A 57,671-nucleotide genomic window follows, 5' to 3' on the forward strand; every position below is an offset into this window, starting at 1 on the left:
CGGTTCGCCGCGAACTGCCGCCAGGAGGTCCGCTGCACGGAGGCGTAGAGCAGCGGCGGGAGGACCAGCGGCAGGATGAACTCGGGCGGGATGTCGACGTTCGGCACGAAGGGCAGGAAGGCCAGCACGATCCCGAGGAGCGTCATCAGGACGGGGGCGGGCAGCCCGAGCCGGTCCCCCAGGGGGACGGTGAGCACGGCGCCGAGGAGCAGCAGGAACAGGAGGGCCAATTGATCCACGGGCCCACCCTGTCACGTACGTCCGTTTTGGCGGCCATTGCCCCCTTCCTGGGGGTAAATGTCCGCCGTGCTACGCGCGCGACGGGACGGCGCGCGGCCGCGTCGCCCGAGCGCCCGCCCGGTGGGGCAGGACGCCCCGGGGCGCCCGCCGCGTCGCCGGTGCGGCTACAGCGCCCGCCGCATCGCCCGGTGCGGGATCCCCGCGTCGGGGAACTCCCCGCCGTACGCCACGTAGCCCAGCCGCTCGTAGAAGCCGAGGGCGTGGGTCTGGGCGTGCAGGTCGACGGCGGTCAGCCCGCGCTCGCGGGCCGCCTCCTCGATCGCCCGGACGAGCGCCGCGCCGACCCCGAGGCCGCGCGCGTCCCCGGTGACCGCGAGCCGGCCGAGGGAGCCCACGGAGGCGTCCCCGCCGGTCTTGCCGACGGCGTCGGCGCCGTGCAGCAGCCGGCCGGTGCCGAGCGGCTCGCCGTCCTCGCGGACGGCGAGGACGTGCACCGCGGTGGAGTCGTACGCGTCGTACTCGAGCTCCCGCGGGACGCCCTGCTCCTCGACGAAGACCGTCCGGCGGACCGCGAAGCAGGCCTCCAGGTCGTCCTCGGCCACGGCCTCGCGGACCGCGTACGCCCCGCTCACCGGCTCTCCGCCTCGATGCGGTCCAGGGCGGTGCTCAGGTCGGCCGGGTAGGCGGACGCGAACTCGACCCACCGCCCGTCGCCGGGGTGCTCGAAGCCCAGGCGGACCGCGTGCAGCCACTGGCGGGTCAGCCCGAGCCGCTTGGCCATGGTCGGGTCGGCGCCGTAGGTGAGGTCGCCGACGCAGGGGTGGCGGTGGGCCGACATGTGCACCCGGATCTGGTGGGTGCGGCCGGTCTCCAGCTTGATGTCGAGCAGCGAGGCGGCCCGGTAGGCCTCGATCAGGTCGTAGTGGGTGACGGACGGCTTGCCGTCGGCGGTCACGGCCCACTTGTAGTCGTGGTTCGGGTGCCGGCCGATGGGCGCGTCGATGGTGCCGCTCAGCGGGTCCGGGTGGCCCTGGACCAGCGCGTGGTAGCGCTTGTCGACCGTGCGCTCCTTGAACTGGCGCTTGAGCGAGGTGTAGGCGTACTCCGACTTGGCGACCACCATCAGACCGGAGGTGCCGACGTCGAGCCGGTGCACGATGCCCTGGCGCTCGGCGGCGCCGGAGGTGGAGATCCGGTAGCCGGCGGCGGCGAGGCCGCCGATCACGGTGGTGCCGGTCCAGCCGGGGCTGGGGTGGGCCGCGACCCCGACCGGCTTGCCGATCACCACGATGTCGTCGTCGTCGTGGACGATCTCCATGCCCTCCACGGGCTCGGCGACGATCTGCACGGGCGCGGCCGCGCCCGGCATCTCGACCTCCAGCCACGCGCCGCCGCTCACCCGCTCGGACTTGCCGACGACGGCACCGTCGACCTGGACCTTCCCCGCGGCGGCGAGCTCGGCCGCCTTGGTGCGGGAAAACCCGAACATACGGGCGATGGCGGCGTCGACGCGCTCGCCCTCCAGGCCATCGGGAACGGGCAGGGTGCGGATCTCGGGACTCGTGCTCACCCGTCGAGTATGCCTTGTGCCGGGAGTGCTCGGTCCTGCGCGCTCAGTCCTTGTGGACGGTGCCGTCCGGGTCGAGGCCCCGGAAGGACAGGATGACGATCAGGATGCCGCCGCAGACGATCGCCGAGTCGGCGAGGTTGAAGACGGCGAAGTGGGCCGGGGCGATGAAGTCCACGACCGCGCCCTCGAAGACGCCCGGCGAGCGGAACAGCCGGTCGGTGAGGTTGCCGAGCGCGCCGCCGAGCAGCAGGCCCAGCGCGATCGCCCAGGGCAGGCTGTAGAGCTTGCGGGCCAGCCGGATGATCACCACGATGACGGCGGCCGCGATCACCGTGAAGACGATCGTGAAGGCCTCGCCCATGCCGAAGGCCGCGCCGGGGTTCCGGATCGCCTCGAAGCGGAGCAGGTCGCCGATGACCTTGACGGGCTCGCGGCCCTCCAGCTTCTCCACCACGACGATCTTGCTGCCGAGGTCGATCAGATAGGCGAGGACGGCCACCACGAAGAGCGCGACGATCCGCCGCTTGCCCCGGGGCTGTTCCTCGGACCGCTCCCCGGGGAGGGCCGAGTCCTCGGCTCCTGCTGAATCCGGCGTACCGATGACGCTCTCCGCCTCTGCCACGTGAGTGAGTCCCTCGTACCTCGTTGCCTGACCGTGCCCCGAGGGTACGGCACAGACGTGCGAGACCGGCAGCCCGTGCCACCGGCCCGCGCACGCCGGCCCCGGGGAGCGGCTAGCCGCGCCGCTCCTGCCGCTGCTTGTCCTCCACGCACAGGGTGGCGCGCGGGAAGGCCTGCATGCGCGCCTTCCCGATCGGCTTGCCGCAGATCTCGCAGAGGCCGTACGTGCCCGCGTCGAGCAGCTCCAGGGCGTGCTCGGTCTGCTCCAGCATCTCCCGCGCGTTCGCGGCCAGGGCCAGCTCGTGCTCGCGGGTGATGTTCTTGGTCCCGGTGTCGGCCTCGTCGTGGCCGGCGCCGTCGCCGGAATCGCGCATCAGACCGGTCAGCTCCTCCTGGGAGTGGACCAGCTCGCTGCGCAGCCGCAGCACCTCGGCCTGGAGCTCGCTGCGGGCCTCCGCGACCTCCTCCGGCGTCCAGGGCTCCTCGCCGGGCCGCACCGCGAGCTCCCCGGTGCGCGCCGGGGGCACGGCCGCCTCGTCGTCGGCGGTCGTGACGCCACCCGCGGTCTTCTTCGCTGCCACCGTCCTGGCTCCTGTCTGCTTCTTCGCGGCGGCCTTCCGGCCGACGGCCTTCTTCACGGTCTTCTTCCCACCCGAGGCCGCCTCGACCCCGTCCGCGCCCGCCTCCCCGGCGGACTCCTCCTTCGCGGCGGCCCTCTTCTTCGCCGGCGCCTTCTCGGCGGCGCTCTTCTTCGCGGCGGCCTTCCTCGCCGGTGCCCTCTTCGCGGCGGCCTTCTTCGCGGCGGCCTTCTTCGCGGGGGCCTTCGCGGCAGGGGCCTCCCCGTCCGCGGACACGGCCGCCGCCTCCTCCGGGGCCACGGGATCGCCCGGGGAACCGGCGGACCCGGAGTCCCCGGCGGTGGCCGGGGAGTGCTTCGCGGCGGTCTTCTTCGCCACCATGTCGCGGCCCCTTCACATTTTGTGATCTTGCTCGCGCATCGTGCTGGGACGATAAATCGGCACAAGCCGCGCGGCAACGGGGCACGCCGCCCCTTCCCCCCGCCCCGCACCCGCCCGGAGCCGCCCCCGGGGGGCGCGCCCGGCCCCCGCCCGGGCCGCCGGCCCCGCCGCTCCCCCACACGGCCCTCCCGAAGCCCGCGCCGCCCCGTGTGCCCATTCGGGTCACCGCAATCCGGTCGGCCCGCCGCCCCCGCGCCCCGTACACTGGCCTCAGCGAGAGGCGTCGATGGGGACCAGTAGCGTCGTACGCGAGCCATGAGCGACCCGGGGACGGTGAGAGCCCGGGGGCGAGCCCGATGCGAAGCATCACCCCGGAGCTGCCGGAAGAAAGCCGCGTGGACACGGACCACGAAGCGCGGTGACTAGACCCGGTGTCGCGACCCCAATGAGGGGGCCCCGGACGGTCACGCCCGGAGCCAAGGAGGGTGGTACCGCGGGAGCACGGCTCTCGTCCCTCCGACGGAAAGCAGCACATGTCCGTCCGGAGGAGAGTCCGCCGCATGACCACGCCGCAGTACCGCCAGGTGCCCGCCCAGGTCGACCTGTCCGCGCTCGAGCACGCCGTGCTCGACTTCTGGCAGGAGAACAAGGTCTTCGCCAAGACCCTGGAGCAGTCCGAGGGCCGCCCCGAGTGGGTCTTCTACGAGGGTCCGCCCACCGCCAACGGCATGCCGGGCGCCCACCACATCGAGGCCCGCGTCTTCAAGGACGTCTTCCCCCGCTTCCGCACCATGCGCGGCTACCACGTGGCCCGCAAGGCCGGCTGGGACTGCCACGGCCTCCCGGTCGAGCTCGCCGTCGAGAAGGAGCTCGGCTTCTCCGGCAAGAAGGACATCGAGGAGTACGGCATCGCGGAGTTCAACGCGAAGTGCCGCGAGTCGGTGACCCGCCACACCGACGCCTTCGCCGAGCTCACCACCCGCATGGGCTACTGGGTCGACCTCGACGACGCCTACCGCACCATGGACCCCTCGTACATCGAGTCGGTCTGGTGGTCGCTCAAGCAGATCTTCGACAAGGGCCTCCTCGTCCAGGACCACCGCGTCGCCCCCTGGTGCCCCCGCTGCGGCACCGGCCTCTCCGACCACGAGCTGGCCCAGGGCTACGAGACGGTCGTCGACCCCTCCGTCTTCGTCCGCTTCCCGCTGACCTCCGGCCCGCTCGCCGGCAAGGCCGCCCTCCTCGTCTGGACGACGACCCCGTGGACCCTGGTGTCCAACACCGCCGTCGCCGCCCACCCCGAGGTCACCTACGTCGTCGCCACCGACGGCGACGAGCGCATCGTGGTCGCCGAGCCGCTGCTCGACAAGGCCCTCGGCGAGGGCTGGGTCACCACCGGCGAGTCCTTCACCGGCAAGGAGATGGAGCGCTGGACCTACCGGCGCCCCTTCGAGCTGATCCCCTTCGACGCCCCGGCCCACTACGTGGTCAACGCCGAGTACGTCACCACCGAGGACGGCACCGGCCTCGTCCACCAGTCCCCCGCCTTCGGCGAGGACGACCTCAAGGTCTGCAAGGCGTACGGCCTGCCGGTCGTGAACCCGGTCCGCCCCGACGGCACCTTCGAGGAGGACGTCCCGCTGGTCGGCGGCGTCTTCTTCAAGAAGGCCGACGAGGCGCTCACCGCCGACCTCGACGCGCGCGGCCTGCTCTACCGGCACGTCCCGTACGAGCACAGCTACCCGCACTGCTGGCGCTGCCACACGGCCCTGCTCTACTACGCGCAGCCGTCCTGGTACATCCGCACCACCGCCGTCAAGGACCGCCTCCTCGAGGAGAACGAGAACACCAACTGGTTCCCGGACTCCGTCAAGCACGGCCGTTTCGGCGACTGGCTGAACAACAACATCGACTGGGCGCTCTCCCGCAACCGCTACTGGGGCACCCCGCTCCCGATCTGGCGCTGCGAGGAGGGCCACCTCACCTGCGTCGGCTCCCGCGCCGAGCTCACCGAGCTCACCGGCACCGACCAGTCCGGGCTCGACCCGCACCGCCCCTACATCGACGACGTCACCTTCGCGTGCCCGGCCGAGGGCTGCTCCCTCCAGGCCGTCCGCGTCCCCGAGGTCATCGACGCCTGGTACGACTCGGGCTCCATGCCGTTCGCCCAGTACGGCTACCCGTACAAGAACAAGGAACTGTTCGAGTCCCGCTACCCGGCGCAGTTCATCTCCGAGGCCATCGACCAGACCCGCGGCTGGTTCTACACGCTGATGGCCGTCGGCACGCTCGTCTTCGACAAGTCCTCGTACGAGAACGTGGTCTGCCTCGGCCACATCCTCGCCGAGGACGGCCGCAAGATGTCCAAGCACCTCGGCAACATCCTCCAGCCCATCCCGCTGATGGACCAGCACGGCGCCGACGCCGTCCGCTGGTTCATGGCCGCCGGCGGCTCCCCCTGGGCCGCCCGCCGGGTCGGCCACGGCACCATCCAGGAGGTCGTCCGCAAGACCCTCCTCACGTACTGGAACACGGTCGCCTTCCAGGCCCTGTACGCCCGTACGTCCGGCTGGGCGCCGTCCGCCGCCGACCCGGCCCCGGCCGACCGCTCCGTCCTCGACAAGTGGCTGCTCTCCGAGCTGAACACGCTCGTCGCCGAGGCCACCGAGGCGATGGAGGCGTACGACACCCAGCGCACCGGCAAGCTCCTGTCGGCCTTCGTCGACGACCTCTCCAACTGGTACGTGCGCCGCTCCCGCCGCCGCTTCTGGCAGGGCGACAAGGCGGCCCTGCGGACCCTCCACGAGGTCGTCGAGACCGTCACCCGCCTGATGGCCCCGCTGACCCCCTTCATCACCGAGCGGGTCTGGCAGGACCTGGTCGTCCCGGTCACCCCGGACGCCCCCGAGTCGGTGCACCTCGCCACCTGGCCGGAGGCCGACGCCGCCCTCGTCGACGGCACCCTCTCCGAGCAGATGGTCCTCGTCCGCCGCCTCGTCGAGCTGGGCCGCGCGACCCGCGCCGAGTCCGGCGTGAAGACCCGCCAGCCGCTCTCCCGCGCGCTGGTCGCCGCGAGCGGCTTCGCCGCCCTCTCCCCCGAGCTCCAGGCCCAGATCACGGAGGAGCTCAACGTCTCCTCCCTGGCCTCCCTCTCGGAGGTCGGCGGCTCGCTGGTCGACACCACCGCCAAGGCGAACTTCCGCGCGCTCGGCAAGCGCTTCGGCAAGGGCGTCCAGGACGTCGCCAAGGCCGTGGCGGCGGCCGACGCGGCGGCACTGGCGCTGGCCCTGCGGGACGGCGAGGCGAGCCTGGAGGTGAACGGCGAGACCATCACCGTCACCCCCGAGGAGATCGTCGTCACCGAGACCCCGCGCGAGGGCTGGTCGGTCGCCTCCGACTCCGGCGCGACGGTCGCCCTCGACCTGGAGATCACCCCCGAGCTCCGCAAGGCGGGCCTCGCCCGGGACGCGATCCGCCTCATCCAGGAGGCCCGCAAGAACAGCGGCCTCGACGTCGCGGACCGCATCGCGCTGCGCTGGACCTCGGCCTCCCCCGAGACGGCGGAGGCCCTCCGGGCCCACGCGGGCCTGATCGCCGACGAGGTCCTGGCGACGGACTACGGGCAGGGCGAGCCCTCCGAGGGCTACGGACCCGCCTTCGCGGACGAGCCCCTCGCGCTCACCTTCCACCTCCGCAAGGCCTGACCCCACGCGAAGGGCCCCGCACTCCCTCGGGAGTGCGGGGCCCTTCCGCATGCCGCGGGGGGCGTGAGCCGGGCCCGGACACGGCGAAGGGCCAGGGACTGGATCGCTCCAGGCCTGGCCCTTCGGCTGCCGACGGCTACGTGCTCAGCGCACGTTCAGGCGCCGCCTCAGTTGTCGTCCTCGTCGATCAGGAAGCCGCGCATCGGCGCGGGCGCCTGCTGCATCGGCTGCGGCGCCTGCGGCCGCACCGGCGCCATCGGCTGGGTCATCGCCGGGGACATCTGCTGCTGGCCGCCGTAGGACGGGGCACCGCCCATGGGACCGCCGCCCATCGGGCCGTTGCCGCCGTAGGACGGGGCACCCGCACCGGCCGACGCCATGGACGGGGCCGGCGGCAGCGAGGCCGTGGCCGGGGTCCGCGGCGGGGCCAGCGAGTCGTCCGCCTGGGTCTCCAGCTGACGCAGCTGGGACTCCAGGTAGGACTTCAGGCGGGTCCGGTACTCGCGCTCGAAGCCGCGCAGGTCCTCGACCTTGCGCTCCAGCGTGGCGCGGGCGGACTCCAGGGAGCCCATCGCGACGCGGTGCTTCTCCTGCGCGTCCCGCTCCAGGGCGTCCGCCTTGGCACGGGCGTCCCGCTCCAGGCCCTCGGCACGGGAGCGCGCCTCGCCGACGATCTTGTTGGCCTCGGAGCGGGCCTCGGCGATCGCCTGGTCGGCGGTCTGCTGGGCCAGCGAGAGGACACGCGCGGCGCTGTCGCCACCGGGCTGCTGCGGGGGCTGCGGCTGCATCTGCTGCTGCTGCGGGTGGCCCATGGGGCCGCCCTGCATCGGGCCGGGACCCATCGGACCGCCCTGCATCGGGCCCGGACCCATGGGTCCGCCCTGCATGGGGCCGGCGGGAAGCTGAGGAGCACCGGAAGGCAGCTGCGGCGGGCCCATCTGCGGCGGCTGCTGCTGGACCGGCGGACCGGATATGGCCGCGGGCACGGGGGCGCCGGGACCGACGGGACGGTTGTCCTGCGGCTCCGGGGGCTTGCGCATGGCCTGCTGCTGGTTCTGGGCGGCGGCGCGCGTCGCGGCGGCCAGCTTCGCGCGCAGGTCCTCGTTCTCGCGGAGCAGGCGGGTCAGCTCGGCCTCGACCTCGTCGAGAAAGGCATCGACCTCGTCCTCGTCATAGCCTTCTCGAAGGCGGACGGTCGTGAACTGCTTGTTCCGCACGTCCTCGGGGGTCAGCGGCATCTCTTCTTCACCTCTACGTAGTCGTCGGCAGTCGGCAGGACCGTATCGTCCACACTCACCTCGCGAGGGAGTTCACGACGGAGATGAGGATGTAGACGATGATCATCAGAACGAAGAAGGACAGGTCGAGTGCCACGCCCCCGAGACGCAACGGCGGGATGAGTCGCCGCAGAAGCTTGAGCGGTGGATCGGTCACAGTGTAGGTGGCCTCCAGAACGACCACCATCGCCTTACCGGGTTGCCATGAACGGGCGAACTGGAAGACGTAGTCCATGACCAGCCGGAAGATCAGGAAGACGAGGAAGCACATCAGCGCGATGTAGACCACCTGTAGTGCGACGCCCATCCCGCGGTTCCCTCTCCCCTGGCTTCCGTGTACTCAGCTTGCTCCGGCCGCTCCCGCGGCCGGTCCGTCCGGTCTCGTTTCTCAGCTCTGGTTGAAGAATCCGCCCTCTGCGATCCGGGCCTTGTCCTCCGCCGTGACATCGACGTTAGCAGGCGACAACAGGAACACCTTCTGCGTCACGCGCTCAATGCTGCCATGGAGCCCGAAGACGAGTCCGGCGGCAAAGTCGACAAGTCGCTTCGCGTCCGTGTCGTCCATCTCCGTGAGGTTCATGATCACCGGAGTGCCCTCGCGGAAGTGTTCCCCGATGGTACGGGCCTCGTTGTAGGTCCGGGGGTGCAGCGTGGTGATGCGGTAGGGCTCCCGCTCGGACACGACCTTGGGCATGATCACCGGTGCGTTCTTCTCCAGGCTCGGGCGTTCGGGTGTGATGGATGCCACGGGGGCAATTCGGGCCGGACGACCGCTTTCGGCGAGTACCGGGGCAGAGTGCGCGACCGGTTCGCGGGGAGCGGGCGGCGCCACGACGCGCACCGGCTCCTCGCGCTCGATCTGGCGCGGAGGGGTGTGGCGCCGCTCCCGCTCGGGCTCGGGCTCCAGCTCGGGTTCGAAGTCGTCATCGGGGTCGAAGCCCCGGCCGTCGTACCCATCGTCCTCCACGAGACCGAGGTAGACCGCCATCTTGCGCATCGCGCCGGCCATTCTCCGATTCCTCCGCTCTGTGGTGGATCGGCCTCGTCACCAAGAGCCCGCGATCCACGGGCCACTCCGCCGTTCGCGGAATGACCATATTTTCTGCTGTGGTCCGACCTGCTTCGCGACGTTACCCGAGCTTCGGGCGGACACCGAGTACCGCCGTACCGACGCGTACATGTGTCGCCCCGGCGGCGATGGCGTCCTCGAGGTCCGCGCTCATGCCCGCCGACACCATGTTCGCAGCCGGACGGGTCGTGCGCAGGGCAGTCGACAAATCCATCAGCCGGTCGAAGGCGGCGCGCTGCCGGCCCGCGTACTCGCCCACCAGCGGGGCCACCGTCATCAGTCCGTCGAGCCGCAGTCCGGGGGCCTCGTCGAGGGCGGCGGCCACCTCCTCGATCCCGTCCGGCGCCACGCCGCCGCGGTCGCCGCGGCCGCCGGCCTCGGCGTCGAGGGCGACCTGGATCAGGCAGCCGAGCTCGTGCCCCGCCTTCCCCGCGGCCGCGGAGAGGGAGGAGACGAGCCTGAGCCGGTCGACGGACTGCACGACACCGGCGTAGCCGACCACCGATCTGACCTTGTTGGTCTGCAGCTGACCGACGAAGTGCCAGGTGAGATCGAGGTCGGCGCAGGCGGCCGCCTTCGGCGCCGCGTCCTGGTCGCGGTTCTCCGCCACGTCGCGCACCCCGAGCCCGTGCAGGATCCGCACGTCGCTCGCGGGGTAGGTCTTGGTGACGACGATCAGGGTCACCTCCTCGCGGGGGCGGCCGGCGGCGGCGCAGGCGGCGGCGATCCGCTCCTCCACCCGTGCCAGGTTCTCCGCGAGTTCGGCCTTGCGGTCCGTCATGCCTCTTCCCTGCCCAACCAGACATATCCCGCGAGTCGCCCCGTGGTGCGGTCGCGTCGGTACGAGTAGTGGTCCGGGGACTCCAGGGTGCAGACCCCGGCGTCCTCGATGTCGGTCACCCCGAGGCGGGCCAGCTGGTCCCGGACGCCGGCGGCGACGTCGACGGCGGGGGTGCCCCAGGAGGTCTCGGCGTACGCGCCGGGTTCGACGGCGGCGACCTCGGCGCGCATCGCCTCGGGGACCTCGTAACAGCGTCCGCAGACGGCGGGGCCGGTGCGGGCGGTGATCCGGCCGGGCTCGGCGCCGAGCTCCGCCATCGCCGCGACGGCGGCGGGGACGACCCCGGCGATCATCCCGGGCCGCCCGGCGTGGGCGGCGGCGACGACGCCGGCGACCGGGTCGGCGAGGAGGACGGGGACGCAGTCCGCGGTGAGGACGGCGAGGCCGAGCCCGCGGCGGGTGGTGACGATCGCGTCGACGGCGGGGACGGCCCCGTCGCCGTCCCAGGGGCCGTCGACCACGGCGACGCCGGCGCCGTGGACCTGGTTCATCCAGACGACCAGGGCGGGGTCGAGCCCCAGACCGGCGGCGGCGCGGGCCCGGTTGGCCCGGACGGCCTCCGGGTCGTCGCCGACGGCGCCGCCGAGGTTGAGCTGCTCGTACGGAACGGCGCTCACCCCGCCCCACCTGTCGGTGAAGGCGAAGTGCGCGCCGTTCGTGGAGGAGCGGTGCCCTATCACTTCAGGAAGTCCGGCACGTCCAGCTCCTCGGCGGGGCTGTCCGTGTACGGGCGGGCCGGCGGGACCACCGGCGGGACGGGCGGCAGCGGGGCCTCGTTGACCTGCGGGGCGGGCTCGGCCGGGGCGGCGACGGGCTCCTCGCGGGGGGTCACCGTGCCGAGGCCGCCGAGCGGGCGGGGGGTCTCGATGCGCGGGGGCGGGGCCGGCTCCTCGCGCTTCGCGGAGACCGCGCCGATGATGTTGTCCCGGCGGGCCGGCGGCTGGCCGCCGTCGAAGCCGGCCGCGATGACGGTGACCCGGACCTCGTCGCCGAGGGCGTCGTCGATGACGGCGCCGAAGATGATGTTGGCCTCCGGGTGGGCGGCCTCGCTGACCAGCTGGGCGGCCTCGTTGATCTCGAAGAGACCGAGGTCGCTGCCGCCGGAGATGGAGAGGAGCACACCGCGGGCGCCGTCGATGGACGCCTCCAGGAGCGGCGAGGAGATCGCCATCTCCGCGGCGGCCACCGCGCGGTCGTCGCCGCGGGCGGAGCCGATGCCCATGAGGGCGGACCCGGCCTCGGACATGACCGACTTGACGTCGGCGAAGTCGAGGTTGATCAGACCCGGGGTGGTGATGAGGTCGGTGATGCCCTGGACGCCGCTGAGCAGGACCTGGTCGGCCGACTTGAAGGCGTCGAGGACCGAGACCTGGCGGTCCGAGATGGACAGCAGGCGGTCGTTCGGGATGACGATGAGGGTGTCGACCTCTTCGCGGAGCTCGGCGATGCCGTCCTCCGCCTGGTTGGCGCGCCGACGGCCCTCGAAGGTGAACGGGCGGGTGACCACGCCGATGGTCAGGGCGCCGAGCGAGCGTGCGATGTTGGCGACGACGGGCGCGCCGCCGGTGCCGGTGCCGCCGCCCTCGCCGGCGGTGACGAAGACCATGTCGGCCCCCTTGAGGACCTCCTCGATCTCCTCGCGGTGGTCCTCGGCCGCCTTGCGGCCGACGGCAGGGTTCGCCCCGGCCCCGAGGCCGCGGGTCAGTTCACGGCCGACGTCGAGCTTGACGTCGGCGTCGCTCATCAACAGTGCCTGTGCGTCGGTGTTGATGGCGATGAACTCGACGCCCTTGAGACCGACCTCGATCATTCGGTTGATGGCATTGACACCACCGCCGCCGACACCGATGACCTTGATGACTGCGAGGTAGTTCTGCGGTGCTGCCACGTCGAAGGCCTCTCGCCTCGAGTTACGTGTCGTCATTGCGCGGTGGTTGACGCGCCGCGACGACGGATGCCGATGGGGTGGTCCGTTGCGCCGACCCCAACCCTAACGTTGAAGTTTAGGGTTACCAGTGTCTCTGTTCGCTGGACTCTTCCGAACAGGACACTAAGTCGACAAGCCGCGCGCGTTCAACGAACACGCCGAACCTCCCGTTTTTCTTTTCACCCTATGTGATCACCCGTAGCGCTGGCCAACCAGGGTGCTGGCCAGCGCCGATGCGCGTCAACTCCCCGACGAGACGGGCGCGCTGGGGGCACTTACGTCGAAGTGCCCCGCTTTGGGGGTCGCCTTCATCAGGGCGGTGATCACCCGGGCCTTCGCGGGCCCGTGTTCGGCACTGCCCCAGAAGACGGTGCGATCCCGGGTCAGCTCCAGAGTGACGGAGTCGTACGACGAGACGCGCACGACACGAGTGTCCTTCGCGATCGCGTCCGGGAGTTCACTCCGTACGCGCACCGCCTCGGCCAGCAGGCGGTCCGCGTCGAACCGGCGCAGGCTGGGCGAAGCGGCCACGTCGAGGACGAGCCGGGGGACGCCGCGAGGCGGGGTGGTGACGGTCGCGAACGGGACGGCGGTGGAGTCCACTTCGGTGAAAGTTCCGCGCTTGTCCAGAAGCAGGACGGGTTTCCTTTCCGTCACCTTCAGACCGATTCCGTGCGGCCAGGACCGGAACACGTCGACCGAGGCGATCCGGGGCAGTTCCTCCCGGAGCCGGGCCTCGATGGCCTCGGTGTCCACGGTGACCAGCGGGGCGCCGACCGGGACGGCGGCGACGGCCTCGACCTGGGCCGGGGTGAGCACCGCGGTACCCGAAGTCTTCACAGCTTCCACACGGAACCAGGTCGAGCCGTAGAGGGCCCAGACCGTGCCGCCGGCGAGCAGCAGCACGCCGGCGGCGACCAGGACCGGCAGCAGTCCGAGCGGGCGGAAGCGGCCGCGCGCGCCCTCCGGCCGCGGCTGCCGGCCCGACGGCCCCCGTCGCTTCACGGTGCCGCCCTGCTCCGCGGTCGTCGGTCCGGCTGCCACGCGCGCCTCTTCCCTCGGTCCTCCGCTACGCCTGTCGGCGGGCGGCGATCGCCTCGTACACCATGCCGACGAGCAGGTCGTCGGCGTCCCGGCGGCCGAACTCGGAGGCGGCGCGGGACATCTCGTACAACCGGTGCGGATCGGCCAGTACGGGCAGGACGTTGGCCTGCACCCACTGCGGCGACAGCTCCGCGTCGTCGACGAGGAGTCCGCCGCCGGCCTTGACCACCGGCTGCGCGTTGAGCCTCTGTTCGCCGTTGCCGATGGGCAGCGGGACGTAGGCGGCGGGCAGTCCGACGGCGGAGAGCTCGGCGACGGTCATCGCGCCCGCGCGGCAGAGCATCATGTCGGCCGCGGCGTACGCGAGATCCATCCGGTCCACGTACGGTACCGGCACGTAAGGCGGCATTCCGGGCATGTTGTCCACGCGCGGCAGCTCGTTCTTGGGGCCGACCGCGTGCAGGATCTGGATGCCGGAGCGCTGGAGCACCGGGGCGACCTGCTGGACGACCTCGTTGAGCCGGCGCGCGCCCTGGGAGCCGCCGGAGACCAGCAGCGTGGGCAGGTTCGGGTCGAGGCCGAAGGCGGCGCGCGCCTCGGGCCGGACCCGGGCCCGGTCCAGGGTGGCGATGGTGTGCCGCAGCGGGATGCCGATGTAACGGGCGTTGCGGAGCTTGGAGTCCGGGGTGGCGACGGCGACCCCGGCCGCGTACCGCGAGCCGATCTTGTTGGCCAGGCCGGGCCGGGCGTTGGCCTCGTGGACCACGATCGGCACCCCGAGCCGCTTGGCGGCCAGGTAGCCGGGGAGCGCCACGTAGCCGCCGAAGCCGACCACGCAGTCCGCCTTGGTGCGCTCCAGGATCTGCTCGGCGGCCTTGATGGTGCCGCGCAGGCGTCCGGGGACGGTGATCAGCTCGGGGGTGGGCTTGCGGGGCAGCGGTACGGCGGGGATGAGCGCCAACTCGTAGCCCCGCTCGGGCACGAGCCGGGTCTCCAGTCCCTTCTCCGTGCCCAGCGCCGTGATGCCCACGCTCGGGTCCTGCCTGCGCAGGGCGTCCGCGAGGGCGAGCGCCGGCTCGATGTGACCGGCGGTCCCCCCGCCGGCGAGTACGACATGCACCGAAATTCACCGCTCTCCGGACGGGCGCTTCTTGACGCGCCGTCGCATCGACTTCCATCTCACCCCGGCCCGCTTGCCCCAGCCGGGGCGGCGCATGGCCAGGGCCGCTTTCGCGGCGGGTTCCTGTCGCGCGAAGGCGATCAGGAGCCCGACGGCGAACATGGTCGGCAGCAGGGCCGACCCCCCGTACGAGAACAGCGGGAGCGGGACGCCGGCGATCGGCAGCAGACCGAGCACCGCACCGATGTTGACCACGGCCTGCGCCGTGATCCAGGTGGTCACGCCTCCCGCGGCGAATCGAACGAAGGGGTCCTCCGTGCGTCCGGCCACGCGGATACCCGCATAGCCTAGGGCCGCGAACAGGGCGACGACCGACAGCGTCCCCGCGAGACCCAGTTCCTCACCGGTGACCGCGAAGATGAAGTCGGTGTGCGCTTCGGGCAGTTGGCCCCATTTTTCCACACTCGCACCGAGTCCGGAACCGAACCATCCCCCCGACGCCAGAGCATAGATACCGTGCGCGGCCTGGAGGCACGGGGCCCCCTCGCCGCCCGGATCGGTGGCGCCGATGCACTGGAAGCGGTCCATCCGGTGCGGGCTGGTCTTGATGAGCAGCGCACCGAGCGCTCCGGCCACCGCGAGCACGCCCACGAAGAGGCGGGTGGGGGCGCCCGCGGTCCACAGCAGGCCGAAGAGGATCGCGGTGAGGATGATCGCGGTGCCCATGTCGCCGCCGAGCATGATCAGCCCGAGCAGCATGAAGGCCCCCGGCACCAGCGGCACGAGCATGTGCTTCCACTGGGTGAGCAGTTTCATGTCCTGCTTGCGGGCGAGCAGGTCGGCGCCCCACAGGATCAGGCCCAGCTTGCCGAACTCGCTCGGCTGGAGCATGAACGGACCGCCCAGCGAGATCCAGTTCTGGTTGCCGCCGACGGAATGCCCTATCCCCGGGATCTGGACGAGCACCATGAGGAAGACCGCGCCCACCAGGATCGGGTAGGCGAGCGCCCGGTGCAGCTTCACCGGCATCCGCGAGGCGACGAGGAGCAGTCCGGTGCCCAGGAGCGCGGCGAAGAACTGCTTGCGGAAGAAGTAGGACGGCACCAGCTCGTAGCGGAGCGCCGTGATCATCGAGGCCGAGTAGACCATCACCAGGCCGAGCGTGGTGATGAGCAGCCCCGCGCCGATGATCACGTAGTACGCCGTGAGCGGCCGGTCCCAGGCCCGCTGCGCCCGGGTGAAGAGCCCGCGCACGCCTCCCCCGCGCGCCCCCCGCGGGGTCGCGGGGGCCCGCCCTCCGCCCGGTCGGGCGGAGGGCCTGCGTGTCCCGGCGATCTTGCTCGGCATGGTCGCTGCCCCCTCCGGTCAGGCCCGGTACGGCCGGACCCTCGCAGTGGTCGGGTCAGGCGTCCCCGGTGGCGGCGAGGGCGCGGACCGCGTCCGCGAACGCCTCGCCCCGCTTGTTGTAGTTGGTGAACATGTCCATCGAGGCGCAGGCCGGGGCCAGGAGGACGGTGTCCCCCGGCCGGGCGAGCCGGGCCGCCTCGCGGACCGCCTCGGACATCGCCCCAGTGTCGGTCCGGTCGAGGTCCACCACCGGGACCTCCGGGGCGTGTCGCGCCAGGGCTTCGCGGATCAGCGCGCGGTCCGCGCCGATCAGCACGGCCCCGCGCAGCCGCTTCGCGGACTTCTGCACCAGCTCGTCGAAGGTGGCGCCCTTGGCGAGGCCGCCGGCGATCCAGACGATCGGGTCGTAGGCGGCCAACGAGGCTTCGGCGGCGTGGGTGTTGGTGGCCTTGGAGTCGTCGACGTAGGTCACGCCCCCGACCTCCTCGACCAGTTCGATCCGGTGCGGGTCGGGGCGGAAGGCCCGCAGCCCGTCGCGCACGGCCTTCGCGTCCACGCCGAAGGCGCGGGCGAGGGCGGCCGCGGCGAGCGCGTTGGCGATGTTGTGCGGGGCCGGCGGCTGCACGTCGGCGACCTCGGCCAGCTCCTGGGCGTTCTTCTGCCGGTTCTCCACGAAGGCCCGGTCGACGAGGATGCCCTCGACGACGCCGAGCTGGGAGGGGCCGGGGGTGCCGAGGGTGAAGCCGATGGCCCGGCAGCCCTCCTCGACGTCGGCCTCGCGGACCAGGTCCTCGGTCACCGGGTCGGCCGCGTTGTAGACGCAGGCGACCCGGTTGCCCTCGTAGATCCGGCCCTTGTCGGCGGCGTACGCCTCCATCGAGCCGTGCCAGTCGAGGTGGTCGGGCGCCAGGTTGAGCACGGCGGCCGAGTGGGCGCGCACCGAGGGCGCCCAGTGCAGCTGGTAGCTGGAGAGCTCGACGGCGAGTACGTCGAGGTCACCGTACGGATCCTCGCCGAGGACGGCGTCGAGGAGCGAGACCCCGATGTTGCCGACGGCGGCGGTCCGCAGCCCCGCGGCCTCCAGGATGGAGGCGAGCATCCGGGTCGTGGTGGTCTTGCCGTTGGTGCCGGTGATCGCCAGCCACGGGGCCGCGTCCGGGCCCCTCAGCCGCCAGGCCAGCTCGACGTCGCCCCAGATCTCGACGCCCGCCTCGGCGGCGGCCGCGAAGAGCGGCTTGTCCGGCTGCCAGCCGGGGGTGGTGACGACCAGCTCGGTGCCGGCCGGCAGGGTCGCCCCGTCGCCGAGGCGGACGGTGATCCCCTCCGCCTCCAGCTCCGCGGCCTGCGCCCGGGAGCGCTCGTCGTCCCCGTCGTTGACGACGGTCACCACGGCGCCGCGGGCGGCCAGGGCCCGGGCGGCCGGGATGCCGGACACCCCGAGACCCGCGACCGTGACGTGCTTGCCCTGCCAGTCCAGCTCTTCGCTCACTTGTCGGCTGCCCATCCCGCGTAGAAGAGGCCCAGGCCCACGATGACGCACATGCCCTGGATGATCCAGAACCGGACGACGACCAGGACCTCGGACCACCCCTTGAGTTCGAAGTGGTGCTGGAGGGGGGCCATCCGGAAGACGCGCTTGCCGGTCATCTTGAACGAGCCGACCTGGATGACCACGGACATGGTGATCAGCACGAACAGGCCGCCGAGCAGCGCGAGCAGCAGCTCCGTACGGGAGCAGATGGCGAGACCGGCGAGCGCGCCGCCGAGGGCGAGGGAGCCGGTGTCACCCATGAAGATCTTGGCGGGCGAGGTGTTCCACCACAGGAAGCCGAAGCAGGCTCCCATGAGCGCGGAGGCCACGACCGCGAGGTCGAGCGGGTCGCGGACCTCGAAGCAGGCGCTCGGGTTGGTCAGGGTCAGCGCGTTGGCGCAGGACTCCTGGAACTGCCACAGCCCGATGAAGGTGTAGGCGCCGAAGACCATCACGGAGGCGCCGGTGGCCAGGCCGTCCAGACCGTCCGTCAGGTTCACGCCGTTGGACATGGCCAGGATCATGAAGAGCGCCCAGACCACGAAGAGGACCGGGCCGATCGCCCAGCCGAAGTCGGTGATGAAGGAGAGCTTCGTGGAGGCCGGGGTGAGCCCGCGCAGGTCGGCGAACTGAAGCGAGAGCACCGCGAAGGCGATGCCGACGATGAGCTGGCCGGCCATCTTCGCCTTGGCCCGCAGGCCCAGCGAACGCTGCTTGACGATCTTGATGTAGTCGTCGAGGAAGCCGACCAGGCCCATGCCGGTCATCAGGAACAGCACCAGGACGCCCGAGTAGGTCGGGTCCTCGCCGGTGATGACCTTGGCCAGGGCGTACGCGATGAGCGTGGCCAGGATGAAGGAGATGCCGCCCATGGTGGGCGTGCCCTTCTTCCCGGCGTGGCCGCGGGGGCCGTCGTCCCGGATGAACTGCCCGTATCCCTTGCGGGCCAGCAGCTTGATGAGCAGCGGGGTGCCGATCAGGGTGAGGAAGAGGCCGATGGCCCCCGCGAAGAGGATCTGCCTCATCGGCCCGATACCTCGCCCTCAGCGTCGAGCAGCGCGAGTGCGACCTGCTCGAGACCGACCGACCGGGACGCCTTCACCAGGACCACGTCCCCCGGGCGCAGCTCCCTGCGCAACAGGTCGACAGCCGCCTGCGCGTCGGACACGTGCACCGACTCCTCACCCCACGAACCCTCGTTATAGGCGCCCAGTTGCAGCCAGGACGCTTCCCTGTCCCCGACCGCGACGAGCTTGCTGACGTTGAGCCGGACGGCGAGCCGTCCGACCGCGTCGTGCTCGGCGAGCGACGCGTCACCGAGCTCGGCCATCTTGCCGAGCACCGCCCACGTACGGGCCCCGCGGGCCTGTCCGGCCCGGCCCATGGCCGCGAGCGCGCGCAGGGCGGCTCGCATGGACTCGGGGTTCGCGTTGTAGGCGTCGTTGACGATCGTCACGCCGTCCGGACGCTCGGTGACCTCCATGCGCCAGCGCGACAGGGAGCCGGCCTCGGAGAGCGCGGTGGCGATCTCCTCGACAGGCATGCCCAGCTCGTGCGCGACGGCGGCCGCTGCGAGCGCGTTCGACACGTGGTGCTCACCGTACAGGCGCAAGGTCACGTCGCTGCACCCGGTGGGTGTGTGAAGCTTGAAAGAGGGCTGTCCGCTTCCTGTGAGACGGACGTTCTCGGCACGTACGGCCGCTTCGTCCGCTTCGCCGAAGAGGGTCACGCGGGCCTTGGTGCGGCTCGCCATGGCGCGGACGAGGGGGTCGTCGGCGTTGAGGACCGCGATGCCGCCGTCCTCGGCGGACGGCAGGGACTCGACGAGCTCGCCCTTGGCCTCGGCGATCTGCTCGCGTCCGCCGAACTCGCCGATGTGGGCGGTGCCCACGTTCAGGACGAGCCCGATCCGGGGCGGGGTGAGCCCGGTCAGGTAGCGGATGTGGCCGATCCCGCGGGCGCCCATCTCCAGGACGAGGTGCCGGGTCTCCCCGGTCGCCCTGAGCGCGGTGAGCGGCAGGCCGATCTCGTTGTTGAGGGAGCCGGGCGTCCAGACGGTGGGCGCGTGGCGGTCGAGGACCTGGGCGATGAGGTCCTTGGTGGAGGTCTTGCCGGCGGAGCCGGTGAGGGCGACGACATCGGTGCCGAGCCGCTCGACGACCGCGCGGGCGAGGGCGCCCAGCGCGGCCTGCACGTCGTCCACGACGATCGCGGGGACGCCGAGGGGGCGGACGGCGAGGACCGCCGTCGCGCCCGCCGCGACGGCGCGGTCCGCGTAGTCGTGGCCGTCGACGCGCTCCCCGGCGAAGGCGGCGAAGAGGCTGCCGGGCTTCACCTCACGGGAGTCGATGACGACGGGCCCGGTGATCCGGGCGCCCGGATCCGGTATGTCGTGCGCCTGCCCGCCGACGATTTCGGCGATCTCGGCGAGGGAGAGGGCGATCACTGCTTCATCCCTGACTGTTCTGGTGACGGTGTTCGATCGCTGCGCCGGCCGGTGCCCCGGTCGTCGCCTCGATCGCTTCGCGGAGGACCTGGCGGTCGTCGAAGGGACGGACCTTCCCGGCGATCTCCTGGCCCTGTTCGTGGCCCTTGCCGGCGACCAGGACGGTGTCCCCCGGCCGGGCGCGGGCGACGGCCGCGGCGACGGCGGCGGCCCGGTCGGGTTCGACCAGGACGTCGCCGCGCTCCGCGGCGGGCACCTCGGCGGCGCCCGCGAGCATCGCGGTGAGGATCGCGAGCGGGTCCTCGGAGCGGGGGTTGTCGGAGGTCAGTACGGCGGTGTCGGCGAGCCGGGCCGCGGCGGCGCCCATCGGGCCGCGCTTGGTGGTGTCCCGGTCGCCGCCGCAGCCGATGACCACGTGCAGCCGGCCCTCGGTGACCTCGCGCAGCGAGCGCAGCACCGATTCGACGGCGTCGGTCTTGTGCGCGTAGTCGACGACGGCGAGGTACGGCTGGCCGGCGTCGACGCGCTCCAGGCGGCCGGGGACGCCGGGGACGGCGGCGACGCCGTCGGCGGCGGTCCGCGGGTCGAGCCCCGCGGTGGCCAGGGTCGCGACGGCGGCGAGGGTGTTGGCGACGTTGAAGGGGCCGGGCAGCGGGGCGGTGGCGGGGATCCGCACGCCGTCCGGGCCGACGGCCGTGAAGGTGGAGCCGGCGGCGCCCAGGACGACGTCCTCGGCCCGCCAGTCGGCGTCGGCACGGCCCTCGGCGGAGAAGGTGACGACCGGGACGGCCGCCTCCTTCGCGAGCCGGCGGCCGTACTCGTCGTCGGCGTTCACCACGCCGATCCGGCTGCGCTCGGGGGTGAAGAGCGTGGCCTTGGCCCGGAAGTAGTCCTCCATGTCGGAGTGGAACTCCATGTGCTCCGGGCTGAGGTTGTTGAAGACGGCGACGTCGAAGACGCAGCCGTCGACCCGGCCGAGCACGAGGGCGTGGCTGGAGACCTCCATGGCGACCGCCTCGACGCCGCGCTCGCGCATGACGGCGAAGAGGGCCTGGAGGTCGGTGGCCTCGGGGGTGGTGCGCTCCGACTTGATGCGCTCGTCGCCGATCCGCATCTCGACGGTGCCGACGAGGCCGGTGTGTCGGCCGGCGCCGCGCAGTCCGCCCTCGACGAGGTAGGCGGTGGTGGTCTTGCCGGAGGTGCCGGTGATGCCGATCTGGAGGAGAGCGGCGCCGGGGCGGCCGTAGATCTCGGCGGCGAGTTCGCCCATCCGGCCGCGCGGGTTCCCGACGACGAGGACGGGCAGGCCGGTGGCGGCGGCGCGGTCGGCTCCGGTCGGGTCGGTGAGGACCGCGGCGGCGCCGAGGCCGGCGGCCTGGGCGACGAAGTCGGCTCCGTGCAGGCGGGCACCGGGCAGGGCCGCGTACACGTCCCCGGGGCGTACCGCCCGGGAGTCGTGGGTGATGCCCGAGACGGGGACGTCCTGTGCGGCGTCGGGGATCTCGGTGCCCAGCCGTGCCGCGAGCTCGCCCAGGGGTGTCGGGCGGGCCCGCTCCGGGCGGGGCGGGGCGGTTCGGGACTGATCAGCGTGTGGCACGGCGGTGAGCGTACCGGGCTCACCCTGCGGGGGACCAAACGAGCCGGGGGCGTCGCCGGAGTTCGATTTCCGGTTCCCGGAGTGGGGGGTGATCGTCGTCACTGGTGGTGCTCCCGGGGGTCACGGGGTGGGTTCGAAGGTGACCGGCAGGCGGGGGGAGGCGCTGCCGGTGGGGGCCACGTGGAGGGTCTTGAGGGCGAACTCCATGACCTTCTTGTAGATGGGTCCGCAGATCTGGCCGCCGAAGTAGCTGCCCTTGGTGGGGTTCTGGATGGCGCAGTAGACGGTGACGCGGGGCTGGTCGGCGGGGGCGAAGCCGGCGAAGGAGGCCGTGTAGCCCTTGTAGCGGCCGAGCTCGGGGTCGACGCGGTTGGCGGTGCCGGTCTTGCCGGCGACGCGGTAGCCGGGGATGGCGGCCTTGGTGCCGGTGCCCTCCCGGTCGTCGACGACCGACTCGAGCATCTGCGCGAGCGTCGTGGCGGTCTTCTCGCTGACGACCCGGTTCTCCCCGGGCTTCGGGGCGGGGGTGAAGCGCCCGTCGGGGCCCTTGGTGCCGCGGACCAGGGTGGGCTCGACCCGTACGCCTCCGTTGGCGATGGTGGAGTAGACCGAGGCGGCCTGGAGGGCGTTGACGGAGAGGCCCTGGCCGAAGGGGATCGTGTACTGCTGCGAGGTGGACCAGTCCTCGGGCTTGGCGAGGATGCCGGCGGTCTCGCCGGGGAAGCCGAGGCCGGTGGGGCTGCCGATGCCGAAGCGGCGGAGGTAGCCGTCGAGGACGCGGTTGGACTCGGCCTGGTCCTTGCCGAGCTGGCCGGTGGCGAGGATGGTGCCGATGTTGCTGGACTTGGCGAGGACGCCGTTGAGCGTCAGGTACCAGGTCGGGTGGTCGATGTCGTCCTTGAAGAGCCGGTCGCCGCGGTGGAGCCGGTTGGGGACGGTGACGTGGGTGTCGGGGGCGGCCTTGCCCTCCTCCAGGACGGCGGCCATGGACATGACCTTGCTGGTGGAGCCGGGCTCGTAGGCGTCCTGGAGGGCCGCGTTGCCCATGGCGGCGGCGTTGGCGGCGGAGAGGTCGTTGGGGTCGAAGCCGGGGGCGTTGGCCATCGCCAGGATCTCGCCGGTGCGGGTGTCCTGGACGATGACGTAGCCGCGGTCCGCCCTGGACTTCTGCACCTGGTCGGCGATGGCCCGCTGGGCGGCCCACTGGATGTCCCGGTCGATGGTGAGCTCGATGTCGGAGCCGGGGACGGCGGGGGTGCCCTGGGAGCCGGCGGTGGGGACCTGCCGGCCGCCGGAGGCGGTGAAGCGGATCTTGCCGTCCTGGCCGGCGAGTTCGGGGTCGAGCATGGACTCGACGCCGCCGGCGCCTCGGCCCTCGGCGTTGACGTAGCCCAGTATCCCGGCGCCGAGGTCCCCGTTGGGATAGACCCGCTTGGTGCTGGGCTCGCTGAGGACGCCGCCGAGCAGGTTGACCCCGGTGCCGCCGGGCTCCTGCGCCTTCTGGGCGTAGACCTTCCTGAGGTCCTTGATCTGGTTCCAGACCTGCGGGGTCTGCTTGCGGGCCAGCAGCGTGTAGCGGGACTTGGGGGTGCGGAGCTTCTTGGCGAGGTCGGCCGGTTCCTTGCCCAGGATCGGGGCGAGGAGCGCGGCGGCCTGCTCGGGCGCGTCGCGGAGCTTGGACTCCTCGGCGGTGAAGAGCTTCGGGTCGGCGGTGATGTCGTAGGCGTCGACGCTGGTCGCGAGGGCGATGCCGTTGCGGTCGGTGATCTCGCCGCGCTCCGCGGAGAGCGTGTACTCCTGGTAGCGGTACTTGTCGGCCTTGGCCGCGTACGCGCTGGCGTCGACGGCCTGCACCTGGAGCAGCCGGACCACGAAGACCAGCATGACGAGGGTGAGGCCGACGGAGATCAGGCGGAGCCGGGGCCGGGGGCTGCCGAGCTTGATGGTCCGCGGCTTCCGGGCGGGCGGGCGGGGCGCGGGGCGGCGGGCGGCCGGGCGCGGGGCGGGGCGGGGGGTCCGGCCGCCGGAGCCGGCGGCGGGCCGGGGGCGGGCGGGGCCGGGGACCCGGCGGCGCGGGGGCTCCTGGGAGGGCACTGCTCGGTCACCTGCCGGAGGTCGTCGGGGCGGTCGGGGCGGTTCCGGTGACGGCGGGCTTCGGGGAGGCGCTCGCGCCGGGGGCGGCGGCCTCCCGGGCGCGCGCGGGGTCGCCCGTACGGCCCGGGGCGCGGGACGGGGTGCGCGAGGGCTTGGGCGAGGTGGCGACGGTGGGCTCGCCGAGGACCTTGCCGTCGGGGCCGAGGAAGGCGGGGCTGCCGCCGGGGACCATGCCGAGCTCGCGGGCGCGGCGCTCCAGGGCGTCGGGGGCCGCGTAGGCGTCGACGTCCCGCTGGAGGGCCTGCTCCTCGTCGGTGAGCTCGGTGGTGCGGTCCTTGAGCTCGCGCAGCCGGAAGGAGCCCTGGTTGAGGGCGGAATTCAGCAGCAGCAGGGTGATGAGGCCGCCGCCGAGGAGGAGGACGACCAGGAGGACGAAGGGGGTGCGGGCGGCCGAGCTGGGTCCGGACGGCATCAGCCGTCCGAGCCGCGCGGCCCGGCCCTTGAGCGGCCCCCTCGCCGCGCTCACAGCACGTCCTCCCGGATGCGCTCGACGCCCCGGAGCCGGGCGGGGGCGGCCCGGCGGTTCTCGGCGACCTCCTCCTCGGTGGGGAGTTCGGCGCCGCGCGTGAGCAGCTTGAGCCGGGGCTGGTACTTCTCGGGCACCACGGGGAGGCCGGGCGGGGCGGTGGTGGCCGCGCCGGCCGCGAAGACCTGCTTCACCAGCCGGTCCTCCAGCGAGTGGTACGAGAGGACGGCGACGCGGCCGCCGACGGCGAGGGCCTTCACCGCGGCCGGGATCGCCCGCTCCAGGACGCTCAGTTCGCCGTTGACCTCGATGCGCAGGGCCTGGAAGGTGCGCTTGGCGGGGTTGCCGCCGGTGCGCTTGGCGGCCTGCGGGAGGGCGTCGCGGATGAGTTCGACGAGGCGGGCGCTGTTGGTGAACGGCTCCTTGTCGCGCTCGCGCACGATGGCGGAGACGATCCGCTTGGCCTGCTTCTCCTCGCCGTAGGCGCGCAGGATGCGGACGAGTTCACCGGGCGGGTAGGTGTTGAGGACCTCGGCGGCGCTCATGCCGGTCGTCTGGTCCATGCGCATGTCGAGCGGGGCGTCCTGGGCGTAGGCGAAGCCCCGGTCGGCCTCGTCCAGCTGCATGGAGGAGACGCCGAGGTCGAAGAGGACGCCGTCGGCCTTGTCGATGCCGAGCCGGTCGAGGACCTCGGGCAGCTCGTCGTAGACCGCGTGGACGAGGGTGGCGCGGTCCCCGTAGGGGGCGAGCCGCTCGCCGGAGAGGCGCAGGGCCTCCTTGTCGCGGTCGAGGGCGACGAGCCGGGCCTCGGGGAAGGCGCGGAGCAGGGCCTCGCTGTGCCCGCCGAGGCCCAGGGTGCAGTCGACGACGACCGCACCGGGGTCCTGGAGGGCAGGGGCCAACATGTCCAGGCATCGCTGGAGCATCACCGGGACGTGTCGGTCGTTGCTCAACGCACCCTCTCAGAACGGACACGGCGAGCGGATGGGGGCGAGCCGTGGGTGCCGCCGCGCACACGGGGGAGAAACCGCTTCAAATCGCTCGATTGTCTCCGGGAACTCCGCGTCACTCTAGTCCACGGACGGGGCCGGTCAATCAACCGGCTGGCGCGCCGCGCGGCGCCGGAGGCGGGGGCCGGCGTTCCGGGCCGTTCGCCCGATCGGCGGCATCCGGCGGGCGCGGCGGGCCGGCTCGCACGGCGGGGTCGCCGACGCTCCCCGCCCCCTCCCGCCGCAGGTGTCCGGTGCGGGATCGATCCTGTGGAGAACGGTTTCCGCGGCGGCCTGAGCACAGGTTCCATCAGCGCGTAAGAAGACAAACTCTGGCATTTCACCCGCAGTTGTCCACAGCCGAGTGACACGACCCGCCCGTCCCCACAAGAATGCTCAGGTGACACCCCTCGTACATCCCACCGGGGGCAGGTGTCCGTGTTCCTGCAAGGCCGAGGAGGGCCGGGGTGACGACCTATGACGACCGAGCGAGCCTCACTGATCTGACCACCACCGCGGAGCGCGTCCGCGGATCGGTGGAGAGCGTGATCGAGGGCAAGCCCGAGGTCGTACGTCTCGCGCTGACGGTGCTGCTCGCCGAGGGGCATCTCCTCATCGAGGACGTGCCCGGCGTCGGCAAGACCATGCTCGCCAAGACGCTCGCGCGGTCCATCGACTGCTCGGTGCGCCGCATCCAGTTCACCCCCGATCTGCTGCCGTCGGACGTGACCGGCGTGTCGATCTTCGACCAGCAGCGGCGGGAGTTCGAGTTCAAGCCGGGCGCGATCTTCGCCCAGATCGTCATCGGCGACGAGATCAACCGCGCCTCGCCGAAGACGCAGTCCGCGCTCCTGGAGTCCATGGAGGAGCGCCAGGTCACCATCGACGGGCAGACCTACGAGCTGCCCAGCCCCTTCATGGTGGTGGCGACCCAGAACCCGGTCGAGATGGAGGGCACCTACCCGCTGCCCGAGGCCCAGCGCGACCGCTTCATGGCCCGCGTCTCCATCGGCTACCCGAGCGCCGAGGCCGAGTTCCAGATGCTCGACGTGCACGGGGCGGTCAACCCGCTGGACGACCTCCAGCCGGTCGCCCACGCCCACGACATCCTCAAGCTGATCGAGGCGGTCCGCTCGGTGCACGTCGCCGACGCCGTGCGGCGGTACGCGGTCGACGTCGTCTCCGCCACCCGCAACCACCCGGACCTGCGGCTCGGCGCCTCCCCGCGCGCCACGCTCCACCTGCTGCGGGCGGCCCGCGCCTCCGCCGCCCTCGCCGGCCGCGAGTACGTGCTGCCCGACGACCTGCAGGCGCTGGCCGTGCCGGTCCTCGCGCACCGGCTGCTGCCCACCGCGCAGGCCCAGCTCAACCGGCGGAACGCCGAGCAGGTCGTCCTGGACATCCTCCAGCGCACGCCCGTCCCGTCCGCGGCCCCGCCCGCCGGCCCGCCCTACGGCCGGCAGACCGGCGGCCGGCAGCTGTGATGGCGACCCCCGCCGCACCCGAGGGGCAGCGGGCCGACGACCGCGCCGGCCCCCGGGCCGAGGACGGCCGGGGCGGCCTGCGGGCCGCCCTCGGCGGTCTCACCACCCGCGGCCGGTCCTTCCTGGCCGCCGGTGCGGCCGCCGCCGTCTGCGCCTACGTGCTCGGCCAGGCCGACCTGCTCCGGGTCGGCCTGCTGCTCGCCAGCCTGCCGCTGATCTGCGCCGTCGTCCTGCACCGCACCCGCTACCGGGTCGCCACCTCCCGCCTGCTCGCCCCGCAGCGGGTCGAGGCGGGCACCGAGGCCCGCGTCCAGCTCCGGATGGAGAACGTCTCCAAGCTCCCCACCGGCCTGCTGATGCTCCAGGACCACGTGCCGTACATGCTCGGTCCCCGCCCCCGCTTCGTCCTCGACCGGGTCGAGGCCGGCGGCCGGCGCGAGGTCTCCTACCGGGTCCGCTCCGACCTGCGCGGCCGCTTCCCGCTCGGCCCGCTCCAGCTCCGGCTGAGCGACCCCTTCGGGATGTGCGAGCTCACCCGCTCCTTCAGCGCGTACGACACCCTGACCGTCGTCCCGCGCACCACGGCGCTGCCGCCGGTCCGGCTGGGCGGCGAGGCGTCGGGGTACGGCGAAGGGCGGCAGCGCACGCTCGCCCTCGCCGGCGACGACGACGTCATCCCGCGCGTCTACCGGCACGGCGACGACCTGCGGCGGGTCCACTGGCGCTCCACCGCCCGGTACGGCGAGCTGATGGTCCGCCGCGAGGAGCAGCCCCAGCGCTCCCACTGCACGGTCCTCCTCGACACCCGCCGGACCGGCTACCAGGGCTCGGGCCCCGACTCCGCCTTCGAGTGGGCCGTCTCCGGCGCCGCCTCCGTCCTCACCCACATGCTGGAGCGCGGCTACGCGGTCCGGCTCCTCACCGACACCGGCACCTCGGTCCCCGGCGAGGGCTCCGACGGCTACGCCGGCGCCTCGACCGGCGACTCCACGGAGACGGCCGGGCTGATGATGGACACCCTCGCGATCGTGGACCACTCCGAGGGCGCCGGGCTCTCCCGCGCCTCGGACGTGCTGCGCGCCGGCGCCGACGGACTGCTCGTCGCCTTCCTCGGCGACCTCGACGAGGAGCAGGCCGCCCTGGCCGGCCGGATGCGCGGCCGGGCCGGCGCGGCCGTCGCCTTCGTCCTCGACTCCGGCACCTGGCTCACCGGCGGCGCCGTGACCGGGGCCGTCGAGTCCCGGGTCCGGGAGCTGCGGGAGGCCGGCTGGACCGTCGTCTCCGTGCCGCCCGGGGCCCGCATGGCCGACCTCTGGCAGCAGGCAGCCGGGGCGCTGCGGGAGACCGCCGCCGCAGACAGCTACGGAGGATGGGCATGAGCGGGCGCACCCGCCTGACGCTGGCCGCCTGGGCGGCCTCCCTGATGGCCGCCGGGGCGCTGCTGCCCCTGGTGAAGCCGGCCACCTGGATCCTCACCGCCGCCTTCCTGCTCGCCCTGCAGAGCGCCACCGGCATGCTGTGCCGTCGGGTGCCGCTGGCCCGGCCGCTGACGATCGGCGCCCAGCTGGTGGTCGGCGTGGTCGCGCTGACCGCGGTCTTCGCCCGGGAGCAGGCCCTGCTCGGCTTCCTGCCCGGGCCGTCGGCGATCCAGCGGGTGGCCGAGCTGTTCCGCCTCGGCGCCGAGGACGTCGGCACCTACGCGATCCCCGCCCCGGACACCGAGGGCATCCGGCTGATGCTGGTCGCCGGCGTGCTGGCGATCGGGCTGCTCGTGGACGTCCTGGCGGTCACCTTCCGCCGCGCCGCCCCGGCCGGTCTGCCGCTGCTCGCGCTGTACTCGGTCGCCGCCGGGCTCTCCGGGGGCGGCGCCGGCCGGCTCTGGTTCCTGCTCGCCGCCACCGGCTATCTCCTGCTGCTCCTCGCCGAGGGCCGCGACCGGCTCTCCGCGTGGGGCCGGATCTTCGGCGGCGCCCAGCGTTCCGGCCGGTCCGGGGCGCCCGTGGGCACCGGCAGGACGGCCTTCGCGCCGGTCCGCACCGGCCGCAGGATCGGCGCCGTCGCCATGGGCACCGCCCTGGTCGTGCCCATGGTCCTGCCCGGCTTCTCCGGCGGCCTCCTGGGCGACAGCGGCGGCGTGGGTCCCGGCGAGAGCGGCGGTTCCGGCGGCACCATCGCGGCCGTCAACCCGCTGGTCTCCCTCCAGGACAACCTGCGGCAGCCGGAGGACTTCGAGGTCCTGCGCTACCGGACCAACGCCCCGGACAACAGCGGGCTGTACCTGCGGCTGGTCGCCCTCGACCAGTTCGACGGCACCTCGTGGAAGTCCTCGGTCCGCCCGATCGACGCGGTGCCGAAGGTGCTGCCGTGGCCCGACGGCCTCGCGCAGTCCGTCCGCACCTCCGAGGTGACCAGCAACTTCGTGGCCTCGGAGGGGTACGACCAGAAGTGGCTGCCGATGCCGTTCCCGGCCTCCCGGGTGGACATCGAGGGCCGCTGGCGGTTCGAACCGGCCGGCCGGATGCTCGTCGGCGACGACAAGCAGACGACCAAGGGCGTCCGCTACCAGGTGACCAGCCTCGACGTGCAGCCCACCTCCGACCAGCTCGCCCAGGCGGGCCCGGCTCCGGAGCGACTGCGCGAGGAGTACACCAAGGTGCCCGTGGGTCTCCCCGCCGACGTGAAGGCGACGGCCCTGGAGGTCACCAAGGACGCGCGGAACGACTACGAGCGCGCCGTCCGGCTCCAGGACTGGTTCGCCGACGACGGCGGCTTCCGCTACGACGTCGACGTCACCTCCGGGACGGGCACGGAGGCGATCTCCCGCTTCCTGAAGGACAAGGAGGGGTTCTGCATCCACTTCTCCTTCTCGATGGCGGCGATGGCCCGCACGCTGGGCATCCCGGCGCGGGTCGCGGTCGGCTTCATGCCCGGCACCACCCAGTCCGACGGCTCGGTCTCGGTCGGCATCCGGGACGCCCACGCCTGGCCCGAGCTGTACTTCGAGGGCGCCGGCTGGACCCGTTTCGAGCCGACGCCGTCCCGGGGCTCCACGCCGTCCTACACCCGGCAGGCCCTCCCCTCCACGGGACCGACCGGCCCCGCCCAGCCCTCGCGGTCGGCCTCGGCCCAGCCCTCGGCGGCGCCGAGCGCCTCGGAGAGCTGCCCGCCGGAGATGCGCCGGCTCGGCGAGTGCGGACAGGACCCGGCCGCGGCCGGGGACGCGTCCTCCGGCGGCGGTACGGACCTCCTGAAGGTGGCCGGCTGGTCGCTCGCCGCGCTGCTGGTGCTGGCGCTCCCGCTCGTCGCGCCGGCCTGGCGGACCCGGGCACGGGCCCGCCGGCTCGCTCCGGCGGCCGGCCCCCTCGCGGTGTGGCGGGAGATCGGCGACACGGCCTGGGACTACGGGGTCGAGCCGGACGAGGCGCGGACGCCGCGGAGAACGGCGGAGCGGATCGTCCGGGCGGGTGAACTGGACGGTGCCGCCGCGGAGGCGGTGCACCGGGTGGCGGGCGCGGTCGAGGAGGCCCTCTACGCGCCGGCGCCCCGGCCGGTGCCGGGACTGGCGCAGGAGGCCGAACGGGTGCGGGCCGGGTTCCGCGCGGGGGCCTCGCGCGGGGTCCGGCTGCGGGCCCTCTTCGCGCCGCGCTCGGCGGTACGGCTCCACTGGGCCGCCTCGGCCCGCTGGGCGGCGCTCAAGGGGAGGGCGGCGGACGTCACGGCCCGCCTCCGCCCCAGCTCCTGACCGCCCCGCGTGGGCACCGCTCCTCCGGACCCGGTGCCCACGCCCCCCACGCGTGCGCCGCGCCCGCAGGACCGGCGCCCTGTGCAGGGCCCGCGTCCCGCAGGAACGGCGCCTTCTGCTGCGCCTCCATGGGGCAGGCGTCCCGCAGGGCGGGACGGGTGGGCACACGGGACGGTGCCCCCTGCCGGGCCCGGGCTCCCGCGCCTGGACCCGCGCCTTCTGTACGACGCCGTGCCGGTGGGGGTCCAGGCACACGGAGCGGAGGCACCCGCGAGGGTGCCGTTCCGTGGTGCCCACCCGCAACGGAACGAGGGGGCGCGGGGCCGGGTGCGGATGGGCGTGGCGGCACCGCGGCGCGCGGGTGCGGGCGCCGAGGGAAGGCGGCGGGGCGGGATGTGACGGCGCCCCGCCTGGGCTCGGGGCCGGCGGGGCGCGGTGTCCACGGGGGTGCGGGGTCTCCGCTCAGGGGGGCGTCAGTGGCCGCCGCCCTGCTGCTCGTCGCGGCGTCGCTGCCACCGCGCCTCGATCCGGTCCATCATGGAGCGTCGCGCCCGGGTCTGACGGCCACCGGCCGCCACCCCGCCCCTGGCCTGCTGGGGCTGCTCGCCCGGCTTCGGCGCCTTGCGCCAGCCGGTGACCGCCAGGACCGCGCAGCCCAGCATGACGAGGAATCCCACCACGCTGATCCAGATCTGCTGTGCGACCATTCCGGCCATGAGGAGCGCGATACCCACCAGGAAGCCGGCGACTGCCTGGTACACCCGGCGACGGGTGTACGTGCGCAGCCCGCTTCCTTCGAGCGCTGTCGCGAACTTGGGGTCTTCGGCGTACAGCGCTCGCTCCATCTGCTCGAGCATTCGCTGCTCGTGCTCCGAGAGCGGCACGGAGTCCTCCTAGTCGTCGGTCGCGGGGGCGACCGGTTTGCGGCCCTTTCAGGATAGGCAGGGAATCGCCCCCGTGAAACCCGCCCTCAAAGCCGATCAGCCAATCCGGGCCGCCACGCGGTTCGGTTGGTGAGGCGTTGATTCCCCAGCCGCCCGCCCGTCATGCCGGATGGTTTCCCTCGATCATACGGCGCGAAGCCGCATATGGGGCGGCCTGCGGCACAGCCGTACCCGCACCGCCGAACGGGTGGCGCGGTCCCGGAGTTCCCCCGGCTCAGGCCGGCTTCTCGGCGAGCACGTGGAGCTGGGTGGCGACGGCGTGGAAGGCGGACAGCTCGGCGGCGGCCGCCTCCAGCTTCAGGAGGGCCTCGGCGGCGCCGGGCTCGGTGTCGACGAGGACGCCGGGCACGAGGTCCGCGAAGATCCGCACGCCGTGGACGGCGCCCACGGAGAGGCCGGCCTCCTCGGCCAGTCCGGTGAGCTGCTCGGCGGTGAAGCGGCGGGGCACGGGGTCGCCGGCGCCCCAGCGGCCGTCCGGGTCGCCGAGCGCCGTGCGGGCCTCGGTGAAGTGGCCGGCGAGGGCGCGGGCGAGGACCGCGCCGCCGAGTCCGGCGCCGAGGAGGCTGAGCGCGCCGCCGGGGCGGAGCGCGGCCACCGTGTTGCGCACGCCCTCGGCGGGGTCGTCCACGTACTCCAGGACGCCGTGGCAGAGCACGGCGTCGTAGGCGCCGCGCTCGACCACGTCGAAGAGGCCGCGGACGTCGCCCTGCACGCCGGTCACGAGGTCGGCGACCCCGGCTTCGGCGGCCCGGCGCTCCAGCGCGAAGAGCGCGTTGGGGCTGGGGTCGACGACGGTGACGCGGTGGCCGAGGCGGGCCACCGGCACCGCGAAGTTCCCGGAGCCGCCCCCGGTGTCGAGGACGTCCAGGGCGGCCTTCCCGGTGGTCCCGACCCGGCGGTCGAGGGCGTCCTTGAGGACGTCCCAGACGACGGCGGTTCGCAGGGATGCGCGCGACGGGCGCGACGACGCCTCGCGGCCGAAGACAGGGGAAGGGTCCGGCACGGCTCTTGACTCCTCGGTGACGGGTACGGACGACCCCACCCTATGGCCTCCGGGGCGCGGGGCCGATCAACCCGCCCCGTCCGCCGGGGGCTGCCGGGGCAGCACCGGCTGGAGCGCGAGCAGCCGCTCGACCAGGCGCAGGAAGTGGCCGGCGTCCCGGACGAGGTCGTCGGCCTCGCGGGGGGTCGCGGCCGCCGCGACCCCGGCGTTGGCGAGGGCGCGGCGGGGGGCTCCGGCAGCGAAGAGGACGCTCCATTCGGTGAGCTCGGGGGCGAGCTGGGGCAGCAGCTCCCAGGCGCTCCTTATGGCACGGCGCCGGCGGGTGTCGGGCGCGGGGCGGGCGCGGGCGGCGAGGACGGCGGCCGCGGCGCGCAGGGCGGCGAGGTGCGCGGTGGCGTACCGCTCGTGGGGGCGGTCGAGGGCCGCGGCCTCGTCGAGTCCGGCCCTGGCCTTCGCGAGCAGGTCGAGGGCGGCGGGCGGGGCGGTGGTCCGGCGGGACACGGGATGGACGTCGGCTGCTGCGAAAGGACTGGCCATGACGAGCCTCCTGTCGTCGGGTGACGGTCTTGTCGCCGTCTGTGTCCATCGTGAAGGCACCCACTGACATCCACCCCGACCTGGGGTTTTGCCAGGGAAGCGACGCGCGGGTAACTTTTGGACTGACCAGTCAGTTCAAAAGTGGGGAAGCGGGGGGTGGATCCGTGGGATCCGAGGACCTGACCACACGACCGTCTCCGGAGGGGGCCGGCGGGGAGTCCGGCACCGACCACGGCCCGGTGGCGGACGGCGCCGGGATCGTGGTCGAGGGGCTGGGGCTCAAGGGCCCCCGCGGCTGGGCCTTCCGCGACGTGTCCTTCAGCGCCGGGGCCGGTTCCCTGATCGCGCTCGAAGGCCCGTCCGGCAGCGGCCGCACCTGTCTGCTGCTCGCGCTCACCGGCCGGATGCGGACCGGGGAGGGCCACGCCGAGATCGGCGGCCTGCCGCTGCCGCGCCGGATGGCCGCCGTGCGGCGGATCGCCGCGCTCGGCCAGGTCCCCGGCGTCAGCGAACTCGATCCCTCCCTCACGGTGGCCGAGCACCTGCGCGAGCGGGCGCTGCTCCAGCGCCGTTTCGACGGCTCCGTCCGCGCGCTGTTCCGCCGCCCCGGCACCCGGGCCGCCGAGGCCGGGGCCCGGATCGAGGAGGCCCTGACGGCCGCCGGACTCGACCTCGACGCCCTGCCGAAGGGCGAGCGGACCTCCGTGCGGGACCTGGAGCGCCTGGAGGCCCTCCGCCTGTCGATCGCGCTGGCCCTGATGGGCCGCCCCGGGCTGCTCGGCATCGACGACACGGACCTGAAGCTGTCGGACGCCGACCGCGCCGAGGCCTGGGCGCTGCTGCGCGCGGTGGCCGCCGCCGGCACCACCGTCCTCGCCGTCTGCAGCGAGGCACCGGCCGACGCCCTGCGCGTCACCACGGTCGGCGCCCCCGCGGAGGCGGCCACGGCCGCGGAGGCGGCCACGGCCGCGGACACCGGCGCGGACCGGGACGCGGACGCGGCCCCGGAGACGGACACGAGCCGGACGACGGGCCCGGCCGGGAACTCCACCGCCACCACCGCCACCCCCGACACCGCCGACACCGACACCGACACCGACACCACCGAAGCCGACACCGCCGCCGACGCCGACATCACCGAGAAGGGGACGGACGATGCGCTCGCCGAAACTGGCCGCTCTTGAGCTGAGGCGCTTCGGCAGGGGCAAGCTGCCGCGCGCCGCGCTCGTCGCGGTCCTGCTGCTGCCGCTGCTGTACGGCGCCCTGTACCTGTACTCGTTCTGGGACCCGTACAGCAGGCTCGACCGGCTGCCCGTCGCCCTGGTGAACGAGGACCGCGGCGCGACCGCCGACGGCAAGCGGATCACCGCGGGCGCGGACATCACCGAGGGACTGCTGGACAGCGGGACCTTCGAGTGGCACCAGGTCGACGACGCCGAGGCGCGCGAAGGCGTCGAGGAGGGCCGGTACTACCTGTCCCTGACCGTGCCCGGCGACTTCAGCGAGCGGATCGCGTCCAGCTCCGGGGACTCCCCCGAGACCGGCGCCCTGAAGGTCCGGACGAACGACTCCAACAACTACATCGTCGGCCAGATCTCGCGGACGGTCTTCGCCGAGGTGCGCACCGCCGCCTCCACGAAGTCCTCGCGGGGCTTCCTCGACAAGATCTTCATCTCCTTCTCCGACATCCACGAGGCCACCGCCGAGGCCGCCAAGGGCGCGGCCGACCTGAAGACCGGCGTGGACAAGGCCAAGAAGGGGTCCAAGGACCTCGCCGACGGCCTGACCGACGCCAAGGCCGGCAGCGGCGACCTGGCCTCCGGCCTGAAGAAGCTGGACAAGGGCTCCAAGGACGTCCAGACCGGCACGCGCAAGGTCGCGGACGGCACCCAGGCCCTCGCCGACAAGGTGAACGGCACCGCGGACAAGGTCCGCCCCTACCTGGCCGACAACGGGCGGTCGATCCGCGACACGGCCAAGCTGGTCTCCGACTCGGCCACCCTCGCCCGCAACGACCTGGAGGACCTGGTCCGCCGCGCCCCGCTGCTGCGCACCGCCGCCCACAAGGCGGACGAGACCCTCGACCGGCTGTACCGCGAGTCCTGCCGGAAGCCCGGCGCCACCGCGCCGGTCGAGCCGCCGGAGGGCGTCGCCCTCCCCGAGGGCGTCACGCTCCCCGACCCCGGGGAGGTGTGCACGGCCCTGAAGGAGGCGTCGACCACCGCCGGGGACGTGGCCACGGTCGCGGACGACGTGCACCGGCTGACGAAGGACAGCAAGGGCGACCTCAAGACGCTCGACGCGCGCCTGGCGAAGCTGAAGAAGGAGGCCGACGAGCTGGCCGCCCGCGCCCCGCACCTGGACGAGGACGTCGCGGGCGCGATCCGGAAGATCAACGAGCTCAACAAGGGCGCGAAGAAGGTCGCCGACGGCGCGGCGCAGCTGCACTCCGGCATCTCCGGCGCCCGCGCGGGCTCGGTCAGCCTGGACACCGGCGTCGGCAAGCTCAAGAAGGGGGCAGGCGCCCTCGACGGCGGCCTGTTCAAGCTGGCCGACGGCTCCGGCTCGCTCGCCACGGGCCTCAAGGACGGCGTCGACCGGATCCCGGACTACGACCAGGACGAGCGCGACCGGCGCACGGAGGTCATGGCCGACCCGGTGAAGCTGGCCGCCCAGTCGCTCCACAAGGCGCCGAACTACGGCACGGGCTTCGCCCCGTACTTCATCCCGCTCTCCCTCTGGGTCGGCGCCATGGTCGCGTACATGATCATCCAGCCGATGAACCGGCGGGCCCTCGCCGCGGGCGCCTCCGCGTGGCGGATCGCGCTGGCCGGCTGGCTCCCGGTGGCGGCGATCGGCGTCCTCCAGGTCGGCGCGCTCCTCGCCGTCCTGCACTGGGGGCTCGGTCTGGAGACGGCCCGGGCGGCCGGCACGGTCGGCTTCCTCGCCCTGGTGACCTGCTGCTTCGCGGCGATCATCCAGTGGCTGAACGCCCGCTTCGGCGCGGCGGGCCGGATCCTGGTCCTCGCCCTGCTCATGGTCCAGCTGACCTCGGCGGGCGGCACCTACCCGGTGCAGACCAGCCCGGGCTTCTTCAACGCCGTCCACCCCTTCCTGCCCATGACGCACGTGGTCGAGGCGCTGCGCCGGCTCATCACGGGCGGCGGTCTCGGGCCGGTGTGGGAAGCGGTCGCCGTCCTGAGCGCCTTCACGCTGGGCGCGCTGGCCCTGACCGCGGTCACCGCGCGGCGCAAGCAGGTGTGGACGCTGGACCGGCTCCACCCCGACCTGTCGCTGTGACCCCCTCCGCCTCTGTGAGAATCGACCCCATGGACAGCAGCAGCACCCGCCGCCGGGCGACCCGGGCCAAGCTCTACGAGGCGGCCGTCACCCTCATCGCCGAGCAGGGCTTCTCGGCCACGACGGTCGACGAGATCGCCGAGCGGGCCGGGGTGGCCAAGGGCACGGTCTACTACAACTTCAAGAGCAAGACCGAGCTCTTCGAGGAGCTGCTGCGGCACGGCGTCGCCCTGCTCACCGCCTCGCTGCGGACGGCCGCGGAGGAGACGGCGGCGCGCGGCGGCAGCCGGGTCGCCGCGCTGGACGCGATGATCCGCGCGGGGCTCGTCTTCATCGACCGCTACCCGGCCTTCACCCAGCTGTACGTGGCCGAGCTCTGGCGGACCAACCGGGCGTGGAACTCCACCCTCCTGGTGGTCCGCCAGGAGGCGGTCGCGGTCGTGGAGGGCGTCCTGCGCGAGGGCGTCGAGGCGGGCGAGCTGAGCGAGGAGATCGACGTCCAGCTGACGGCGGCGGCCCTGGTGGGCATGGTCCTGGTGGCGGCCCTGGACTGGAAGGCCTTCCAGAGCGAGCGCTCCCTCGACGACGTCCACGCCGCGCTGTCGCTGCTGCTGCACGGGCGCGTGGGCGGCGGCTGCTGAGGGGCACGAGGCCCGGCGACGACGGGAAGCGCCGGTCCCGCGGGGCTCGATCCCCCCGAGCCACGCCGGACCGGCGCTTCCTTCGTACACCCCCGTGCACGTTCCCCCGTGCCGGCAGGTGCGCGGCCCCGTTCCGCAGCCCCGTGCCGGCGGTTCCGGAGCCGCGCCCCTTCCGTGGGCTCCACTCTCCCCTCCGGACCGCCCCTCCCCCATCCGCGCGGATACTCATCTCGGCGTCTAGGTACGGATACTCAGCCGGCCGCGGCGGACGCGGCGCCCTGGTGACGGGCGGGCGCGGCCTCGTTACGATCACGAGCGTGTCCGTACTCCCCCTGGTCTTCACCAGCGGCTGGGCCAGCGGGATCAACGCCTACGCGGTGGTCCTGCTCCTCGGCGTCTTCGGCGCGACCGGGCTGACCGACGAGGTGCCCGAGGCGCTCCAGCGCACGGACGTCCTGATCGCGGCCGGAGTGCTCTTCCTGTGCGAGGCGGTCGCGGACAAGATCCCGTACGTGGACAACGTCTGGGACGCCCTCCACACGGTGATCAGACCGGTCGCGGGAGCCGTGGTGGCCGCCCTGCTGGCCGGCGAGAGCGGCTCGCTGCCGGAGCTGGCGGCGGGGGCGGTCGGCGGGACGACGGCGCTGATGAGCCACCTGGTCAAGGCGGGGACCCGGATGGCGGTGAACACCTCTCCGGAGCCCTTCTCCAACATCGCGCTGAGCACCGGCGAGGACCTCGCGGTCGCCGGGGTCATCACCTTCGCGATCTTCCATCCGGTGGCGGCCGCGGTGATCGCCGCGGTGCTGCTGGCGCTCGGCGTCTGGCTCCTGGTCGTGCTGGCCTCACGGATCCGGCGCTTCCTGCGCCGCCGGGCCCAGCGCCGCGAGGAGCGGCGGCTGGCGGCGGCCGGCGGCGGCCCACCTGCGGACCGCTCCGTCGGCGGGGGCCGATAAAGTCCCTGACATGGGACGGATTGTGGTGATCGGCGCGGGTCTCGGCGCCATGGCGACGGCCGCGCGGCTCGCGGTCGCCGGACACACGGTGACGGTGTACGAGCGGGGCTCGACGTACGGCGGGGCGGTGGGCCGCTTCGCGCGCGAGGGCTTCGCCTTCGACACCGGCCCCGGGCTGCTGCACCTGCCTGCGGTCTACCGCGATCTGTTCGTGAAGACGGGGAAGAAGCCGCTGGAGGAGTGCGTCGGGCTGAGCCAGGTCGATCCGGCCGCCCGGCACGTCTTCGCCGACGGCACGCGCGTGGACCTGCCGAACGCCTCCCGGGCGGGCACGGCCGCCGCCCTGGACGCGGCGCTCGGCGCGGGCGCGGGCGAGCGCTGGAGCGACTTCCTGGTGCGGGCCCGCGAGGCGTGGGACCGCACCCGGCGCCCGCTCCTGGAGGAGCCGCAGCCCGCCGATCCGAAACCGCTGGCCCGGGAGCCGTACCCGGCGCTCAAGGCGGGGCTGCTGCGCCGTCCGACGACGACGCTCGCCCAGGTCGGGGCCCGCGAGCTGGCCGAGCCGCGGCTGGCCGCGCTGCTCGACGCGTACGCGTGGTCGTACGGCTTCGACCCGGCGAAGGCCCCGGCCTCTGCGGTGGTCCTGCCCTACATGGAGCAGACCTTCGGCAGCTGGTACGTGGCCGGAGGCATGCGGGCGCTCGCCGACGCGGTGTACGAGCGCTGCCGGGAGCGGCGGGTGGAGTTCGTCTTCGGCACGGCGGTGACGGAGGTCGTCGAGGAGGCGGGCCGGGCCGTGGGAGTGGCGCTGGAGGACGGGCGGACGGTTCCCGCCGATCACGTCGTCTCCGGCATCCCGGTGCCCGCCCTCCATGCGGACCAGCTGGTGGGCTGGGAGGGCAGCGAGGAGTGGGCGCGCCACCAGGTGCTGGGCACCAGCCGGGTCACCGTCCACCTGGCGCTGCGCGGGGCCCGCGAGGAGGACGCCGCGCACCGCACGGTCGTGCACGGCGAGGGCGGGCGGCCGACGGTCACGGTGCTGCGGCCGGACGATCCGGCGCTGCGGCCGGACGCGGAGCACGAGGCGGTGACGGTGACGGCCACCGTCCCCGCGCATCCCGCGCGGGACTGGGAGGAGTACGCCGGCCTGATGGTGGAGGCGGCGGACCGGGCCGTCCCCGGGCTGGCCGGGCGGCTGCTGTGGCGGCACGTGCGGACCCCGGACGACGTGCGCGCGGACACCGGGACGGCGGAGGTGCCCGGACCGGCACTGGCCGGGGCGGGCGGCGCGCTGCTGCCGGCGGCGAACGTCTCGCCGGTCCCCGGTCTGTACTTCGCGGGCGGCTGGTCCCACCCGGGCGGCGGACTCGCCCACGCGGGCATGTCGGGCGCGCTGGTGGCCGGACTGATCGTGGAGGGCGCGGGGTTCCGCGGCTCGCGGTGACCGGGCGCCGGGGCGCGGCGGCCGGGCCCCGCTGAGGGGTGCCCGGCGGCCGGGGCCTCAGTAGCGGTACCGGGACTGCTCGTCGGGGTGCGGCTCGTAGCCGTACGCCCCGGGGGCGGGGGCCGGGGGCGGCTGCTCGTCGGTGTCGCGCTGCTGCGGGACCCAGACGCCGCCGGGCGGGGTGTCGTAGGCGTACGAGGGGGCGTAGGGGTCGCCCTGGTACGAGGTGTACTGCTGGCCGTCCGTGCCGGGGCCGATGTACGGGTCGGAGTAGGCGGCGTACTGCTGGGGGCCGCCGGTGGTGCCGTAGTCGTAGCCGGGGTGCTGCTCGTAGGCGGCGGCGTAGGGGTCGTAGGCGGGCGCGCCCTGGTCGGCGGGGGCGTAGCCGTGGGCCGCGTAGCCGGAGGGGTCGTAGGCGGCGGGGTCGTGGCCGGGCTGCTGCTCGTAGCCGGCGGCGTAGGGGTCGTACGCGGGGGCCTGGGGGTCGGGCTGTCCGGAGCCGTAGACGCCGTACTGGCCGGTGTCCTCGGGCAGGGGCTGCGGCTCGTAGACGGAGGGGGACCCGTCCCCGGCGCGCAGCTCGTCGGCGTCGGGCCCCGGGGCGCGGGCCGCGCCGGCGTCCTCGTAGGAGAGGCCGGAGACCTCCAGGGTGGGGCCGGCCTCGGGGGCGCGGCCCGCCTTGCGGCGGCGGCTGGCGCCGGGGTTGCCGCCGATCGCCCAGCCGGTGGAGAAGCCGCGGCGGAAGGAGAGGGTCACGAAGGTCTGGCCGACGGCGAAGGCGACCGCGCCGGCGACGATGACCGCCACCGAGGGCAGCAGCACGCCGGCGACCACGCCGAGGAAGCCGCTGAAGGCGAGGATCCGCCAGCGCAGCCGGGCTTTGTACTGGAGGAGCACTTCGCCCAGTAGCCAGAGCGCCACCAGGCCGAACGCGATGTAGAGGACCGTCCACCCCATGCCCCGCAGCCCCTCTCTACGGCCACCGCCGCGGGTCGGGGCGGGTACGACCGGTCAGGACTGCTGGTGCAGTCCGAGATTCTCGTAGATCTCGAGCGTCGCGGTGGAGCTGTTGAGCGTGATGAAGTGCAGCCCGGGGACACCCTCGGCCAGCAGACGCGCGCAGAACTCCGTCGCGAACTCGATACCGATGGAGCGTACAGCGGCGGCGTCGTCCTTGACCGCGAGGATGCGTTCTTTCACATCCGCCGGGAAGGCGGCGTTGCTGAGCTGGGGCAGCCGGTCGAGGGTCCTGGCCGTCACGACGGGCATGACCTCGGGGATGATCGGGGTCTCGCAGCCGGCCTTCTCGACGCTGTCGCGGAGCCGCAGGTACCGCTCCGGGTCGAAGAACATCTGGGTGACCGCGTAGTCGGCGCCGGCCCGGCACTTGTCGACGAAGTGGCGGACGTCGGTGTCCCAGTCGGCGGAGCGGGGGTGCATCTCGGGGAAGGCGGCGACGCCGACGCAGAAGTCGCCGGACTCCTTGATGAGCCGGACCAGGTCGGCGGCGTAGCGGACGCCCTCGGGGTGCTCGACCCAGTCGCCCAGCGGGTCGCCCGGCGGGTCGCCGCGGAGCGCGAGCATGTTGCGGATGCCGGCGTCGGCGTACTGGCCGAGGACGTTGCGCAGCTCGGCGACCGAGTGGTCGACGGCGGTGAGGTGGGCGACCGGGGTGAGGGTGGTGTCCGAGGCGATCTTCTGGGTGGCCTTGACGGTGCCGCCGCGGGTGGAGCCGCCGGCGCCGTAGGTCACCGAGACGAAGCTGGGGCCGACGGCCTCGACGCGGCGCATGGCGTTCCAGAGGACCTGCTCGCCCTTGGCCGTCCGGGGTGCGTAGAACTCGAAGGAGTACGACGTGCCGGAGGCGAGGATCTCGCGGACCGTGCGGGCGCGGTCCGTACGGACGGAAGCGGTTCCAAGGGCCATACCGGCAGGTTAGACGGGGTCCGGGGAGCGCGGAAACCGCGTCCGAGTCGTGGACACCTTTTCGGACACCGGTACGACGTCCGCCGGGCGCGGCAGCGCTCCGGCCGGACGCCTGCCCGCTCCGGCCGGACGCCGGATCGCGCCCTTCGGGTGCCGGGGCCGCTCCCGCCGGGTGTCGAGGGCGCTCCCGTCAGGCGCCGGCCCGCTCCCGGACGCGGCGGGCGAGGGAGGCCGCGGCCTCGGCGGGGTCGTCGGCCTCGGTGATCGCGCGGACGACGACGATCCGGCGGGCGCCGGCGTCCAGCACCTCGTCCAGGTTGGCCGCGTCGATGCCGCCGATGGCGAACCAGGGGCGTTCCTGGGCGAGCCCGGCGGCGTACCGCACCAGGCCGAGGCCGGGGGCGTACCGGCCGGGCTTGGTGGGGGTGGGCCAGCAGGGGCCGGTGCAGAAGTAGTCGACGCCGGGCTCGGCGGCGGCCGCGGCCACCTCGGACTCGGCGTGGCAGGAGCGGCCGATCAGCACCTCGTCGCCGAGGATGGCGCGGGCGGCGGGGACGGGCAGGTCGCCCTGGCCGAGGTGGAGGACGTCGGAGCCGAGGGCGTGGGCGACGTCGGCCCGGTCGTTGACGGCGACGAGCTTGCCGTGGCGGCGGGCGGCGTCGGCGAGGACCGCCAGGTGCTCCAGCTCCTCGGCGGCCTCCATGCCCTTGTCGCGGAGCTGCACGACGTCGACCCCGGAGGAGAGCACAGCGTCGAGGAAGGCGGGCAGGTCGCCCTGGCGCTTCCGGGCGTCGGTGCACAGGTAGAGCCGGGCGTCGGCGAGGCGCTCGCGAGGCGTGGGCATGGTGGTTCCCCCCGTCGGGTGGCGCCGGTGCCGCGGCGCGGGGCCGCGGCACCGGCGGTGGTGGTCCGGTGCGTCAGAGGGCGAGCGCCTGGGCGCGGCGCTTCACCTCCGTGCCGCGATTCTCGCCGAGGGCCTGCGCGGGGGTGCCGGGCAGGGTCGGGTCCGGGGTGAAGAGCCACTCCAGCATCTCCTCGTCGGAGAAGCCGTCGTCCTTGAGGAGCGTCAGGGTGCCGGCGAGGCCCTTGACGACCTTGTCGTCCTGGATGAAGGCGGCGGGCACCTGGAGCGCGTTGTTCTCTCCGCGGCGCACGGCGATCAGCTGGCCCTCCTTCACCAGCTGTCGCACCCGGGTCACCTCGACGTCGAGCATCTCCGCGATGTCGGGGAGGTAGAGCCAGGCGGGGACGAGAGCATCGATGTTTGCGTCAATCTCGGTCACGGGACAAGCCTGCCATCCGGGACCGACAGCCGGTAGTCGGACCCGCCCCGACCGCCTCCGTCCGGGCGCCGGACCCGCCTCCGGACCGGATCGGGAGCCGTCCGGGCCCGCGGGAGGGGGCACCGGGCGACTCCCGGCCGGGGCCGGATCGGAGCCGGATCGAAACCGGATCGGGGTCTAGCGGACCGCGGACTTGAGCGGGAGGGACGGATCGGCGGCGCGGTCCGGGTCGACGGGGGTGCCGGCCTCGATGAGCCTGCGGCCCTGGGCGAGGTCGCGGGGCCGGCCGACGGCGAGCAGCGCGACCGGCACCCCCTCGCGCAGCCAGAGCACCGACCAGGAGGCGCCGGACGGGTCGCCGCGCCGCACCAGGGTGTCGGCGGCGGCGTGGTGGCCCGCGTACTGGACGAAGCGGCCGAACTGCTCGGACCAGAAGTACGGGACGGGGTCGTACGGCTCCGGCTCGGCGCCCTCGGACCCGGTGATGCAGGCGGCGACGGTGCGGGGGCCCTGGAGGGCGTTGTCCCAGTGGTGGACGAGGAGCCGCTCGGCGTAGCGGGCGGAGGGGAAGGAGGCGCAGTCGCCGACCGCGTACACCTCGGGCACGGAGGTGCGCAGCCGGTCGTCGGCGGTGACGGCGCCGCTCGGGTCGAGGGCGACGCCGGAGCCGGCCAGCCAGCCGGTGGCGGGGCGGGCGCCGATGCCGACGACGACGGCGTCGGCGGGGAGTTCGCGTCCGTCGGCGAGGACGACCGCGCCGGGCCGGACGGCGTCCACGCGCGCGTGGGTGAGGAGTTCGGCGCCGCTCTCGGCGTACCAGCCGGCCATGGCGGTGGTGACCTCGGCGGGCAGGGCGCCGGCGAGCGGCAGGGCGGCGGCCTCGACGACGGTGACGGCGCAGCCGGCCTCGCGGGCGGCGGTGGCGAACTCGGCGCCGATCCAGCCGGCGCCGACCACGACGACGGAGCCGCCGCCGGCCAGGACGGGGCCGAGGCGGACGGCGTCGTCGAGGGTGCGCAGCAGGTGGACGCCGGGGACGCCCTCGGTGCCGGGGAGGGTGAGCGGATGGGCGCCGGTGGCGAGGACGAGGGTGTCGTAGCGGAAGCGCCCCTCCTCGGTGACGAGCTCGCGGTCGGCGGGGCGCAGGCCGGTGACGTCGAGGCCGAGGCGGAGGTCGACGCCGAGGGACTCGAAGTCGACGTCGAAGGCGGAGTGCTCGGCCTTCCCGAGGAGGACCGCCTTGGAGAGCGGGGGCCGGTCGTAGGGCTGGTGGGGTTCGGCGCCGATGAGGGTGACGGGGCCCTCGAAGCCCTGCTCGCGCAGGGCGACGGCGGTCTGCACGCCCGCCATGCCCGCGCCGACGATCACGACGTGCCGCTGGGTCTGCTTCTGCTCGCTCACCCGTCCACCTTACAAATCTGATAGTCCATCAGGAAGGGAGGTCCCCTGCGGCGCTCCGGCGACGGGGGCTAGGGTGGCGGACACACACCACTCGCGGGAGCCCGGACGCACCGGGCTGAGAGGGGGGCTGGCCGGCCTCCGACCGTACGAACCTGATCCGGGTCATGCCGGCGAAGGGAGGGGCGGAACGCCCATGCGTTCTTCCGAACACGGCGCACCCCGCCGGAGCACCGACGTCCTCGTCGTCGGCGGCGGCGTCATCGGTCTGGTCACCGCCTGGCGGGCGGCCCTGCGCGGGCTGGACGTCGCGGTCGTCGACCCCGAACCGGGCGGCGGCGCCGCGCGGGTCGCGGCCGGCATGCTCGCCGCCGTCACCGAACTGCACTACGGCGAGGAGACCCTCCTGGGGCTCAACCTCGCCTCCGCCGCCCGCTATCCCGCCTTCGTCGCCGAGCTGGAGGAGGCCTCCGGCCTCGACGTCGGCTACCGCGCCTGCGGCACCCTCGCCGTCGCGCTCGACGCCGACGACCGGGCCCACCTGCGCGAACTCCACGCCCTCCAGACCCGCTGCGGCCTCTCCTCCGAATGGCTGACCGGCCGGGAGTGCCGCCGCCTCGAACCGATGCTGGCCCCCGGGGTGCGCGGCGGGCTGCGGGTGGACGGCGACCACCAGGTGGACCCGCGCCGGCTGGCCGCCGCGCTGCTCACGGCCTGCGAGCGGGCCGGGGTGGTCTTCCACCGGGCCCTGGCGGAGCGGCTCGCCGTGGCGGGCGACCGGGCGCGCGGAGTCGTCCTGCGCGACGGCACCGAGCTCGCCGCGGAGCGGACCGTCCTCGCCGCGGGAAGCCTCAGCGGGCGGCTCGCGGGCGTGCCCCCGTCGGCCCTGCCGCCGGTCCGCCCGGTGAAGGGCCAGGTCCTGCGGCTGCGGATCCCCGCCGCGTACGCCCCCTTCCTCTCCCGCACCGTGCGGGCCGTGGTCCGCGGCAGCCACGTCTACCTGGTGCCGCGCGAGAACGGCGAGCTGGTCGTCGGCGCCACCAGCGAGGAGCTCGGCTGGGACACCACGGTGACCGCGGGCGGCGTCTACGAACTGCTGCGCGACGCCCACGAGCTGGTCCCCGGCCTGACCGAGCTGCCGCTCACCGAGACCCTCGCCGGACTGCGCCCCGGCTCCCCCGACAACGCGCCGCTGCTCGGCCCGAGCGCCCTGCCCGGCCTGCTGCTGGCCACCGGCCACTACCGCAACGGGGTCCTCCTCACGCCGGTCACCGGCGACGTCATGGCGGAGGTGCTCACCACGGGCGTCCTCCCCGACGAGGCCCGCCCCTTCTCCCCCCGCCGCTTCCCCACCGCTCTCCCCGTACGTCAGGAGCAGCCCGCATGAACGTGTCCGTGAACGGCGAGCCGCGCGCGCTCGCCGCCCCCGTCTCCCTGGCCTCCCTGGTCGCCACCCTCACCGCCGCCCCCGCCGGGGTCGCCGCCGCCGTCAACGAGGCGGTGGTGCCGCGCGGCGAGTGGGCGACGACGCTGCTCGCCGACGGCGACCGGGTCGAGGTGCTGACCGCGGTGCAGGGGGGCTGAGCGCGATGTCCGACGACGTGTTCGTCCTCGGCGGTACGGAGTTCTCCTCCCGCCTCATCATGGGCACCGGCGGCGCCCCCAGCCTGGACGTCCTGGAGCGCTCCCTGGTGGCCAGCGGCACCGAGCTGACCACGGTCGCCATGCGCCGCCTCGACCCGACCGTGCAGGGCTCGGTCCTCTCCGTCCTGGACCGGCTCGGCATCCGCGTGCTGCCGAACACGGCGGGCTGCTACACGGCCGGCGAGGCCGTGCTGACCGCCCGGCTGGCCCGGGAGGCGCTGGGCACCGACTGGGTCAAGCTGGAGGTGGTCGCCGACGAGCGGACCCTCCTCCCGGACGGGGTGGAGCTCCTCGACGCCGCCGAGACGCTGGTGGACGACGGCTTCACCGTCCTCCCCTACACCAACGACGACCCGGTCCTGGCCCGGAAGCTGGAGGACGCCGGCTGTGCGGCGATCATGCCGCTCGGCTCCCCTATCGGCTCCGGCCTCGGCATCCGCAACCCGCACAACTTCGAGCTGATCGTCGAGAAGGCCGGCGTCCCGGTGATCCTCGACGCCGGCGCGGGCACCGCCTCGGACGCGGCGCTCGCGATGGAGCTGGGCTGCGCGGCGGTGATGCTCGCCTCGGCGGTGACCCGCGCGCAGGAGCCGGTCCTGATGGCCTCGGCGATGCGCCACGCGGTCGAGGCGGGCCGGCTCGCGCACCGCGCGGGCCGCATCCCCCGCCGCCACTTCGCCGAGGCCTCCTCGCCCACCGGGGGCCTGGCCCGGCTGGATCCCGAGCGCCCCGCGTTCTGACCCCGGCCGGCGGGGCGGGATACGTCACAGCCGTGCTGCGGTCGGGGCCCGTGCGGCGGAGGGAGCGCGGACCGGCTCGTAGACTCGACGCCGTGGACACGACCCTTCAGGACCCCCTCGTCGGGCGGCTGCTCGACGGCCGCTACCGCGTCGACGCGCGCATCGCCGTCGGCGGGATGGCCACGGTCTACCGGGCCGTCGACACCCGCCTCGACCGCGTCCTCGCGCTGAAGGTGATGCACCCCGCCCTGGCGGCCGACGCCGTCTTCGTCGAGCGGTTCATCCGCGAGGCGAAGTCCGTCGCCCGCCTCGCGCACCCGAACGTCGTCGCCGTCTTCGACCAGGGCGCCGAGGGCGCCTACGTCTACCTGGCGATGGAGTACGTCTCCGGCTGCACCCTGCGCGACGTGCTCCGCGAGCGGGGCGCCCTCCAGCCGCGCGCCGCCCTGGACGTGCTGGAGCCGGTGCTCGCCGCGCTCGGCGCCGCGCACCGGGCCGGTTTCGTCCACCGGGACATGAAGCCGGAGAACGTCCTGATAGGGGACGACGGCCGGGTCAAGGTCGCCGACTTCGGGCTGGTCCGCTCGGTCGGCTCGGCGACCGCCACCACCGGCGCGGTCCTCGGCACCGTCTCGTACCTCGCCCCCGAGCAGATCGAGCACGGCACCGCCGACACCCGGGCCGACGTGTACGCCTGCGGCGTCGTCCTGTACGAGATGCTGACGGGCGCCAAGCCGCACTCCGGCGACACCCCCGCCCAGGTCCTCTACCAGCACCTGAACACCGACGTCCCGGCCCCGTCGGCCGCCGTCCCCGGCCTGCCGCCGGAACTGGACGAGCTGGTCGCCGCCGCGACCGCCCGCGACCCCGGGGTCCGGCCCGAGGACGCCGTGGCGCTCCTCGCCCTGGCCCGGGAGGCGCGGGCCGCGCTCACCGACGAGCAGCTGGACGCGGTGCCGCCGCGGGCGCGGGCCGAGCAGCGGGACACCGGCGAGGACCGCACCAGCGTGATCGCCCGCCCCGTGCCGGTCCCGGAGGCCGGCGACCCGCACGCGGTGCAGCACACCAGCCGGCTCGCGACCCCCGAGGCCCCGCCGCCGGCCCGCTCGCGCGCCGCCGGCCGGCGGGCGCCGCGCGGCCCGCTCCTGATCGTCCTCGGCGTCCTGCTCGCCCTGGGCGTCGGCGCCGGCGTCTGGTACATCAACGCCGGCCAGTTCACCCGCGTCCCCGCCGTCCTCGGCCAGACCGAGCAGGCGGCGACGGCCCGGCTCGGCGACGCCGGCCTGGAGCTGGGCACGACGAAGCGCGCCTTCAGCGACGTGTACGAGCGGGGCACCGTGATGGGCGTCGACCCGGCGCCCGGCGAGCGGGTCCGCAGCCACGCGACCGTCACCCTCACCCTCTCCCGGGGCCCGGAGATCGTGAAGGTGCCCAACCTCAGGAACAAGCCGCTCGACGAGGCCAGGCGGATCCTCACGGAGCAGGGCCTCGCCCCCGGCGTGGTCACCAGCGCCTTCAGCACGACCGTCGCCCAGGGCGCGGTGATCGGCTCCGACCCGGAGCCGGGCACCGAGCGGGCCCCGGACTCGGCCGTCGCACTGGTGGTCAGCAAGGGCGCCCCGGTCGACGTCCCGGACGTGACCGGCGAGACCGTCGCCGACGCCACCGCCGTCCTCAAGGAGGCCGGCCTGGAGGTCTCCGTCGCGCCCGAGCGGATCCACTCCGCCGAGGACGCGGGAGCGGTCGCCGCCCAGTCCCTCGCCGAGGGGAGCCGGGCCGCGAAGGGCGACGCGGTCACCCTGACCGTCTCCAAGGGCCCGCGCCAGGTCGAGGTGCCGGACGTCGTCGGCATGTCGACCGACGAGGCCCGCGAGGAGCTGGAGGCGGCCGGCTTCGAGGTGAAGGTCGAGAAGTCCTTCCCCTTCCTCGGCGACGAGGTCACGGGCCAGTCCGTCGAGGGCGGCGGGACCGCCCCGGAGGGCTCCACCGTCGCCCTCACCATCAAGGGAATCTGAGTCACTCATGCGCAACCCCGTCGGCGGCCACGTCCCCGTGGCCGGCGGTCTCGCCACGACCGGCCTCGGCTACGCCCGCGAGCTGGGCGCCGAGACCGTCCAGGTCTTCGTCGCCAACCCGCGCGGCTGGGCCACCCCGGCCGGCAACCCCGCCCAGGACGAACGGTTCCGCGCCGAGTGCGCCGCCGCGTCGCTCTCGGCCTGGGTGCACGCCCCCTATCTGATCAACTTCGGCTCCTCCACGGAGGCCACCGTCGAGAAGTCGGTGGAGTCGCTGCGGCACTCGCTGCGGCGCGGCCGGGAGATCGGCGCGCGGGGCGTGGTGGTCCACACCGGCTCGGCGACCGGCGGCCGCCCCCGCGAGGAGGCGCTGGCGCAGGTGCGGGAGCGGATGCTGCCGCTGCTCGACGAGCTGACCCACGAGGACGATCCGTACCTGCTCCTGGAGTCCACCGCCGGCCAGGGCTTCTCGCTCTGTTCCCGGGCGGAGGACTTCGGCCCGTACTTCGACGCGCTCGACCACCACCCCAAGCTGGGCATCTGCCTCGACACCTGCCACATCTTCGCCGCCGGCCACGACCTGGCGGAGCCGGGCGGGGCGGTACGCACGCTGGACGAGCTGGTCGCCACGGTCGGCGAGGGCCGGCTGCGGCTGATCCACGCCAACGACTCGAAGGACGTCGTCGGTGCGCACAAGGACCGGCACGCCAACATCAACGCCGGGCACATCGGCGAGGAGGCCTTCCGGCAGCTCCTGCGCCACCCGGCCACCGACGGCGTCCCGCTGGTCATCGAGACCCCGGGCGGCAAGGAGGGCCACGTCGCCGACATCGAGCTGCTGAAGAAGCTCAGGGCCTGATCCGCCCCGGTCCACCACCGGTCCGCCTCTGATCCCTTCCCGTTGAGGAATACCCCGAGGGGGTATACGGTTCCCGCATAGGCAGGAACCGCTACCCGAGGTTGGGGGCACCCTCATGGAGCACGAGACGCACGACCACCCCACGGGGCACGCCGGCCCCGAGGACCACACCGGACACGCGGACCACGAGGGCCACAAGGGCCACGCAGGTCACTCAGACCATACGAGTCACACCGGCCACACCGGTCACTCCGATCACACCGACCATTCCGGTCACGGCGGCCACTCCGGCCACGGCGAGGCACACGGCGGCGGGGCGTCCTGGGGGATGGCGGCGAAGGCCACCCTGCACTGCCTCACCGGCTGCGCCATCGGCGAGGTGCTCGGCATGATCATCGGCACCGCGCTGGGCTGGGGCAACGCGCAGACCATGGTCCTCGCGATCGCCCTCGCGTTCTTCTTCGGCTACGCGCTCACGCTGCGCGGCGTCCTCGCCGCCGGCCTGGACTTCCGGTCGGCCTTCAAGGTGGCGCTCGCCGCCGACACCCTCTCGATCGCCGTCATGGAGATCGTCGACAACGGCGTGCTGCTGCTCGTCCCGGGAGCCATGGACGCCCACCTGGACGCACCGCTCTTCTGGGGCGCGCTCGCCTTCGCCTTCGCGATCGCCTTCGTGGTCACCACGCCGGTGAACAAGTGGCTGATCGGCCGCGGCAAGGGCCACGCGGTCGTGCACCGCTACCACCACTGAGGGCGCGTCCGCGGCGGCCCGGGGCTACAGCTCCGGGCCGTCGCCCGGTTCCTCCTGGTACGAGTAGCGCTGCTCGCCCCACGGGTCGCCGACGTTGTGGTAGCCGCGCTCCTCCCAGAAGCCGCGTCGGTCGGCCGTCATGTACTCCACACCGCGGACCCACTTCGGGCCCTTCCAGGCGTACAGGTGGGGCACGACGAGCCGCAGGGGGAAGCCGTGCTCGGCGGTGAGCAGCTCGCCGTCCTTGTGGGTGGCGAAGATCGTGCGCGCGTCGGCGAAGTCGGCGAGCCGCATGTTGGCGCTGTAGCCGTACTCGGCCCAGACCATCACGTGCGTGACCCGCGGCGCGGGCGGCGCCAGCTCCAGGATCGCGCGGGCGGGGACGCCGCCCCACTCCGCGCCGAGCATGCTGAACTTGGTCACGCAGTGCAGATCGGCCACCACCGTGGAGAACGGCAGGGCCGAGAACTCCTCGTGGTTCCAGCAGCGCTTCTCGCCGTCGGCGGTCGCCCCGAAGACCCGGAACTCCCAGCGCTCCGGCTTGAACTTCGGCACGGGGCCGTAGTGGGTCACCGGCCAGCCGCGCTGGAGCCGCTGCCCCGGCGGCAGCTCGGGCGAAATGTCCGGCATCCCCGCTTCCCGGTGTACTCCGCTCTCCGGCTGAACCATGTCATCCATGGTGACAGACGGCGAGGGGTGGTCATGACCAGCCACCCACCCGGACGCGTCCATTCGGGCAAGTCCTACTAAGCCTGCACTTACTGGACGCCCCCCATTCGGAGTGCGAGGATGCGGCCATCCTGCCCTGTGAGGGGCTGGGTACACCCCGTGATGGAAGGAACCTGGAGCGATGCAGGGCGACCCCGAGGTCCTGGAGTTTCTGAACGAGCAGCTGACCGGCGAGCTGACGGCCATCAACCAGTACTGGCTGCACTACCGCATCCAGGACAACAAGGGCTGGACGAAGCTCGCCAAGTACACCCGCGAAGAGTCCATCGACGAGATGAAGCACGCGGACAAGCTGACCGAGCGCATCCTGATGCTCGACGGCCTGCCCAACTACCAGCGGCTCTTCCACGTGCGCGTCGGCCAGACCATCACCGAGATGTTCCAGGCGGACCGGCAGGTCGAGGTGGAGGCGATCGACCGCCTCAAGCGGGGCATCGAGGTCATGCGCGCCAAGGGCGACGTCACCTCGGCCAACCTCTTCGAGGAGATCCTCGCGGACGAGGAGCACCACATCGACTACCTGGACACGCAGCTGGAGCTGATCGAGTCGCTGGGCGAGGCGCTCTACATCTCGACGCTCATCGAGCAGCCGAGCTAGGCGGCCTCGGGCAGCTCGACGTCGGCGTCCTCGGAGACGAGGGCCGGCATGCCCTGGTCGAGGAGCTCGCGGCGCGGACAGGTGCCCCGCCCGAGAATGGCCTGAATGCGCCGGACGCACGAACCGCAGTCCGTGCCCGCCTTGCAGGCGGAGGCGATCTGGCGGGGCGTGTGGGCACCGGCCTCCGCGTGCTCCTTGACCTGCTTCTCCGTGACACCGAAGCATGAGCAGACGTACACGCGGATCACCTCCCGCCGAGATCGATTAGGCTAACCTAACCTTACCCGGCGGGCGGGAAGCGTAAAAGCCTCCGATACGACGATGGGGCGCGGATCACAAGGATCCGCGCCCCATCGTCGTACGAAGCTACTTACTGATCGCGGTACATCTCGGCCACGAGGAACGCGAGGTCGAGCGACTGGCTCCGGTTGAGGCGCGGGTCGCAGGCCGTCTCGTAGCGCTGGTGCAGGTCGTCGACGAAGATCTCGTCGCCGCCGCCCACGCACTCGGTGACGTCGTCACCGGTGAGCTCGACGTGGATGCCGCCCGGGTGGGTGCCGAGGGCCTTGTGGACCTCGAAGAAGCCCTTGACCTCGTCGAGCACGTCGTCGAAGCGGCGGGTCTTGTGGCCCGAGGCCGCCTCGAAGGTGTTGCCGTGCATCGGGTCGGTCACCCAGGCGACGGTGGCGCCCGAGGCGGTGACCTTCTCGACGAGCTCCGGGAGCTTGTCCCGGACCTTGTCGGCGCCCATGCGGACGATGAAGGTCAGGCGGCCCGGCTCGCGCTCCGGGTCGAGGCGCTCGATGTACGTCAGCGCCTCCTCCGGGGTGGTCGTCGGGCCCAGCTTGATGCCGATCGGGTTCGCGATCCGCGCGGCGAACTCGATGTGGGCGTGGTCCAGCTGGCGGGTGCGCTCGCCGATCCAGACCATGTGGCCGGAGGTGTCGTACAGCTTGCCCGTGCGGGAGTCGGTACGGGTGAGGGCGCCCTCGTAGTCGAGCAGCAGCGCCTCGTGGGAGGCGTAGAACTCGACGGCCTTGAACTCGGCCGGGTCGGTGCCACAGGCCTTCATGAAGTTCAGCGCGTTGTCGATCTCGCGGGCGAGCGCCTCGTAGCGCTGGCCCGACGGGGACGACTTCACGAAGTCCTGGTTCCAGGCGTGCACCTGGCGCAGGTCGGCGTAGCCGCCGGTGGTGAAGGCGCGGACCAGGTTGAGCGTGGAGGCGGAGGCGTTGTACATCCGCTTCAGGCGCTCGGGGTCCGGGACGCGGGCCTTCTCGTTGAAGTCGAAGCCGTTGACGGAGTCGCCCCGGTAGGTGGGGAGCGTCACGCCGTCGCGGGTCTCGGTGCCCTTGGAGCGGGGCTTGGAGTACTGCCCCGCGATGCGGCCCACCTTGACGACCGGCACGGAGGCCGCGTACGTCAGGACGGCGCTCATCTGGAGCAGCGTCTTCAGCTTGGCCCGGATGTGGTCGGCCGACACCGCGTCGAAGGCCTCGGCGCAGTCGCCGCCCTGGAGGAGGAACGCCTCGCCACGGGCGACGGCTCCCATCCGGGCGCGCAGCTGGTCGCACTCGCCGGCGAAGACGAGCGGAGGATACGACTCGAGGTCCGCGATCACATCGCGCAGAGCCTCGGCATCGGGGTACTCGGGCTGCTGCGCCGCGGGCAGGTCTCGCCAGGTCGCCTTGGCGACGGCGTGGGATTCAGCGTTCACGGTCACGCGGACCACCCTACGGGGTTCTTCGTCCTGTCCTGTCCCCTGCCCAGTCACTGAGACGCGCGACCGTTATGTCTGGACGCGATCTTCACGCCATCGAGTGGTGTTACCCTCACCCGCGTTTAGCAAACGAGCAAACCTGCTCGCCAAATACATAGCTGACATACAGGGGTGGGCGTGATCCAGAGGCACCGCAGGGATCGCAAGAAGAAACGACTCTTGTACGGAGCGGCGGCCGCGGTCGTCGCCACGGCCACGATCGGCACCATCGCGGTCGCCTCGCCGGGCCTCCTCGGCGCGACCGACGCGAAGCCCGGCGGCGACCCGTCCCTCCAGGCGCAGTTCGCCGCCGCGGCGGACGAGTTCGACGTGCCGCAGAGCGTGCTGATGGCGGTGTCGTACCGCCAGACCCGCTGGGAGTCGCACGACGGGCAGCCGAGCACCACCGGCGCCTACAACGTCATGGGCCTCACGGACGTCGACGCCGACGACATCGAGCAGGAGGACGCCGAGGGCCGCCTCGCGCACCTGAACGCGAGCGGCAAGGCCGAGATCGAGAAGACCTTCGACAAGGCCAAGGCCCTGGCGTCGCTGCCGGAGGAGACCGTCGACACCGACGATCCCCGGCTGCACACCCTGGACAAGGCCGCCGGGCTGATCGACAGCTCCGCCGACGCCGTGAAGAACGACACGGCCGCGTCCATCCGGGCCGGTGCCGCGCTGCTCGCCGACTACCAGAAGCAGGCCGGCGCCGAGCTGTCCGAGGACCCGGCCGACTGGTACCCCGCCGTCGCCCGCTACAGCCAGTCCCCCGACAAGAAGGGCGCCGACCTCTTCGCCGAGCGCGTCTTCGAGTCGATCAAGACCGGCGAGCGCGCGCTCACCACCGAGGGCGAGCCGGTCACGCTGCCGGCCGAGCCCGAGGTGGAGCCCTCCAAGCCGGCGAACGTGCCGCTGGCCGCGTCCTTCGCGGGCACCGCGGAGACCCCGACCCCCGAGTGCCCGCCGACCGGCCTGGTCTGCGACTACCGCCCGGCCGAGGTCCCGAGCACCGGGCAGCGGAACTACACGCTCGCCACCCGGGCCAAGGACACCCAGCTGGACATCCGCCGGATCGTGATCCACGACACCGAGGGCAGCTACGACGGCACCATCGCCGCCTTCCAGAGCGCGGACGCCCGGGGCAGTGCCCACTACCTGATCCGCGCGAGCGACGGTCTGGTCACCCAGATGGTCCAGAACAAGAACATCGCGTGGCACGCGGGCAACTGGACCGACAACATGCACGCCATCGGCGTGGAGCACGAGGGCTACGCCATCAAGGCGGGCAAGTGGTACACCGAGCCCCAGTACGAGTCGTCCGCGAAGCTCGTGAAGTACCTCGCGACCGAGTACGGGATCCCGCTGGACCGCGAGCACGTCATCGGCCACGACGAGGTCGCCGGGCACGTCGACGCCAAGGTCTCGGGCATGCACTGGGACGCCGGTCCGTTCTGGGACTGGAACCACTACATGTCCCTCCTCGGCGCCCCGACCGGCGCCGGCGGTGCCGGCGGGCTGCTCCAGGCCGGCCAGCTGGTCCGCGTCGTCCCGCCGTACACCTCCGCGAACCAGCCGAAGATCACCTACGGCGGCAGCACCGTCCCCGCCCAGCCGGCCAACTTCGGCTACCTCTACACGACGCCGTCGACGACGACGCCGATCAAGGACGCGTACATCCCGAACGTCCTGTGGAGCGACGGCCCGAACTGGGGCAACAAGGTCCGCGCGGGCGGCACGTACGTCGTGACGGCCGCGCAGACCAACTGGACGCAGATCTGGTACGGCGGCCAGAAGGCCTGGTTCCACAACCCGGGCGGCCAGTACACCTCCGTCGTCAAGGACACCACGCAGCGGGTCCTGCGGGCCGCGTCCGGCAAGACCCCGCTGATCTACGGCCGCGCCTACCCGGAGAAGGCCGCCTACCCCGGCACCGGTGGCGTCACCGCCCCGACCGAGGACCCGAACTACCTGTCGAAGTACGCCTTCGGCGCCGGCGGCGCGTACGTGAAGGCGGGCCCGGCGGTGAAGGGCGACGACTACTTCGGCTCCGCCCAGACGAACGTCGTCGGCACCGACACGTACATCCCGATCCGCTACAACCACCGCATGGCGTGGGTGAAGGCCTCGGACGTCGTGGAGTCCGCCCCGGCCCCCGCGGTGAACGCCACCGACCGCAACAACATCGTCGCCCGCGACTCCGCCGGCGTGCTGTGGCAGTACCAGGGCACCGGCTCCGCCACCGCCCCGTTCCTGGCCAAGTACAGGATCGGCCCGGGGTGGCAGGCCTACAACATGATCACGCCCGTGACGACCCTGCGGGCCGACGGCACCGGGGACGCGGTCGCCCGGGACAAGGACGGCTTCCTCTGGTACTACCAGGGCAGCGGCAACCCGAACGCGCCCTTCAAGGCGCGGCTCCGCACCGGCGGCGGCTGGCAGGTCTACAACAAGCTCCTCGGCACCGGCGACATGACCGGTGACGGCAAGCCCGACCTGATCGCCCGCGACACCACCGGCATGCTCTGGTTCTACAAGGGCACCGGCGACCCGGCGAGGCCCTTCGCGGCCCGCGCCCAGGTCGGCGGCGGCTGGCAGGTCTACAACGAGCTCATCGCCACCGGCGACGTGAGCGGTGACGGCAAGCCCGACCTGATCGCCCGCGACACCACCGGCATGCTCTGGTTCTACAAGAACACCGGCGGCTACCCGAACCCCTACGCGCGCCGCGCGCAGGTCGGCGGCGGCTGGCAGGCCTACAACCTGATGGTCGGTCCGGGCGACCTGAACAAGGACGGCAAGCCCGACCTGATCGCCCGCGACACCACCGGCATGCTCTGGTTCTACAAGAACACCGGCGGCTACCCGAACCCCTACGCCCCCAAGGCGCAGATCGGCGGCGGCTGGCAGGGCTTCAACCTGATCGTCTGATCCGGTCGTGCCCGACGGACGGGGCCCTTTCCGCGCCTTCCGAGGCGTGGAAAGGGCCCCGTCCGCGTGCCCGGCTGGGTTACAGTGCTCGCATGTACGCGCCTTCGACCCAGAACTGGTGGTGGACCGTCCCTCCGGCGGCCCACTGACTGCGCGTATCCGAAGACCACGCGAAGGCCGCCCGAGGGGCGGCCTTTCTCGTACCCGCGAGGCCGTTCCTCTCCGCACTCCGACCGGAAGGAACCCACTGCCATGGACTTCGACCTCTCCCGTCTCCTCGACGACTCCGCCCCGCCCTTCGCCCTGCTGCGCCGCCGCACCCCCGGCCGGGACCACGACACGGTCGAGGTCCTGATCGGCCCCGTCCACGAGGCCGGACGGCTGGCCGAGCTGCCGGTCGGCGAGCGGCCGGCGCTCGCGCTGGTGCCGTTCCGCCAGATCCGGGAGCGCGGCTTCGACGTGCGGGACGACGGCACCCCGCTCTCCGTGCTGGTCGCGGAGGAGACGCACGAGCTGCCGCTCGGCGAGGTGCTCGACGCGCTGCCCGCGCACCGGGTCGAGGTCGCCGGCGGGAGCTTCGACGTCTCCGACGAGGAGTACGCGGGGATCGTCCGGCGGGTGATCGAGGAGGAGATCGGCGCCGGCGAGGGCGCCAACTTCGTCATCCGGCGCACCTTCACCGGGGAGATCCCGGGCTTCGGGCGGGCCGACGCGCTGGCCCTCTTCCGGCGGCTGCTGGCGGGCGAGCGGGGCGCGTACTGGACCTTCGTGGTGCACACCGGGGACCGGGTCCTGGTCGGCGCCAGCCCGGAGGTGCACGTCCGCATGGCGGGCGGGACCGTCGTCATGAACCCGATCAGCGGCACGTACCGCTACCCGGACGGCGTGGCGCCCACCGCCGAGGGGCTGCTCGGCTTCCTCGCCGACCGCAAGGAGACCGAGGAGCTCTCCATGGTGGTGGACGAGGAGCTGAAGATGATGTGCACGGTCGGCGACATGGGCGGGGTGGTGATCGGTCCCCGGCTGAAGGAGATGGCCCATCTCGCGCACACCGAGTACGAGTTGCGGGGGCGGTCCTCGCTGGACGTGCGGGAGGTGCTGCGGGAGACGATGTTCGCGGCGACCGTGACGGGCTCGCCGGTGCAGAACGCCTGCCGGGTGATCGAGCGGCACGAGCCCGTCGGGCCGGACGGGGTCGGGCGGGGCTACTACGCGGGCGCGCTGGCGCTGCTCGGCACCGACGCGAACGGGGCGCAGACGCTGGACTCCCCCATCCTCATCCGCACCGCCGACATCGCCGCCGACGGGCGCCTGCGGGTGCCGGTCGGGGCGACCCTGGTGCGGCACTCGGACCCGGCGGGCGAGGTCGCGGAGACGCACGCGAAGGCGGCGGCCGTCCTCGCGGCGCTCGGGGTGCGCGAGGGGCGCCCGGACGCGGAGCGGGCGGCCGGGCGGCCCCGCCTCGCGGACGATCCGCGGGTGCGGGCCGCGCTCGACGCCCGGCGGGCGGACCTGGCGCCGTTCTGGCTGCGGATGCAGACCCGCTCGGCCGAGCTGAGCGGCCACGCGCTGGTGATCGACGCGGAGGACACCTTCACGGCGATGCTGGCGCACCTGCTGCGCTCCTCGGGCCTGGAGGTGTCGGTGCTGCGGTACGACGAGCCGGGGCTGCGGGAGCTGGCGCTCGCCCACGAGGGCCCGGTGGTGCTCGGCCCCGGCCCGGGCGACCCGTCGGACGCGGCGGACCCGAAGATGCGGTTCCTGCGCGGGCTCACCGCCGAGCTGCTGCGCGGCCACCGGCACGGCCTGCTCGGAGTGTGCCTGGGGCACGAGCTGATCGCGTCGGAGCTGGGCCTGGACATCGTGCGCAAGCGGACCCCCTTCCAGGGCGCCCAGGTCCGGATCGACCTGTTCGGCCAGGAGCGCGTGGTCGGCTTCTACAACAGCTTCACGGCGCGCTGCGACGAGCGGGAGGCGACGGAGCTGGCGCTGCACCGGATCGAGGTGAGCCGGGACGGGGAGTCGGACGAGGTGCACGCGCTGCGCGGGCCGGGCTTCGCGTCGGTGCAGTTCCACCCGGAGTCG

Annotated in this window: 51 protein-coding genes and 1 riboswitch (2 of these 52 running past the window's edge); of the genes, 19 read left to right on the forward strand and 32 right to left on the reverse strand. The window is 73.4% G+C overall.

What is annotated here, in order from left to right:
• The 5 genes from IE287_RS18415 to IE287_RS18435 all read right to left on the reverse strand — a co-directional run.
• Positions 1-239, reverse strand: partial view of a Na+/H+ antiporter gene (locus IE287_RS18415; RefSeq protein ID WP_189850167.1) — the 5' end (the start) only. Its footprint begins 1,348 nt before the window's first position; only the first 239 of its 1,587 coding nucleotides appear in the window; it begins with the start codon at positions 237-239; its stop codon lies off the left edge, out of view.
• A 165-nt stretch (positions 240-404) separates the two neighbouring features.
• Positions 405-872 carry a GNAT family N-acetyltransferase gene (locus IE287_RS18420; protein ID WP_189850168.1) on the reverse strand — a complete coding sequence of 156 codons (468 nt, stop codon included), beginning with the start codon at positions 870-872 and terminating at the stop codon, positions 405-407.
• Positions 869-1,810 (reverse strand): RluA family pseudouridine synthase, encoded by a 942-nt coding sequence (locus IE287_RS18425; RefSeq protein WP_189850169.1) that lies wholly within the window; start codon positions 1,808-1,810, stop codon positions 869-871. The genes IE287_RS18420 and IE287_RS18425 overlap by 4 nt, the downstream gene beginning before the upstream one ends.
• A gap of 43 nt (positions 1,811-1,853) precedes the next feature.
• Entirely contained in the window at positions 1,854-2,432 is a 579-nt protein-coding gene (gene lspA, locus IE287_RS18430) for a signal peptidase II (protein ID WP_189850170.1), read from the reverse strand.
• Between the two features lie 112 nt (positions 2,433-2,544).
• On the reverse strand, positions 2,545-3,390 hold the full coding sequence (locus IE287_RS18435) for a TraR/DksA family transcriptional regulator (protein ID WP_189850171.1): 846 nt from the start codon (positions 3,388-3,390) through the stop codon (positions 2,545-2,547).
• Positions 3,391-3,950: 560 nt separating this feature from the next.
• Between IE287_RS18435 and ileS the strand changes: the two genes are divergently transcribed.
• The gene (ileS, locus tag IE287_RS18440) at positions 3,951-7,094 is read left to right on the forward strand and encodes an isoleucine--tRNA ligase (RefSeq protein WP_189850172.1); all 3,144 of its coding nucleotides are present in this window, start codon (positions 3,951-3,953) and stop codon (positions 7,092-7,094) included.
• Between the two features lie 167 nt (positions 7,095-7,261).
• Here the strand turns inward: ileS and IE287_RS18445 are convergent, their stop codons facing one another.
• The 16 genes from IE287_RS18445 to rsmH form a co-directional block, all read right to left on the reverse strand.
• Positions 7,262-8,332: a DivIVA domain-containing protein gene (locus IE287_RS18445; protein ID WP_189850173.1), complete on the reverse strand. Its 1,071-nt coding sequence runs from the start codon at positions 8,330-8,332 to the stop codon at positions 7,262-7,264.
• Between the two features lie 55 nt (positions 8,333-8,387).
• Positions 8,388-8,678: a YggT family protein gene (locus IE287_RS18450; protein ID WP_031007132.1), complete on the reverse strand. Its 291-nt coding sequence runs from the start codon at positions 8,676-8,678 to the stop codon at positions 8,388-8,390.
• 81 nt (positions 8,679-8,759) lie between these two features.
• Entirely contained in the window at positions 8,760-9,380 is a 621-nt protein-coding gene (locus IE287_RS18455; RefSeq protein WP_030748389.1) for a cell division protein SepF, read from the reverse strand.
• Between the two features lie 121 nt (positions 9,381-9,501).
• Positions 9,502-10,221 carry a YggS family pyridoxal phosphate-dependent enzyme gene (locus tag IE287_RS18460; protein ID WP_189850174.1) on the reverse strand — a complete coding sequence of 240 codons (720 nt, stop codon included), beginning with the start codon at positions 10,219-10,221 and terminating at the stop codon, positions 9,502-9,504.
• Positions 10,218-10,961, reverse strand: a complete 744-nt coding sequence (gene pgeF / locus IE287_RS18465; protein WP_189850175.1) for a peptidoglycan editing factor PgeF — start codon at positions 10,959-10,961, stop codon at positions 10,218-10,220. The genes IE287_RS18460 and pgeF overlap by 4 nt, the downstream gene beginning before the upstream one ends.
• Complete coding sequence (gene ftsZ, locus IE287_RS18470; RefSeq protein ID WP_189850176.1) at positions 10,958-12,169, reverse strand: cell division protein FtsZ; 1,212 nt, start codon at positions 12,167-12,169, stop codon at positions 10,958-10,960. Before ftsZ ends, pgeF begins: the two co-directional genes overlap by 4 nt.
• 279 nt (positions 12,170-12,448) lie before the next feature.
• Positions 12,449-13,252, reverse strand: coding sequence for a cell division protein FtsQ/DivIB (locus IE287_RS18475; protein ID WP_189850177.1), 804 nt, complete (start codon positions 13,250-13,252; stop codon positions 12,449-12,451).
• 25 nt (positions 13,253-13,277) lie between these two features.
• A complete protein-coding gene (murG, locus tag IE287_RS18480) occupies positions 13,278-14,372 on the reverse strand; it encodes an undecaprenyldiphospho-muramoylpentapeptide beta-N-acetylglucosaminyltransferase (RefSeq protein WP_189850178.1) in 1,095 nt (364 codons plus the stop codon).
• A gap of 6 nt (positions 14,373-14,378) precedes the next feature.
• On the reverse strand, positions 14,379-15,719 hold the full coding sequence (ftsW, locus tag IE287_RS18485) for a putative lipid II flippase FtsW (RefSeq protein ID WP_189850179.1): 1,341 nt from the start codon (positions 15,717-15,719) through the stop codon (positions 14,379-14,381).
• 55 nt (positions 15,720-15,774) lie between these two features.
• The gene (murD, locus tag IE287_RS18490) at positions 15,775-17,223 is read right to left on the reverse strand and encodes a UDP-N-acetylmuramoyl-L-alanine--D-glutamate ligase (RefSeq protein WP_189850180.1); all 1,449 of its coding nucleotides are present in this window, start codon (positions 17,221-17,223) and stop codon (positions 15,775-15,777) included.
• A complete protein-coding gene (gene mraY / locus IE287_RS18495) occupies positions 17,205-18,275 on the reverse strand; it encodes a phospho-N-acetylmuramoyl-pentapeptide-transferase (RefSeq protein ID WP_189850181.1) in 1,071 nt (356 codons plus the stop codon). Before mraY ends, murD begins: the two co-directional genes overlap by 19 nt.
• Complete coding sequence (locus tag IE287_RS18500; RefSeq protein WP_189850182.1) at positions 18,272-19,696, reverse strand: UDP-N-acetylmuramoyl-tripeptide--D-alanyl-D-alanine ligase; 1,425 nt, start codon at positions 19,694-19,696, stop codon at positions 18,272-18,274. Before IE287_RS18500 ends, mraY begins: the two co-directional genes overlap by 4 nt.
• A gap of 4 nt (positions 19,697-19,700) precedes the next feature.
• A complete protein-coding gene (locus IE287_RS18505) occupies positions 19,701-21,395 on the reverse strand; it encodes a UDP-N-acetylmuramoyl-L-alanyl-D-glutamate--2,6-diaminopimelate ligase (RefSeq protein ID WP_189850183.1) in 1,695 nt (564 codons plus the stop codon).
• An 18-nt stretch (positions 21,396-21,413) separates the two neighbouring features.
• Positions 21,414-23,387 carry a peptidoglycan D,D-transpeptidase FtsI family protein gene (locus IE287_RS18510; RefSeq protein ID WP_189850184.1) on the reverse strand — a complete coding sequence of 658 codons (1,974 nt, stop codon included), beginning with the start codon at positions 23,385-23,387 and terminating at the stop codon, positions 21,414-21,416.
• Positions 23,388-23,394: 7 nt separating this feature from the next.
• Positions 23,395-23,913 (reverse strand): cell division protein FtsL, encoded by a 519-nt coding sequence (ftsL, locus tag IE287_RS18515; protein WP_229883569.1) that lies wholly within the window; start codon positions 23,911-23,913, stop codon positions 23,395-23,397.
• A complete protein-coding gene (gene rsmH / locus IE287_RS18520; RefSeq protein ID WP_189850185.1) occupies positions 23,910-24,866 on the reverse strand; it encodes a 16S rRNA (cytosine(1402)-N(4))-methyltransferase RsmH in 957 nt (318 codons plus the stop codon). Before rsmH ends, ftsL begins: the two co-directional genes overlap by 4 nt.
• Before the next feature lie 503 nt (positions 24,867-25,369).
• Between rsmH and IE287_RS18525 the strand changes: the two genes are divergently transcribed.
• Genes IE287_RS18525 through IE287_RS18535 form a run of 3 tightly spaced genes read left to right on the forward strand, consistent with a single transcriptional unit; the run spans position 25,370 to position 30,128 of the window.
• Entirely contained in the window at positions 25,370-26,386 is a 1,017-nt protein-coding gene (locus tag IE287_RS18525) for an AAA family ATPase (protein WP_189850186.1), read from the forward strand.
• Complete coding sequence (locus IE287_RS18530) at positions 26,386-27,765, forward strand: DUF58 domain-containing protein (protein WP_189850187.1); 1,380 nt, start codon at positions 26,386-26,388, stop codon at positions 27,763-27,765. The genes IE287_RS18525 and IE287_RS18530 overlap by 1 nt, the downstream gene beginning before the upstream one ends.
• Positions 27,762-30,128 carry a transglutaminase TgpA family protein gene (locus IE287_RS18535; protein ID WP_189850188.1) on the forward strand — a complete coding sequence of 789 codons (2,367 nt, stop codon included), beginning with the start codon at positions 27,762-27,764 and terminating at the stop codon, positions 30,126-30,128. The genes IE287_RS18530 and IE287_RS18535 overlap by 4 nt, the downstream gene beginning before the upstream one ends.
• Positions 30,129-30,601: 473 nt before the next feature.
• Here the strand turns inward: IE287_RS18535 and IE287_RS18540 are convergent, their stop codons facing one another.
• From IE287_RS18540 to IE287_RS18550, 3 genes are all read right to left on the reverse strand, one after another.
• Positions 30,602-31,012 (reverse strand): SCO2097 family morphological protein, encoded by a 411-nt coding sequence (locus IE287_RS18540; protein WP_189850189.1) that lies wholly within the window; start codon positions 31,010-31,012, stop codon positions 30,602-30,604.
• A gap of 274 nt (positions 31,013-31,286) precedes the next feature.
• The gene (locus IE287_RS18545) at positions 31,287-32,075 is read right to left on the reverse strand and encodes a class I SAM-dependent methyltransferase (RefSeq protein WP_189850190.1); all 789 of its coding nucleotides are present in this window, start codon (positions 32,073-32,075) and stop codon (positions 31,287-31,289) included.
• Between the two features lie 66 nt (positions 32,076-32,141).
• Positions 32,142-32,612: an SAV_6107 family HEPN domain-containing protein gene (locus tag IE287_RS18550; RefSeq protein ID WP_189850191.1), complete on the reverse strand. Its 471-nt coding sequence runs from the start codon at positions 32,610-32,612 to the stop codon at positions 32,142-32,144.
• A 239-nt stretch (positions 32,613-32,851) separates the two neighbouring features.
• Between IE287_RS18550 and IE287_RS18555 the strand changes: the two genes are divergently transcribed.
• From IE287_RS18555 to IE287_RS18575, 5 genes are all read left to right on the forward strand, one after another.
• Positions 32,852-33,796, forward strand: coding sequence for an ATP-binding cassette domain-containing protein (locus IE287_RS18555; protein WP_189850363.1), 945 nt, complete (start codon positions 32,852-32,854; stop codon positions 33,794-33,796).
• Positions 33,768-35,912 (forward strand): YhgE/Pip family protein, encoded by a 2,145-nt coding sequence (locus IE287_RS18560; RefSeq protein ID WP_189850192.1) that lies wholly within the window; start codon positions 33,768-33,770, stop codon positions 35,910-35,912. Before IE287_RS18555 ends, IE287_RS18560 begins: the two co-directional genes overlap by 29 nt.
• Before the next feature lie 29 nt (positions 35,913-35,941).
• The gene (locus IE287_RS18565) at positions 35,942-36,553 is read left to right on the forward strand and encodes a TetR/AcrR family transcriptional regulator (protein WP_189850193.1); all 612 of its coding nucleotides are present in this window, start codon (positions 35,942-35,944) and stop codon (positions 36,551-36,553) included.
• 317 nt (positions 36,554-36,870) lie between these two features.
• Positions 36,871-37,509, forward strand: a complete 639-nt coding sequence (locus IE287_RS18570; RefSeq protein ID WP_189850194.1) for a DUF4126 domain-containing protein — start codon at positions 36,871-36,873, stop codon at positions 37,507-37,509.
• Between the two features lie 10 nt (positions 37,510-37,519).
• Positions 37,520-38,953: a phytoene desaturase family protein gene (locus IE287_RS18575; protein WP_189850195.1), complete on the forward strand. Its 1,434-nt coding sequence runs from the start codon at positions 37,520-37,522 to the stop codon at positions 38,951-38,953.
• A 57-nt stretch (positions 38,954-39,010) separates the two neighbouring features.
• Here the strand turns inward: IE287_RS18575 and IE287_RS18580 are convergent, their stop codons facing one another.
• The 5 genes from IE287_RS18580 to IE287_RS18600 form a co-directional block, all read right to left on the reverse strand.
• Positions 39,011-39,910 (reverse strand): hypothetical protein, encoded by a 900-nt coding sequence (locus tag IE287_RS18580; protein WP_189850196.1) that lies wholly within the window; start codon positions 39,908-39,910, stop codon positions 39,011-39,013.
• A gap of 54 nt (positions 39,911-39,964) precedes the next feature.
• Entirely contained in the window at positions 39,965-40,879 is a 915-nt protein-coding gene (metF, locus tag IE287_RS18585) for a methylenetetrahydrofolate reductase [NAD(P)H] (RefSeq protein ID WP_189850197.1), read from the reverse strand.
• 190 nt (positions 40,880-41,069) lie between these two features.
• Positions 41,070-41,723 (reverse strand): thiamine phosphate synthase, encoded by a 654-nt coding sequence (gene thiE, locus IE287_RS18590; RefSeq protein WP_189850198.1) that lies wholly within the window; start codon positions 41,721-41,723, stop codon positions 41,070-41,072.
• Positions 41,724-41,796: 73 nt separating this feature from the next.
• Positions 41,797-42,162, reverse strand: coding sequence for an Rv2175c family DNA-binding protein (locus tag IE287_RS18595; RefSeq protein ID WP_189850199.1), 366 nt, complete (start codon positions 42,160-42,162; stop codon positions 41,797-41,799).
• Between the two features lie 177 nt (positions 42,163-42,339).
• Positions 42,340-43,563, reverse strand: coding sequence for an NAD(P)/FAD-dependent oxidoreductase (locus tag IE287_RS18600; RefSeq protein WP_189850200.1), 1,224 nt, complete (start codon positions 43,561-43,563; stop codon positions 42,340-42,342).
• 83 nt (positions 43,564-43,646) lie between these two features.
• A riboswitch (TPP riboswitch) is annotated at positions 43,647-43,760 on the forward strand.
• Here IE287_RS18600 and thiO point away from each other — a divergent pair.
• From thiO to IE287_RS18630, 6 genes are all read left to right on the forward strand, one after another.
• On the forward strand, positions 43,757-44,947 hold the full coding sequence (gene thiO / locus IE287_RS18605; RefSeq protein ID WP_189850201.1) for a glycine oxidase ThiO: 1,191 nt from the start codon (positions 43,757-43,759) through the stop codon (positions 44,945-44,947). (Overlaps the previous riboswitch by 4 nt.)
• Positions 44,944-45,144: a sulfur carrier protein ThiS gene (gene thiS / locus IE287_RS18610; protein WP_189850202.1), complete on the forward strand. Its 201-nt coding sequence runs from the start codon at positions 44,944-44,946 to the stop codon at positions 45,142-45,144. Before thiO ends, thiS begins: the two co-directional genes overlap by 4 nt.
• A 5-nt stretch (positions 45,145-45,149) precedes the next feature.
• Positions 45,150-45,944: a thiazole synthase gene (locus IE287_RS18615; RefSeq protein ID WP_189850203.1), complete on the forward strand. Its 795-nt coding sequence runs from the start codon at positions 45,150-45,152 to the stop codon at positions 45,942-45,944.
• Between the two features lie 92 nt (positions 45,945-46,036).
• Positions 46,037-47,959: a Stk1 family PASTA domain-containing Ser/Thr kinase gene (pknB, locus tag IE287_RS18620; protein ID WP_189850204.1), complete on the forward strand. Its 1,923-nt coding sequence runs from the start codon at positions 46,037-46,039 to the stop codon at positions 47,957-47,959.
• Positions 47,960-47,966: 7 nt separating this feature from the next.
• Complete coding sequence (locus tag IE287_RS18625; RefSeq protein ID WP_189850205.1) at positions 47,967-48,818, forward strand: deoxyribonuclease IV; 852 nt, start codon at positions 47,967-47,969, stop codon at positions 48,816-48,818.
• A gap of 115 nt (positions 48,819-48,933) precedes the next feature.
• Positions 48,934-49,569, forward strand: coding sequence for a DUF4396 domain-containing protein (locus tag IE287_RS18630; protein WP_189850206.1), 636 nt, complete (start codon positions 48,934-48,936; stop codon positions 49,567-49,569).
• Positions 49,570-49,593: 24 nt separating this feature from the next.
• Here IE287_RS18630 and IE287_RS18635 read toward each other — a convergent pair whose 3' ends face one another.
• Positions 49,594-50,238, reverse strand: coding sequence for a sulfite oxidase-like oxidoreductase (locus IE287_RS18635; protein ID WP_189850207.1), 645 nt, complete (start codon positions 50,236-50,238; stop codon positions 49,594-49,596).
• Between the two features lie 181 nt (positions 50,239-50,419).
• On the opposite strand from IE287_RS18635, the gene bfr reads away from it, so the two are divergent.
• Complete coding sequence (bfr, locus tag IE287_RS18640) at positions 50,420-50,896, forward strand: bacterioferritin (protein ID WP_043223049.1); 477 nt, start codon at positions 50,420-50,422, stop codon at positions 50,894-50,896.
• Here the strand turns inward: bfr and IE287_RS18645 are convergent.
• A complete protein-coding gene (locus IE287_RS18645; protein WP_189850208.1) occupies positions 50,893-51,144 on the reverse strand; it encodes a (2Fe-2S)-binding protein in 252 nt (83 codons plus the stop codon). The genes bfr and IE287_RS18645 overlap by 4 nt on opposite strands.
• Before the next feature lie 122 nt (positions 51,145-51,266).
• Complete coding sequence (locus tag IE287_RS18650; protein WP_373307863.1) at positions 51,267-52,619, reverse strand: class II 3-deoxy-7-phosphoheptulonate synthase; 1,353 nt, start codon at positions 52,617-52,619, stop codon at positions 51,267-51,269.
• 216 nt (positions 52,620-52,835) lie between these two features.
• Here IE287_RS18650 and IE287_RS18655 point away from each other — a divergent pair, with 216 nt between their 5' ends.
• From IE287_RS18655 to IE287_RS18665, 3 genes are all read left to right on the forward strand, one after another.
• The gene (locus IE287_RS18655) at positions 52,836-55,586 is read left to right on the forward strand and encodes an N-acetylmuramoyl-L-alanine amidase (protein ID WP_229883570.1); all 2,751 of its coding nucleotides are present in this window, start codon (positions 52,836-52,838) and stop codon (positions 55,584-55,586) included.
• A 92-nt stretch (positions 55,587-55,678) separates the two neighbouring features.
• Positions 55,679-55,735, forward strand: coding sequence for a trp operon leader peptide (locus tag IE287_RS39465; protein WP_189850365.1), 57 nt, complete (start codon positions 55,679-55,681; stop codon positions 55,733-55,735).
• Positions 55,736-55,838: 103 nt separating this feature from the next.
• Positions 55,839-57,671 carry the 5' portion of an anthranilate synthase family protein gene (locus IE287_RS18665; protein ID WP_189850210.1) on the forward strand. Its footprint extends 60 nt past the window's final position, so the window shows 1,833 of its 1,893 coding nt (coding positions 1-1,833); it begins with the start codon at positions 55,839-55,841; its stop codon lies beyond the right edge, outside the window.

It is taken from the genome of Streptomyces omiyaensis (genome assembly GCF_014650895.1).
Lineage (GTDB): Bacteria > Actinomycetota > Actinomycetes > Streptomycetales > Streptomycetaceae > Streptomyces > Streptomyces omiyaensis.

Bases quoted from the DNA above. Each gene is read 5' to 3' on its own strand.
- IE287_RS18615 (WP_189850203.1), top strand. From the start codon at position 45,150: ATGTCCGACGACGTGTTCGTCCTCGGCGGTACGGAGTTCTCCTCCCGC.
- ftsW (WP_189850179.1), bottom strand. From the start codon at position 15,719: ATGCCGAGCAAGATCGCCGGGACACGCAGGCCCTCCGCCCGACCGGGC.
- thiS (WP_189850202.1), top strand. From the start codon at position 44,944: ATGAACGTGTCCGTGAACGGCGAGCCGCGCGCGCTCGCCGCCCCCGTC.
- ileS (WP_189850172.1), top strand. From the start codon at position 3,951: ATGACCACGCCGCAGTACCGCCAGGTGCCCGCCCAGGTCGACCTGTCC.
- IE287_RS18625 (WP_189850205.1), top strand. From the start codon at position 47,967: ATGCGCAACCCCGTCGGCGGCCACGTCCCCGTGGCCGGCGGTCTCGCC.
- IE287_RS18530 (WP_189850187.1), top strand. From the start codon at position 26,386: ATGGCGACCCCCGCCGCACCCGAGGGGCAGCGGGCCGACGACCGCGCC.
- IE287_RS18535 (WP_189850188.1), top strand. From the start codon at position 27,762: ATGAGCGGGCGCACCCGCCTGACGCTGGCCGCCTGGGCGGCCTCCCTG.
- murD (WP_189850180.1), bottom strand. From the start codon at position 17,223: ATGGGCAGCCGACAAGTGAGCGAAGAGCTGGACTGGCAGGGCAAGCAC.
- mraY (WP_189850181.1), bottom strand. From the start codon at position 18,275: ATGAGGCAGATCCTCTTCGCGGGGGCCATCGGCCTCTTCCTCACCCTG.
- thiE (WP_189850198.1), bottom strand. From the start codon at position 41,723: ATGCCCACGCCTCGCGAGCGCCTCGCCGACGCCCGGCTCTACCTGTGC.
- IE287_RS18550 (WP_189850191.1), bottom strand. From the start codon at position 32,612: ATGGCCAGTCCTTTCGCAGCAGCCGACGTCCATCCCGTGTCCCGCCGG.
- IE287_RS18635 (WP_189850207.1), bottom strand. From the start codon at position 50,238: ATGGTTCAGCCGGAGAGCGGAGTACACCGGGAAGCGGGGATGCCGGAC.
- IE287_RS18450 (WP_031007132.1), bottom strand. From the start codon at position 8,678: ATGGGCGTCGCACTACAGGTGGTCTACATCGCGCTGATGTGCTTCCTC.
- IE287_RS18455 (WP_030748389.1), bottom strand. From the start codon at position 9,380: ATGGCCGGCGCGATGCGCAAGATGGCGGTCTACCTCGGTCTCGTGGAG.
- IE287_RS18560 (WP_189850192.1), top strand. From the start codon at position 33,768: ATGCGCTCGCCGAAACTGGCCGCTCTTGAGCTGAGGCGCTTCGGCAGG.
- metF (WP_189850197.1), bottom strand. From the start codon at position 40,879: ATGGCCCTTGGAACCGCTTCCGTCCGTACGGACCGCGCCCGCACGGTC.
- IE287_RS18630 (WP_189850206.1), top strand. From the start codon at position 48,934: ATGGAGCACGAGACGCACGACCACCCCACGGGGCACGCCGGCCCCGAG.
- thiO (WP_189850201.1), top strand. From the start codon at position 43,757: ATGCGTTCTTCCGAACACGGCGCACCCCGCCGGAGCACCGACGTCCTC.
- bfr (WP_043223049.1), top strand. From the start codon at position 50,420: ATGCAGGGCGACCCCGAGGTCCTGGAGTTTCTGAACGAGCAGCTGACC.
- IE287_RS18575 (WP_189850195.1), top strand. From the start codon at position 37,520: ATGGGACGGATTGTGGTGATCGGCGCGGGTCTCGGCGCCATGGCGACG.
- IE287_RS18460 (WP_189850174.1), bottom strand. From the start codon at position 10,221: ATGACGGACCGCAAGGCCGAACTCGCGGAGAACCTGGCACGGGTGGAG.
- IE287_RS18435 (WP_189850171.1), bottom strand. From the start codon at position 3,390: ATGGTGGCGAAGAAGACCGCCGCGAAGCACTCCCCGGCCACCGCCGGG.
- IE287_RS18565 (WP_189850193.1), top strand. From the start codon at position 35,942: ATGGACAGCAGCAGCACCCGCCGCCGGGCGACCCGGGCCAAGCTCTAC.
- IE287_RS18445 (WP_189850173.1), bottom strand. From the start codon at position 8,332: ATGCCGCTGACCCCCGAGGACGTGCGGAACAAGCAGTTCACGACCGTC.
- IE287_RS18580 (WP_189850196.1), bottom strand. From the start codon at position 39,910: ATGGGGTGGACGGTCCTCTACATCGCGTTCGGCCTGGTGGCGCTCTGG.